The sequence below is a fragment of the Ornithinimicrobium panacihumi genome (assembly GCF_052073805.1).
GTDB classification, from domain to species: Bacteria; Actinomycetota; Actinomycetes; order Actinomycetales; family Dermatophilaceae; genus Ornithinicoccus; species Ornithinicoccus panacihumi.
On the sequence record NZ_JBQGWG010000013.1, the window covers coordinates 1 to 55863 of the forward strand.

Here is a 55863-nt window from a genome sequence, read left to right on the forward strand (position 1 = left end):
GGGTTTCTCCTATGTCAAGCCGCTGCCGTTTGGCAAGTCGGTTCGACGGTGGTGTGGGTGTTGTGGTCGGTGGTCAGGAGGTTGAAGACGGTGCGGACCAGGCGTCGTTTCAGGCAGCGCAGGGCTTCACGGTTGGACATGCCCTCGGCCTTCTTCTTCTCGTAGTACGCCTGCCCGAGGGATCCTTTGAGCCGGACCTGGGTGATGGCGATGCGGTGCAGGGCGCAGTTGAGCTGACGGTTGCCCGAGCGGGTCATCCGGACCCGCCCGTCGGTGCGTCCGGACCAGACCGGGATCGGCGCCGCTCCCGCGTGCCGGGCGAACGCGGCCTCGCTCTTGAAGCGGGTGATGCCGGCGGACTCCCCGAGCAGTTTGGCCGCGGTCAGCCCGGCGCAGCCGTCCATCGCGACCAGGGAGGGGGCGTGCTCTTTCGCGTGCGCGGTCAGCTCCTTCTCCTTGGCCTTGATCCGTGCCGTGAGCTCGATGACGTCCTCAAGCTCCTCCAGCGCCAGGGCGGCCACGATCCCCTCCTGGGTGACCAGCCACGCCTTCAACGCGTCCTGGTGCTTGGCCAGGTCCAGCGACCGGGGCTTGGGAGCGTGCTCGGGGTCCAGCTCGTGCACCCGCCACAGCAAGGCGTTGATCCGCTGCGTGCGGGTCTTGACCAGCGCATCTCGCCGGTCGGTCAGCAGCTTGGCGGTCCGGGACACCTCGTCATGGGAGGCGACCGGCAGGTGTGGCTCACGCAGGTACGCCTGCGCCACAGCCAGTGCGTCGATCGGGTCGGACTTGCCCCGGGTGCGGGCGCTGGCCCGGACCTGGGCCATCATCTTCGGCGGGACCCGCACCACGAGCTGGCCCGCGGACAGCAGGTCCCGCTCCAGCCTCGCGGACAGGTGCCGACAGTCCTCGATCGCCCAGGTCAGCTCGGTCCCGAACTCGCGCCGGGCCCACGCCAACGCCTTCAGATGCCCCTTGGACGTGGCCTCGACTTTCAGTTGGCCCAGCTTGCGGCCGACCTCGTCGACGGCGACGAAAGTGTGGGTGGACTTGTGCACATCGGCTCCAACAACAACCATGGCGGTTGCCTCCTCTTTCACCTTGATCAGTGAGTGGACGGTTGGACCGGTCGGCGGACACATCTCAGTCGGGGCGAGACCACGCTCCTATCAAGTCACGCCGGCCGGTCCGTCACACCTGGTGCCGGCAAAACCCATGCTGGTCAACCCGCGAGCGAGCGACAGCGAACCTATGAGCCAGACACCAGGTGATCAGGATCCAACCACCGCAACCAGTGCGGTGCCATCACCCTGACACTGACCACAACCTAGTCTTGCCGGTATGCAGCGCGCAGTGATCTTCGTCCGTGGTCGGGTCCAGGGTGTGGGTTTCCGGTGGTGGACCCGTGCCCGGGCCCTGGAGCTGGGCCTGGTCGGTCACGCCCGCAACCTGCCCGACGGCCGGGTCGAGGTGCAGGCGCAGGGGGACCGGGCGCAGATCGAGCAGCTCATCGAGCTGCTCTGCGAGGAACCCTCGACGCACAGCCGTCCCGGACGCGTCGACGGTGTCACGACCCAGTGGCACGACCCCAAGGACGGGATCTCCGGCTTCGCCGAGCGGTGACACGAGACTGTCAAGCACACTTGACAGTTCGAGGGTGTGACAAGCACACTTGACACATGAGGACGTCGACGTTGTGGTGGGTGGCGATCCCGCTGGCCGTGCTCGGACTGGTGCTCCAGGGGATGGGTGAGGCTGACGCCGCGACGCCCTGGGAGGACCCGTTGGGCGTCGTCGGGATGCTGCTGGTGATCATGCCGCTCACGCTGGCCCTCAACATCACCCTGAACCGCCGCCGGCATCAGCGTGGGGAGACCTCCCGCGACAGCGTCGAGTTCCAGGCCGCCCAGCAGGCACGAGCCGGGGCCTACACCGATGCCGTCCTGCTTGGGGCGCTGCTCTTCCTGGTGCTGACCCTGACCGTCGACCCGGTCGCCGCGCTGATGGCGATGGCCTTCCTCACCCTGGCCGTCGCGGCCTTCTGGATCCGCTACCGCGTGGCGCTCAAGGACCTCCGGGGCTGAGCGGGTCGTGGCGGAGACCAGCAACATCCTCCGGCGCCTGCGCGAGGAGCAGGGCTTCAGCCAGGGCCGGCTGGCCCAGGAGCTGGGCGTCTCCCGGCAGACGATCAACGCCATCGAGACGGGGCGCTTCGACCCGAGCCTGCCGCTGGCGCTCCGCCTGGCCGAGCTGTTCGAGCGACCGGTGCAGGAGATCTTCACCCTCGACCGTGGATGAGGTGAGGCCGTGCGCCTGCCGCAGCACCGCATACCCCGCAGGTAACCTGACCGGGACCGCTTCCGCCGCCACCCGAAAGCCCGCAACCACGTGTACGTCAAGAGCCTGACCCTCAAGGGGTTCAAGTCGTTCGCCTCGGCGACGACGATGCGGCTGGAGCCGGGCATCACGTGCATCGTCGGACCCAACGGCTCGGGCAAGTCCAACGTCGTCGACGCGCTCGCCTGGGTGATGGGGGAGCAGGGCGCCAAGAGCCTGCGCGGCGGCAAGATGGAGGACGTCATCTTCGCCGGCACCTCCGGGCGCCAGCCGCTGGGGCGGGCCGAGGTGTCGATGACGATCGACAACTCCGACGGGGCGCTGCCGATCGACTACTCCGAGGTGACGATCACCCGGACCATGTTCCGCTCCGGGGGCTCGGAGTACGCCATCAACGGCACCGGCTGCCGGCTCCTCGACGTGCAGGAGTTGCTCTCCGACAGCGGCATCGGCCGGGAGATGCACGTCATCGTCGGGCAGGGGCAGCTCGACGCCGTGCTGCGGGCCACCCCCGAGGAGCGACGCGGCTTCATCGAGGAGGCGGCCGGGGTCCTCAAGCACCGCAAGCGCAAGGAGCGCGCGCTGCGCAAGCTGGACACGATGGAGGGCAACCTCACCCGCCTGACCGACCTGACCACCGAGATCCGCCGCCAGCTGGGCCCGCTGGGGCGTCAGGCCGAGACGGCCCGCCGGGCCGTGACCATCCAGGCCGACGTGCGCGACGCGCGCCTGCGGATCCTGGCCGACGACCTGGTGCAGCTGACCAGCTCGCTGCAGCAGGAGCTGGCCGACGAGGCGGCCCTGGTCAAGCGGCGCACCGCGGTCCAGGAGGCCCTGACCGCGGCCGAGGCCGGCGTCAACGCGCTGGAGACCGAGCGGGCCGAGGCGGCGCCGGCGCTGACAGCGGTGCAGGACCGGTGGTACGCCCTGTCCTCCCTCATCGAGCGGCTGCGCGCGCTGACCGACCTCGCCGGTGAGCGGGTCCGGCTCCTCGGCGCCGAGGAGGAGGAGCTGCGGGGCGAGGAGTCCGGCAGAGGCGGGCGGGACCCCGACCAGCTGCGCGCCCAGGCCGAGCAGGTCCGCGCCGAGGAGACCGCGCTGCTGGCCCGGGTCGCCGACCTGTCCACGGCGCTGGCCAAGGCCGAGGAAGAGCGCACCGCGGCCGAGGCCGCGCACGCGGAAGAGCAGGGCCGGCTGCAGCGGCTGGCCCGTGCCGCGGCCGACCGCCGCGAGGGCCTGGCCCGCCTGGCCGGTCAGGTCTCGGCCCGGCGCTCGCGGGTGGAGGCCGGGGAGGCCGAGATCGCCCGCCTGGCCGATGCTGCCAAGGGCGTGCTGGAGCGCGCCGCCACGGCGGAGAAGGAGTTCGCCGCCCTCGAGGCGACCGTGCTGGACGTCGAGCGGGGCGAGGAGGGGCTGGACCAGGCCTACGAGAGCGCCGAGGAGAAGCGGGTCGCCGCCGAGGAGACCGCCCTCCGCCTGGTCGAGGAGCTGCGAGCGGCCCAGGCCGACCAGGCCACCCTGCAGGCCAGGGTCGAGGCGCTCTCCCTGAGCCTGCGCCGCACCGACGGCGGCAGCGCGCTGCTGGCAGCGGGGGAGAGCGGTGACGGGGTCGAGGGGCTGCGAGGCACCGTCACGAGCCACCTCAAGGTCGAGGCCGGCCGCGAGGCCGCCGTCGCCGCCGCGCTCGGCTGGGCCGGCGAGGCCATCGTCGCCGACGGGCTCGAGCCCGCCCGGCAGGCGCTGGGCTGGCTGCGGGAGCAGGACCAGGGCCAGGCCGGTCTGCTCGTCCCCGAGTCCTCGGTCGACATCGACCGCGGCGGCTGGCCCACCCTGCCTGCGTATGCGGTGTGGGCGGCCGACGTCGTCAGCTCCCGTGACGCCGGGCTCACCCGGGCGGTGACGGGCCTGCTGGAGCGCGTCGCGCTGGTGGAGGGGGACGACGACGCCGTGCGGCTGGTGGGCGAGGTGCCCGGGCTGACGGTCGTCACGGCCGCCGGAGACCTCTACGGCCCGGGCTGGGTCCGGGGCGGCTCCAGCGCCGCGCCGAGCCAGCTGGAGCTGCAGTCCGCCCTGGACGAGGCCCAGGCCGGGGTCGAGGAGGCGACCGCCCGTGCCGAGCGGCTCACCTTCGAGCTGACCTCGGCCCGCACCGTCCTGGAGGAGGCCGAGCAGGCCGCCGACGCCGCCATGGACGCCCTCCACGACAGCGACGCCCAGATGACCGCCGTCGCCGAGCAGCTCGCGCAGCTCGGCCAGACGATGCGGGGCGCCCGCGGCGAGCACGAGCGCACCACGGCTGCCATGACCACCGCGGAGCAGGGCCTGGAGGCCACCCGCGCCGAGCTGGCCGACCTCGAGCAGCGGCTGGCCGCGGCCAAGGAGGAGCCCGGTGAGGTCGAGGAGCCCGACACCTCCGAGCGCGAGCGGCTCGCCGAGGCCGCCGCCCGGGCCCGCAGCGCCGAGACCGAGGCCCGCCTGGCCCTGCGCACCCAGGAGGAGCGGGCCAAGGCGCTCTCCGGCCGGGCCGAGGGCCTGGAGGCCGCGGCCCGCAACGAGCTGGCCGCCCGGCAGCGGGCCGCCGCACGGCGTGCCCGTCGCGCGGAGGAGAGGCGCACGGCCGAGGCGGTGGCGACGGGTGCCGCATACCTGGGCTCGCGCGTCGAGACGCTGCTGGCGACCGCGACCACCGAGCGGGAGTCCGCGCGGGCCGCCCAGCAGGAGCGTGACCAGGCACTGGCAGCGGCGCGCACCCGTGCCGGCGAGCTCGCCGCCGAGCTGCGCGACCTGACCGACTCCGTGCACGCCGACGAGATCGCCCGGGCCGAGCACCGGCTGCGGATCGAGGCGCTGCAGACCCGGTCCATCGAGGAGCTGGGCGTCGACCCGGAGGTGCTCGTCGAGGAGTACGGCCCCCACCAGCTCGTCCCGCACGTCCCCGGCCCGGACGAGGACCCGGAGTCCGACGACTTCCCCGAGCCCAGGCCCTTCGTCCGCGAGGAGCAGGACAAGCGGCTGCGGGCGGCCGAGCGCAAGCTCACCCAGCTCGGGCGGGTCAACCCGCTCGCCCTGGAGGAGTTCGCCGCCCTGGAGGAGCGGCATACCTTCCTCACCGAGCAGGTCGAGGACCTGCGCCGTTCCAAGGCCGACCTGCTGCAGATCGTCAAGGAGGTCGACGAGCGTGTCGAGCGGGTCTTCACCGAGGCCTTCCACGACACCGCCGAGCAGTTCGAGCGGGTCTTCTCCCGGCTCTTCCCCGGGGGCGAGGGCCGGATCACGCTGACCAACCCCGACGACATGCTCACCACCGGCATCGAGGTCGAGGCCCGTCCGCCGGGCAAGAAGATCAAGCGGCTCTCGCTGCTCTCCGGCGGGGAGCGGTCGCTGACGGCCGTGGCGCTGCTGGTGGCGATCTTCAAGGCGCGGCCCAGCCCGTTCTACATCATGGACGAGGTCGAGGCCGCCCTCGACGACACCAACCTGGGCCGCCTCATCACGCTCTTCGAGGAGCTGCGCGACTCCTCCCAGCTCATCGTCATCACCCACCAGAAGCGGACGATGGAGATCGCCGACGCGCTCTACGGCGTCTCGATGCGTGGCGACGGCGTGACCACCGTGGTCAGTCAGCGGGTCAAGGACGTCGCCCCCGCAGGCGCCCGACGCTCGGACGAGCTCACGCCCGACCCCGAGTCGGCCCCGTCGGAGCCCGCCGCCCCGGAGCAGGTGCAGGGCTGAGGTGCTGGTCTACGGAGGGGCCGACACCCCGGCCTACGTGATCGACGACGACACCCTGCGCGAGGTGCTCCTCGACGAGGACGAGGCGGCCGAGTACGTCGACGACGTGGGCGACGACCCGCTCGCGGTCGCCTACCTCAGGATGCTGGGCCAGCTGGACGAGGCGACGGACCTGGGCGAGCGGGTGCTCGCGGACCGCGAGGAGGGCACGGCCTCGTGGGCCGCGGCCGCGGTGCGGCTCGCGCACGTGCACCACTGGGCCGGGCGGTATGCGGCAGCGCACGACCTCCTGGACCGCGCGGCCGGGTGCGTGGCCGGGGACCCCGCGATGGAGGCCTTCGTCCAGCAGCACCGGGCCAAGGTGCTCCTCGACGAAGGGCGGAGCGCCGAGGCGTTGGCCGAGGCGAGCGGTGCGCTCGAGCTGCGTCGGGGGCTCGGGGACACCTCGTTGATCGCCGCCTCCGAGCAGGTGGTGACGGCGGTCCTGCGCGATCTGGGTGGGGACACGCCGGGCGCGAGTTGAGCTCTCACCCCCGGTTGGGGTCACACTGGTCACATGTTCGCTCTTGTCCTGGCCATGCTGTTCTGCGTCGCGATCGGCGCCGGTGTCGTCGGGTACGTCATGCTCGAGGCCCGTCGCGAGGGTCGTGGCGAGTTCTGGACCCCCGAGGGGGAGGAGCTCATCGCCGGTGCCCGCCGGACCACGACGAAGGTCAAGGCCAAGGGCGAGGAGCTGGGCCGGACCGCGGCCGAGCGCACCAAGGGCCTGGCCCCGCGTCGCCCCGAGCGTGAGGAGCAGGGTCGTCGGATCGCCGTCACCGACCCCGCGCGCGAGCTCGGTGACGGCGACCTCGACGAGCGCCAGGACTACCGCGCCGCCAGCTGACCCACAGCCGCGCTGGCCAGCTGATCGAAGGCGACTGCGCAGGCTGGTTGGCGCGCGAGGACCGCGCCGACCGCTGACGCTGGCGCTGTGAGCCGGACCCCCAGGGTCCGGCTCTCGTGCATTCTTCGCCCCCTCCCGATGTCTGCGAGGATGGGTGCGTGGGACCGATTGATCAGCTCTGGGAGATCCTGACCGTCGTCAGCGTCGTCGTCATCGGCGCGCTGGCCCTCCTCGTCGCCCTGGTGCGCGGCCGTGGTGGGGCCACCAAGCAGGCGCCGCCCGTGCCGAGGACCGACCGCACCATCCCGGTCGAGGAGCGGGAGGGCGTCGACACGATCCCGGGGGAGGATGTCGAGAACCGCGGCGGGGGAGTCGCGGTCGAAGAGCTTCCCGAGGTCACCACCCCCACGCTCGAGCGCCCGGACTCGGCCCGGGGTCGCCTCCAGCGTCTGCGCGCCCGCCTCGCCCGCTCCAACTCGGCGATCGGCAACGCCCTGCTGGCACTGCTCTCGCGCGGTGGCCTCGGCGAGGAGGACTGGGAAGACGTCGAGGACACCCTGCTCGCCTCCGACCTCGGCGTGGAGGCCACCCAGGAGCTCGTCGACTCCCTGCGCACTCAGGTCAAGGTCGACGGCACCACCGACCCCGAGGCCGTCAAGGGCTGGCTGCGCGCCGACCTGCTCCGTCTGGTCGACCCGTCGATGGACCGGCGGATCGCCGCCAGCCGCGAGAACGGCCTGCCTGCAGTCATCCTCGTGGTCGGCGTCAACGGCACCGGCAAGACGACCACGGTCGGCAAGCTCGGCCGGGTGCTGGTGGCCGAGGACAAGGACGTCGTCTTCGGCGCCGCCGACACCTTCCGCGCCGCCGCCGCGGACCAGCTGACGACCTGGGGCGACCGGGTCGGCGTGGCCACCGTCCGGTCCGACCAGGAGGGGGCCGACCCTGCCTCGGTCGCCTACGAGGCGGTCAAGGCCGGCATCGAGATGGAGTCCGACGTCGTCATCATCGACACGGCCGGCCGGCTGCACACCAAGCGGGGCCTGATGGACGAGCTGGGCAAGATCAAGCGCGTCGTCGAGAAGCTCGCCCCCGTGGACGAGGTCCTCCTCGTCCTCGATGCGACCACCGGCCAGAACGGCATGCGCCAGGCCGAGGAGTTCGCCAAGGAGGTCGCGATCACCGGCATGGTGCTGACCAAGATGGACGGCACCGCCAAGGGCGGCATCGTCGTCAACGTGCAGCGCAAGCTCGGTGTCCCCGTCAAGCTCATCGGCCTCGGCGAGGGCCCGGACGACCTGGCGCCCTTCGACCCGGAGGCCTTCGTCAACGCGATCGTCGGCTGACAGGGCCGCGAGGACCCGAGCGAGGCACGAGCGAGGCCCGGAGCGGTCCGCGGAAGCGACAGGAGAGATCGTCGGCTGACAGGGCCGCGAGGACCCGAGCGAGGCACGAGCGAGGCCCGGAGCGGTCCGGGGAAGTCGACAGGAGAGATCGTCGGCTGACGGTCAGACCGGGGCAGTGGCGGCTCTCAGGGGGACTGGGACGTCAACCAACGCGTGGTGTCAGCATGCTGCTCGCTGAAGAGCCGCTCCACCCGGTCGGACCCGACGCCGAGCCGACCCAGCTCCAGCCCGAAGACCTCCTGGAGCGTCTCGTCCAGCTCCTCGACCGAGCCGAGCACCCGGTAGGTCTCCCGGTGCCGCTCCACCCGCCGCAGCCCGACACCGGTCAGCGCGTCCAGGCCGCGGGAGTCTCGGCGCTGCACCGACAGCCTCCGCACGAAGGGTGACCGTGGCGAGGTCGACAGCAGGTCATGGTGCTCGACGGCCTCGGTCAGGGTGACCGGCCTGGGATCGATGTCGACGCCCACGAAGGACAGCGCCCGCGGGTCGTGCTCCAGGCGCCACCCGCCCGGAACCATCTCCGACCGTCGGAGGTGCAGCGTCAGATCGCCGTCGTCGACAGCCCCCTCGCGCAGTTCCAGCGGCCCGTGCAGCGCGCTGCCCAGGCCGACGTCGACCAGCCAGCGACCTTCCCGCCGACCCAGGTCCACGGTCAGGGCCAGATGGCTGCCGTCGGTCCCGACCGGCTCGCGCGAGCCCCGGCCCTGGACGCCCGCGCGGTGGTGGGTGACCGCATACCCGAGCTCGTGGAGCAACCAGGCGAAGGCGGCGTTGAGGTGGAAGCAGTAGCCGCCCCGTCCCTCCAGGACCCGCGCCACGCTGCTCTCCACGTCGGCGGGCGCGGGACGGCCCAGCACCAGCTCGAGGGTGGAGTAGGGGATCCGCTCGACGTGCGCCCGGTGCAGGGCCCGGAGCGTCTCCAGGTCGGGCCGCGTGACCTCGGCCGCACCGAGGCGCCGCAGGTAGTCGGCCCGCCACGACGGGGGATTCACGCGCCGCCGACCTGCGAGCTCTCGGGGGAGTTGCGCGGGTCGCGGGGGTCGCGGAGCGCCCAGGCGACCGCTCCCGTCCCGAGCCGGCCGAGCGGCCCGGCGACGCCGCGGAGCGCGACCGTGTCGAGCCGGCGCAGGGGGCCGGGGAGGTGGAGGTCGAGCATCTCGCGCGCGTAGGGCGGCAGCATCTCCACCGCGCCGGCCGCAAGCATCCAGAAGCCCGGCCGCGCCGCCCAGGGCAGCGGCGGCTCGGCGAGGAGGAAGCGGGCGACGTCGCGGGCACCTTCGGTCGCCTCGAGCTCCGGACGGTATGCGGCCAGCTGGCTCTCCAGCTCCCCCACCGTCAGCGGTGGGTCGGGGATGCCGAGGCGACCGGCCGCCCAGGCGGCCTGAGCCACATACCGGTCGGCCTCCTGCGGTGTGAGCGGGGTGCGCGAGTAGCGCTGGTGCGCCGCGAGGAAGGAGTCGATCTCGGCCACGTGCACCCAGCGCAGCAGGTGCGGGTCGGTGGCGTCGTAGGGGCGGCCCTGCCGGTCCGTGCCCTTGACGGTTGTGTGGACGCGGTTGATGCGGTCCAGGACCTTCTGGGCCTCCTCGACCGGGCCGAAGGTGGTCATCGCGATGAACTCGCTGGTGCGCTGCAGCCGGCCCCACGGGTCGCCGCGGTAGCCCGAGTGCTCGCCGACCCCGGCCATCGCCAGCGGGTGCAGGGACTGGAGCAGGAGGGCGCGGATGCCGCCGGCATACATCCCTGCGTGCCCCTGGACCCGGCAGATCGGGTCGTCGGGGGCGAACCGGCGCTCGCCAGGGGCCAGCCAGATGGCGTGCGCGCGACGCTCCGCATCGGGATCCGCGACACGGTCGCGCAGGGCCTGGGCGAGACGGTGCCGGGCGGCGGGAATGGGATTGCGCACGTGTCCAACGTATCCTTGCCGGGTGTTCAACTCCCTCTCCGACCGCCTGACTCAGACCTTCCGCAACCTCAAGCGCAAGGGCACCGTCACCGAGTCCGACCTCAACGCGACGATCCGCGACATCAGGCTCGCGCTGCTCGATGCCGACGTCGCCCTCCCGGTGGTCAAGGAGTTCACCGGCCGGATCCGGGAGCGTGGGCTCGGCGCCGAGGTCCATCAGGCCCTCAACCCGGCGCAGCAGATCGTCAAGATCGTCAACGAGGAGCTCGTGGCGATCCTGGGTGGCCACACCCGCCGCCTCAACCTGGCCAAGACGCCGCCGACGGTGATCATGCTGGCCGGTCTGCAGGGTTCTGGTAAGACCACCTTCGCGGGCAAGCTGGCGCACCTGCTCAAGGACCAGGGGCACACCCCGCTGCTGGTCGCGGCCGACCTCCAGCGCCCCAACGCGGTGACCCAGCTCGAGGTCGTCGGCCAGCGTGCCGGGGTGAGCGTCTTCGCCCCCGAGCGTGGCAACGTCTTCGGCCACGACGCGGCGCTGGAGAGCGGCGAGGGGACCCGCTCTTTCGGCGACCCGGTGGACGTGGCCGTCGACGGCGTTGAGGAGGCCCGCCGCAAGGGCAACGACATCGTCATCATCGACACCGCCGGCCGCCTGGCCGTGGACGTCGAGCTGATGCGTCAGGCCAGTGACATCCGTATCGAGGCCGGCGCCCACGAGGTCCTCTTCGTCATCGATGCGATGATCGGTCAGGCCGCGGTCGAGACCGCCAAGGCCTTCGCCGACGGCGTGGGCCTGACCGGCTCGGTGCTGACCAAGCTCGACGGTGACGCCCGCGGTGGTGCGGCCCTGTCGGTCGCCTCGGTCACCGGGCAGCCGATCCTCTACGCCTCCACCGGTGAGGGTGTCAAGGACATCGAGCTCTTCCACCCCGACCGGATGGCCAGCCGCATCCTGGACATGGGTGACGTCCTGACCCTGATCGAGCAGGCCGAGAAGGCCTTCGACCAGGCGCAGGCGCGGGAGATGACCCGCAAGTTCCTCTCCGACGAGGACTTCACCTTCGACGACTTCCTGCAGCAGCTGTCGGCCATCAAGAAGATGGGCAGCCTCAAGCAGATGCTCGGCATGATGCCGGGGATGCAGCAGATGAAGGCCCAGCTGGACTCGCTGGACGAGCGCGAGTTCGACCGCGTCGAGGCCATGGTCCGCTCGATGACCCCCTTCGAGCGCAACCACCCCAAGCAGATCAACGGCTCGCGCCGGGCCCGCATCGCCCGCGGTTCGGGCGTCAGCGTCGGCGAGGTGAACCAGCTCCTGGAGCGCTTCGGCGAGGCCCAGAAGATGATGCGCCAGCTCAAGAAGGGCGGCGGCATCCCCGGGATGCCCGGCATGCCGGGCATGGGTGGCGGTGGCGCGCGCAAGGGCAAGGCGCCGCAGCGCAAGAAGGGCAAGTCCGGCAACCCGGCCAAGCGGGCCCAGCAGGAGCGCGAGGCAGCGCAGCGGGAGCAGGAGGCGCGCGACAAGTCGTTCGAGAGCGCCTTCGGTGCCGGCGCGCTCGGTGGCGCGGACGGTCTGCCCGAGGGCAACGACCTGTCCGGCCTGAAGCTGCCGCCCGGGTTCGAGAAGTACCTGGGTGACCAGGGCAAGAAGTAACCCCTGCCTGCGGAATGGCCGGCCCCTCCTAGTTGTTGGCTGATCAACTACCAGGAGGATGACGTATGAGGTTCCAGCCCGAGCTCGGTCTCGACACCTTCGGCGACATGACGGTCGGCGACGACGGCCAGCCGCAGCCGGCGGCGCAGGTCCTGCGCAACCTGCTCGACCAGGCGGTGCTGGCCGACCAGGTCGGCGTCGACTTCATCGGGGTGGGGGAGCACCACCGGTCCGACTTCGCGGTCAGCGCGCCCGACGTGGTGCTCGCCGGGATGGCGACGCGCACCGAACGGATCCGCCTGGGGTCCGCGGTCACCGTGCTCAGCTCGGACGACCCGATCCGTGTCTTCGAGCGCTTCTCGACCATCGACGCCCTGAGCAACGGGCGGGCCGAGGTCGTCCTCGGCCGTGGCTCGTTCACCGAGTCCTTCCCGCTGTTCGGCTTCGACCTGCGCGACTACGAGACGCTCTTCGCCGAGAAGCTGGACCTGTTCAGCAACCTGCTGACCGAGCGGCCCGTCACATGGCAGGGCAGCCACCGCACCCCGCTGCGCGACCAGGAGGTGTGGCCCAAGACCGAGTCCGGCCGGCTCGCGGCGTGGATCGCCGTCGGTGGCTCGCCGCAGAGCGTGGTGAGAGCAGCCTCATACCGGATCCCGTTGATGCTGGCGATCATCGGCGGCTCGGCGCACCGCTTCCTGCCCTTCGCCGATCTCTACCGTCAGCTGACCACCGAGGGCGGCGGGGAGGCGCTGCCCGTCGCCGTGCACTCGCCCGGTCACGTGGCCGAGACCGACGAGCTGGCCCGCGAGCAGCTCTTCCCGCACTTCAAGGCCAACCGGGACCGCATCGGCGCCGAGCGCGGGTGGGGTCCGCTGGGGCTGCAGGAGTATCACGACGAGATCACCCAGGGTGCCCTCTACGTCGGGTCGCCGGAGACGGTGGCGCAGAAGATCGCCGGGACGGTCCGCACGCTGGGGCTGTCGCGCTTCGACCTCAAGTACGCCAACGGCCCGATGCCGCACAGCCAGCTCATGCGCTCGATCGAGCTCTACGGCACCCAGGTCATCCCACGGGTGCGCGAGCTGCTGGCCGAGGACTGAGGCGTTCACTGACCTGCTGGCTGCGGCGGGCGGGCCTGTCGGCGGGTCGTGGCAGAGTCTCCCCATGAGCGAGGGGACCCACGAGCACACCGCCGGCTGCACCATCATCCCGGGCTACCTGCTGCGCCGGCTGGCGCAGGCGGAGCCCGAACTGGCCCCCGCCGTGGAGTTCGCGCTCCGCGACGGCGAGGCGACCCGGGGCCGGAGGGAGGTGGAGGCGACCCGCTGGCCGGGCGGCCACGCGCCCGGCCAGGGCGGGATCCGCGCGGGCCTGATCACCCCGGCCTCGTTCGGCACGACGCTCGAGCCCCGTGCCGTCGAGGGGGATCCGCTGCCGGTCGAGGTGCGACCCGACCGGCGGGTGCACGATGCGGAGTTCGGCACGGCCCTGCCCGGTCGGCCGGTCCGGGGCGAGGGCGACCCCGAGTCCGATGACGTCTCGGTCAACGAGGCCTTCGACGGACTCGGCGCGACCTGGGAGGTGCTGGCGCGGGTCTACGGCCGGGACTCCCTCGACAGGCAGGGTCTCCCGCTGGTGGCCACGGTCCACTACGGGCGCGACTACGACAACGCCTTCTGGGACGGGCGGCAGATGGTCTTCGGCGACGGGGACGGGATCTACTTCAACCGATTCACCGCCAGCGTCGACGTCATCGCCCACGAGCTGGCCCACGGGCTGACGCAATACACGGCCGGGCTCACCTACGTCGGTCAGTCCGGGGCGCTCAACGAGTCGGCCTCCGACGTCTGGGGCGCGATCGTGCGGCAGTGGGTGCGGGACGAGACCGTCGACCAGGCCGACTGGCTCATCGGCGCAGGGCTGTTCACCGACCGGGTGCAGGGCGTGGCGCTGCGCTCGATGTCGGCCCCCGGCACGGCCTACGACGACCCGGTGCTGGGCCGCGACACGCAGCCCGGCACATGGACGACTATGTCGACCTTCCCCACGACGCCGACAACGACAACGGCGGTGTCCACATCAACTCCGGCATCCCCAACAAGGCCTTCCACCTCTTCGCGACCGCTCTTGGTGGGCGCGTGTGGGAGCGGGCCGGCCAGGTGTGGTTCGACACGATGGCGACCAGGGGGTTCATCCCGCGCGACGTCGACTTCGAGACCTTCGCCGCCGCCACCCTGCGCGCGGCCGTGGCACGCTACGGCACCGGGTCCGAGGTCGAGTCCGCGCTCCGGGACGCCTGGGCCGGCGTCGGCGTGGTCATGGTGGACGCCTAGGCTTTCGCCGTGCCTGCGCCACACCGCTTCACCCGTGCCGAGCTCGACTCGTTCCGCGACACCGAGGTGCCCGATCTCGTGCCGGCACCGGGTGATCCCGTCCGCCTGCTCTTCGTCGGCATCAACCCCGGGCTGTGGACCGCTGCGGTCCAGACCCACTTCGCCCACCCGGGCAATCGCTTCTACCCCGCGCTGCTGGAGGCCGGCATCATCGGTCGCCGGGTGGACCCGGCGGCCGGGATGACCGAGGACGACCGGGAGCACCTGCGCCGGCGCGGCATCGGCATCACCAACATCGCACGACGGGCCACCGCCCGCGCCGACGAGCTGTCCACCTCCGAGCTGCGCGAGGGCGGGCTCCGGCTGCGCCGGACGGTCACTGAGCTCGCACCCCAGGTCGTTGCCGTGGCCGGCATCACCGCATACCGGACCGCCTTCGGTGACCGCCGGGCCACGGCCGGGCGCCAGGACGAGCCCTTCGAGGGCGCCGCGCTCTGGGTGGTCCCCAACCCCAGCGGGCTCAACGCCCACGAGACGGTGGCGACCCTCGCACGGGCCTACGCAGAGCCGGCCCGAGAGGCCGGCGTGCTGCCGCGCTAGCCTGGCCACACGGCATACCCGCGAGGAGGCGGCATGAGCTCACCGGCACTGCACATCCGTGGACAGATCCTGGTCGGCCCCGAGGAGGTGCTCGACGAGGTCTGGGTGATCGACGGCCTGGTGAGCCTGACGCCACCGACCTCTGGCGAGGTCGAGACGATCCAGGGGTATGCGGTGCCAGGCCTGGTCGACGCGCACTGCCACGTGGGGCTGGAGGCGCACGGCGCCGTGCCGCCCGAGCGGGCCGAGGAGCACGCGCTCGCCGACCGCGACGCCGGTGCGCTCCTGCTGCGCGACGCCGGCAGCCCCGCCGACACCAGCTGGATCCAGGAGCGGGAAGACCTGCCCCGGCTCATCCGGGCCGGTCGCCACATCGCCCGGACGAAGCGCTACCTGCGCAACTTCGCCTGGGAGATCGAGCCGGAGGACCTCGTCGAGTACGTCCGGCACGAGGCCCGCAACGGCGACGGCTGGGTCAAGCTGGTCGGTGACTGGATCGACCGGGAGACCGGCGACCTCGGCATCTGCTGGCCGGTCGACATCCTGACCGAGGCCATCGCCGCCGCCCACGAGGAGGGCGCGAGGGTGACGGCGCACTGCTTCGGCGAGCAGTCGCTGGTCGACTTCGCCGCGGCCGGCACCGACTGCATCGAGCACGCCACCGGCCTGACCGACGAGACCATCGACACCTTCGCCCGCCAGCAGATCGCGATCGTGCCGACGCTGGTCAACATCGACAACTTCCCGAAGTTCGCCGACGCGGGGCGGGGCAAGTTCCCGACCTACGCCGACCACATGATGGATCTCTACGAGCGGCGCTACGAGACCGTGGCCAAGGCGCACGAGGCCGGCGTCCCGGTCTACGTCGGGACCGACGCCGGTGGGCAGCTGCCGCACGGGCTGGTGGCCCGCGAGGTCGAGGCCCTGACCACGACGGGGATGACCACGACGGAGGCCATCGGGGCCGCCACCTGGGGCGCCCGCGCCTGGCTGGGACGCCCCGGCATCGCCGAGGGCGAGTCGGCCGACATCGTCGTCTACCGGGACGACCCGCGGGAGGACGTCCGCACCATGGCCGACCCCTACAAGGTCATCCTGCGCGGGCACAGCCACGCACCTTCCGGGGCGCGCGGCTAGCGCAGCTCAGGCGGCGCCGGCGTCCTCGTCCGAGCTGGACTCACCGAGCCCGACGAGCACCTCGTAGGCCAGGATCGACAGGAAGGCCGGGGGCTCCTCGGCCACGATCGACTCGCGCAGCAGCCGGACGGCGTGCTGGAGCAGCTCCTCCCGCGCGCCGTGTCGTCGCAGCAGGGCGATCTCGTCCTCCAGCACACGGTCCAGCAGTCGGGTCGACATGGTGGGGCCCTCGGCGAAGCGTTCGCCGTGCGCCATCCACTGCCACAGCTGCATCCTGGCCAGCTCGACGGTGCCGAAGTCCTCGACGTGGCCGGCCATCGTCAGCGTCCCCTCGCCGTCGAGCCAGCCGGTCAGGTAGGTCAGCGAGGACCGCAGCGCGGTCCGCATGCCGGTCAGCGTAGGGCTGCCCGGCAGCGAGCTGACATCGCGCAGTGCCTCCGGATCCACGACGGCCTCGCACCTCGGACCGGCGCTGCGGGCGAGCCGCTGCTCCGCGCTGCTGCCCAGGCGGGCGTCCCGGTCCTCGAAGGGCGCCCGGCAGACCGGCACCAGGGCGGGGTGCATCGTCCAGGCCCCGTCGAAGCCCTGCTTGGCCTCGCGGGCCTTGTCGCGGTAGACGCGTGCGTGGGTCATCGCCACCGCCTCGTCGAACGGTCCGCTGGGCGCGAGCGCGATCGGCCCGCCGATGGCCTGGACGCCACGGCGGTGGCAGACCGAGAGGATCACCTCGGTGAAGGCCCGCAGGAAGCGGGTGTTCATCGTGAACGCGTCCTTGTCGGGCAGCTGGTGGTCGGGGCTGTGCCCGTAGGCGCGCACGTAGGAGAAGACGTAGTCCCAACGTCCCGCCGCCAGACCGGTGACGCGCTCCCGCAGGGCGTGCACGATCTCTTCGAGCTGGTATGCGGCCTGCACCGTCTCCACCAGGACGCTCACCCGGGTGCAGCCCGGGGGGAGCCCCAGCTGCTCCTCGGCGAGGGTGATCAGGTCCTCCCACCAGATCGCCTCCTGCCAGGTCTCGACCTTGGGCAGGTAGAGATAGGGGCCGGTGCCGTTGTCGATGAGCCGTTGGGCGGCCAGGGCCAGGAAGGTCACGACGTCGACGACGGGCGCGCTGGCCCGGCGGCCGTCCACGACGAGGTGGGCCTCCTCCAGGTGCAGGCCGCGGGGGCGCACCATGAGCGTGGGGGTGCCGGGGCTGGGGTCGCCGTTGCGGGTGCCGGCGACCTGCTCGATGACGCGGTGCGCGGTGCGCAGCCGGGCCTGGGTGGGGACGAGCATGTCCTCGAGGTCGGCGACCCAGACGTCGGTGCTGGAGGCGAGGGCGCCCTTGGTCGCCTCGGGTGTCGCCGGGGTCGCGAGCTCGACCAGGCGGTGAGTGAGGTCGGCCGGGTGGGGGGCGACCTGCCAGGTGGTGTCCTCACGGATGCTCCGGGTCTCCTCCAGCTGGGCCAGCTCCTGACCGGCGCGCAGGGCCCGGGCGGCGTCGCGCCGGGCCTGCAGGAGCTCGGCGCGGCGGTCGCGGGTGGCACGCTCCACCTCGTGCAGGACCTCCAGGCGGGCGTTGTCGAGCAGGTCGTTGAGGTAGCTGTCCATCGGGCGCTCCTTGCTGCTGGCGGGTGGTGCGGCTCGGTGCCGGGACCCGTCGGGGTCCCGGCACCGGGTGCGGTGATCATCCTCCGTCGGCCGTCCGGATCACCGGGCTGCGGCCGCCGGAGCGTGGATCAGTGGTGGAACTGCTCGGCCTCGGTGGAGCCGGACAGCGCCGTGGTGGAGGAGTCGGGGTTGACCGCGGTGCTCACAGCGTCAAAGTACCCGGTGCCGACCTCGGCCTGGTGACGGACCGCGGTGTAGCCGCGCTCGGCGTCGGCGAACTCCGCCTCCTGCAGCTCCACGTAGGCGCTCATGCCGGTGCGGGCGTAACCGTGCGCCAGGTGGAACATGCCGTGGTTGAGCGAGTGGAAGCCGGCCAGCGTGATGAACTGGAAGGCATAGCCCAGCTCGCCCAGCTTGTCCTGGAACTCGGCGATCTCCGCGTCGGAGAGCGCGGCCTTCCAGTTGAAGGACGGGCTGCAGTTGTAGGCCAGCTTCTGGTTCGGGAAGTCCTTGTGCAGCTCCTCGGCGAACTCCTTGGCCAGACCGAGGTCCGGGGTGCCGGTCTCGACCCAGATGAGGTCTGCGTAGGGGGCGTAGGCCTTGGCACGGGCCAGGACGGGCTCGATGCCGTTCTTGACGCGGAAGAAGCCCTCGGAGGTGCGCTCGCCGGTGGTGAACGGCTGGTCGATCTCGTCGACGTCGCTGGTGAGCAGGTCGGCGGCCAGGGCGTCGGTGCGGGCGATGACCAGCGAGGGGACCCCGAGCACGTCGGAGGCCAGGCGGGCGGAGTTGAGGGTGCGCACGTGCTGGGAGGTCGGGATGAGGACCTTGCCGCCCAGGTGGCCGCACTTCTTCTCGGAGGCCAGCTGGTCCTCCCAGTGCACACCGGCGGCGCCGGCCTGGATCATGGACTTCATCAGCTCGAAGACGTTGAGCGGACCGCCGAAGCCGGCCTCGGCGTCGGCCACGATCGGCACGAAGTAGTCGGTGTCGGTCTCGCCGTTCATCCAGGCGATCTGGTCGGCGCGCTGGAGGGCGTTGTTGATGCGGCGGACGACGGCCGGGACCGAGTTGGCCGGGTAGAGGCTCTGGTCGGGGTAGGTCTGGCCGGCCAGGTTGGCGTCGGCCGCGACCTGCCAGCCGGACAGGTAGATGGACTCGAGCCCACCCTTGACCATCTGGACGGCCTGGTTGCCGGTCAGGGCGCCCAGGGCACGGGTGAACGGCTTGGTCTGGATGGCCTCCCAGAGGCGCTCGGCGCCACGGCGCGCGAGCGTGTGCTCCTCCACGACGGAGCCGCGCAGGCGGATGACGTCCTCGGCGCTGTAACGGCGGGAGACGTCGGCCCAACGGGGGTTGTTGGCCCACTCCTGCTCGAGCTCGACGGCGAGCTCGGCGGGGCTGAGCGGCTGGGTGGAGGGCTCGTGCGTGGTGGTCATCTCATGACCCCTTTCTTCCTGGTGGCGAGTCCGGGTGAGCAGAGTGCAGGAGGACTGCTTGTTGACAATTCTGCTCCTCCAGGTCGGTGCCGACCACCGATTGTGAGGTAAAGAACGCCGAAAATTTCGGTAGTGTGCAGTCCATGACCGTTTCCCACACGCGGGTGCTCCCGTTCCGGCCCGTGGAGCGTCTGGACGCGGCGCCGGAGGACGCCGGAGCTGGTGCCTCCGACCCCGTCGCGGTGGGCCGCAGGCTCCGCCACCTCCGGCGGGAGAAGGGGCTGACCCTGGCCGCGCTGGGGGAGGAGGTGGGCCTGTCGGCCTCGGCCCTGTCCCTCATCGAGAACGGCCGCCGGGAGGCACGGGTCTCCGTGCTGTCCTCGCTCGCGCAGGCCCTGGGCACCGATGTGCAGAGTCTGCTCAGCAGCGCCCCGCCCAGCCGGCGCAGCGCCCTGGAGGTGCGGTGGGAGCGGGCGCAGCGCTCACCCGGCTTCCAGAGCCTGGGGATCCCGCCGGTCCGCGTCGGGCCCGGCCTCCCGGACGACGCGCTCGAGGCGCTCGTGGGGATGTACGAGTCGGTGGTCGGCCTGCAGCAGCAACGGGCAGCCACCCCGGAGTACGCCCGGCTGGCCAACGCCGAGCTGCGGCGGCTGATGCGCGAGGCCGACAACTACTTCCCCGAGATCGAGGCCAGGGCCGCCGAGCTGGTCCGGGTCGTGGAGCACACCCACGGACCCGTCACCCGGGAGGGCGTCAACCGGATCGCCCGCCACATCGGTTTCTCGATCGAGCAGGTCAGCGACCTGCCGGCCTCGACACGGACGGTCACCGACCTGGAGAACCGTCGCGTCTACGTCCCCGTGCGGGGCGGTCACGACCTGCGGGCCACGGCCCTGCAGGCCCTGGGTCACGTGGTCCTGGAGCACGAGCCCCCGCACGACTACGCAGAGTTCCTGGCGCAGCGGGTGGAGATCAACTACTTCGCGGCCGCGGTGCTGCTGCCCGAGTCCAGCGCCGTGCCCTTCCTGCAGCGGGCCAAGGAGGCCCGTGACATCGCGCTGGAGGACCTGCGTGACGCCTACGCCGTCTCCTACGAGACCGCCGCGCACCGCTTCTGCAATCTCGCCACCCGTCACCTGGACCTGCCCGTGCACTTCATGCGGACCAGCGCCGACGGCGTCGTCTACAAGGCCTACGAGAACGACGGCATCAGGTTCCCCATGGACGCCTCGGGCGGGATCGAAGGGGCACGCGTCTGCCGCCACTGGACGGCCCGGGTCGTCTTCGACCAGCCGCCGGGGGAGGCCTACGCGCAGTACACCGACACCGGCCGCGGCACCTTCTGGTGCACCGCCGTCGCCGAGCAGACCCCGCAGGGCCGCTTCTCGGTCAGCCTCGGTGTGCCCTTCGACCAGGTCAGGTGGATGCGTGGGCGGGACACGACGGCCCGCCGCACCTCGCGCTGCCCGGACCCACGCTGCTGCACCCAGCCGCCGCCGAAGCTGGCCCGCGAGTGGGAGGGCCGGGTCTGGCCCAGCGCCCGGGCGCACTCCCACCTGCTCGCGGTGATGCCTCCCGGCGTCTTCCCCGGTGTCGACGACACCGAGGTGCTGCGCTTCGTCTCCGAGCACGCCCCGGAGCACGAGGTCCAGGGGAGCGGACGCGAGGGATAGCCGCGGGCGCCAGGGCGGGCGTGGCTCCTGGGCTGTGGCACAATGGACGGCTGTACCCGTCCGGCTTCCCGCTGGACCGGACGCCTACACACCGGGCCACGGCACCCCGCACAGATCCGCGTGCGGTCTCGCCGTGCCCACTCACAGAACAAGGAGACACCCTTCGTGGCTGTCAAGATTCGCCTGAAGCGCATGGGCAAGATCCGTGCACCGTACTACCGCGTCGTCGTCATGGACTCGCGGACCAAGCGCGACGGTCGTGCGATCGAGGAGATCGGCGTCTACCACCCCAAGGAGGAGCCGTCGCTCATCGACATCAACTCCGAGCGGGCCCAGTACTGGCTCGGCGTCGGCGCCCAGCCGACCGAGCAGGTCGCCGCGCTGCTGAAGATCACCGGTGACTGGCAGAAGTTCAAGGGTGAGCCGGGCGCCGAGGGCACCCTGAAGGTCAAGGAGCCCAAGGCCGACAAGAAGGCTCTCTACGAGGCCGCCCTGGCTGCCGCGGACAAGGAGGACGCGGGCGACGCCCCGGCCACCAAGCGCAAGTCCGCCAAGAAGGCCGACGCCGCCCCCGCCGAGGCCACCGAGGCTTCCGCCGAGGAGGCCCCGGCCGCCGAGACCGCCCCCGCGGCCGACACCGACAGCTCGGCCGCCGCCGTGTCCGAGGACGCGGCCGCCGACAGCGTCAGCGAGGAGACCCCCGCCGCCGACGCGGAGGCCACCAAGGACGAGGCCTGATCGTGCTCGAGGAGGCCCTGGAGCACCTGGTCAAGGGCATCGTCGACCACGACGGTGACGTCGTGGTGCGCACCAAGAACGCCCGGCACGGCGAGATCCTTGAGGTCCGGGTCCACCCGGACGACCTCGGTCGGGTCATCGGCCGGCGAGGCCGCACCGCCAGCGCCCTGCGCACGGTGGTCGGCGCCCTCGCCGGCGGCAGCAAGGTCCGGGTCGACATCGTCGACACCGACCGCCTGCGCTGACGCACGCAGCACCTCCGACTGGCCCGCCCGGCGCGATCATGCACCGGGCGGGCCATCGTCATATCCTCTCGACGAATCCCCTCGTCGGATCCCCTCGTCCCGGACGTCCGCCGTCCGCCGACATTCCCCGTTCCTGGAGAGCAGATGAGCCAGAGCTTCGTCGCGGCCCGCATCGGCAAGCCGCACGGCCTGCGCGGTGAGGTCACCGTCCAGGTCCACACCGACGACCCGCAGGGACGCTTCGTCCCCGGGGCCACCTTCGCCACGGATCCGCCGGAGCGCGGTCCGCTGGAGCTGCGCGGCGTGCGGGTCCACCAGGGCATCTACCTGCTGGCCTTCGAGGGACACCCGGACCGCACCGCCGCGGAGGCGCTGCGCGGGACGCGGCTGCTGGTGGTCGACGACGCCGAGGACGAGGAGGACGAGGGCTGGCGGGAGGAGGACCTGCTCGGGTTCGAGGTCGTGCTCCCGGACGGCTCGGCGCTGGGCACGGTCTCGGCGCTGCACGTCCGTCCCGTCCAGGACCTGCTCGAGGTCCGCACGACGCGCGGCGAGGTGCTTGTCCCGTTCGTGGACGAGCTGGTGCCCGAGATCGACGAGGAGGGCCGCCGCGTCGTCGTGGACCCGCCGCCCGGCCTGCTCGAGCTGGGGGAGTGAGCGATGGGATCGCCCCTGCGCATCGACGTCCTGACGATCTTCCCGGACTATCTCTCGCCGCTGGACCTCTCGCTCATCGGCAAGGCCCGGCGTGAGGGGCGGATCGAGGTCCACGTGCACGACCTGCGCGACTGGACCCACGACCGGCACCGCACCGTGGACGACACCCCCTACGGCGGGGGAGCCGGCATGGTCATGCGCCCGGAGCCCTGGGGGGAGGCCCTGGATCAGGTATGCGGATCGCTGCCCGGGCGCACCCCTCACCTCGTCGTCCCGGGACCCGGAGGAGACCGCTTCACCCAGGAGACCGCATACCGGATGGCCACCGAGGTGGACTGGCTGGTCTTCGTCTGCGGCCGCTACGAGGGGATCGACGAGCGCGTCTACGAGGAGTTCGGCGCCCGCTACCCGCTCTCGGTGCTCTCCCTGGGCGACTACGTGCTCAACGGGGGCGAGGTCGCCGTGCTGGCCATGACCGAGGCGATCGCCCGCCTGGTGCCCGGTGTCATCGGCAATGAGGCGAGCCTGGAGGAGGAGTCGCACACCGGCGGTCTGCTGGAGTATCCCGTCTACACCAAGCCCGCCGTCTGGCGCGGGCACGAGGTCCCGGCCGTGCTGCTGTCCGGGCACCACGGCCAGATCGCGCGGTGGCGCCACGAGCAGCGGCTGGAGCGCACCGCGGCGCGGCGCCCGGACCTGATGGAGGCCTACGCCCGGGAGCTCGACGGCTCCTGAGCCGTGAGGCACCTGCGTAGCCCGTCAGACGCGGACGAACTCCTCGGCCGTGTAGCCCTGCAGGTAGAGGAGCGCGGTCAGGTCTCCGTGGTCCACCCGGACCCGGCTCTGCGCGGCGACGGAGGGCTTGGCGTGCAGGGCCACCCCGGTCCCCGCGAGGTGCAGCATGTCGAGGTCGTTGGCGCCGTCGCCCACCGCGATGACGTCCCGCGGCTCCAGGCCGAGGCGCGCAGAGATCTCGCGGACGGCGGCCACCTTCGCCTCCCGTCCGACCACCGGCGGAACCACCTTCCCGGTCAGCCGCGGACCGTCCGCCTCCAGGGTGTTCGCCCGGTGCTCGTCGAAGCCCAGCCGGGCCGCGACCTCCTCGGTGAACTGGGTGAATCCGCCGCTGACCAGCGCGGCGTAGGCCCCGTGGGCCCGCATCGTGGCCACCAGCTCACGCCCGCCAGGGGCCAGGGTGATGCGCTCGTCCAGCACGGCCGTGATCGCTGAGCTGTCGAGACCGGTGAGCAGGCCGACGCGCTCGGCCAGGGCCTGCTCGAAGTCCAGCTCGCCGTTCATCGCCCGGGCGGTGATCTCCGCCACGCGCTCTCCCACGCCCGCGTGCGCGGCCAGCTCGTCGATGCACTCCTGGCCGATCATGGTCGAGTCCATGTCGGCCAGCAGGATCGCCTTGCGGCGGTGGCCGGCCGGCTGCACCACCAGGTCGTAGCCCCGGTCGCGCCAGTCGGCCGAGACCTCGGCCAGGTCCTCGGGCACCTCGGCCAGCTCGGCCTCGAGCGCGATCCCGTCGGCCAGCCATCGCGGCTCGCCCAGGTCCCAGGTCCGGCCCAGGTCTGAGGCCACCGTGCCGCCCAGGTCGGCGCGGGCGGGCGAGGCGAGCACGGTGAGGATCTGCACGCCCCGATCGTAGGCGAGCGGGTTTGGACCTCTCCTGCGACCTCTGGCAGAATCGTGCCTTGCGTCCCGACGCCTCACCACCAAGTTCGCACCCCTGCCACAGGGGGAGTCGTGCGAGCGGCGAGGAGCCGAGAGACCGCATACCAAGAGATCGTGCCCTCGTGGCACCAGATCGCCGTGGGTGACCTGTGGCACTGACGGCAGGAGAACGACATGCACAAGCTCGACCACGTCGACGCAGCCAGCCTGCGCACCGACGTCCCGGACTTCCGCGCCGGCGACACCATCAACGTCCACGTGAAGGTCATCGAGGGCAACCGCTCCCGTGTCCAGGTCTTCAAGGGCGTCGTCATCCGTCGTCACGGCGGCGGCATCGGCGAGACCTACACCGTCCGCAAGGTCTCCTTCGGCGTCGGCGTCGAGCGCACCTTCCCGGTGCACTCGCCCAACATCGAGAAGGTCGAGGTCGTCACCCGCGGTGACGTCCGTCGCGCCAAGCTCTACTACCTGCGCGACCTGCGCGGCAAGGCGGCCAAGATCCGCGAGCGCCGCGACTCCGTGCCGGCCGCCAAGGCCGCCCCGGCCGAGCAGGCCTGAGCCACCACAGCAGCACCGTCGATCCCCCGTCCGGCCACCGGCCCGGCGGGGGATCGTCGTTCTCCCACCTCCAGGGGTTAGGGTCAGCAGGTCGGGTCCGCCGACGGCCACCGGCCCCGCGGACCCACCCACGACAGTGACACGACAAGGACGGCCTCCCTGGTGACCGACCAGACCCGGCAGGACCAGCACGACCCCGGAAGGGAGCCGCGGCCCGACCACGGCGACAGCCAGGACCGCGAGCGCGAGCATGGTCACGACCATGGCGACGGGCAGGGTCATGAGCACACCCGGGCGCAGGCGCGCGGCGAGAAGCGCGGCGGGCTCTGGGCCGGGGTGCGCGAGGTCCTGTGGATCGGCGCGACCGCCCTGGTCATCTCCTTCCTCATCAAGACCTTCATCGCCCAGGCCTTCTGGATCCCCTCGGGCAGCATGGAGAACACCCTCGTCTACGGCGACCGCGTCATGGTGAGCAAGATCCAGGCCGGCCCGATGACGGTGGAGCGCGGCGACCTGGTGGTCTTCGAGGATCCCGGCGACTGGCTCAGCCCCCGTGGCCAGGTGGAGCGTGGCCCGGTCATGGAGACCGTGGTGAAGGTGCTCCAGTTCGTGGGCGTGGCCCCGGTGGCGGAGGGGAACCACCTCATCAAGCGCACCATCGGCGTCGGTGGCGACACCGTCGCGTGCTGCGACGACGACGGCCGGATGACCGTCAACGGTCAGCCCCTGGAGGAGGACTACCTCTATCCGGGCGACCAGGCCAGCCTCAGCGAGTTCGAGGTGACCGTTCCCGAGGACTCCATCTGGGTGATGGGTGACCACCGGTCCAACTCGCAGGACTCCCGGGCCCACGACGACGGCACGGGCCTGACCGGTTCGGTGCCCCGGGACAAGGTCGTCGGGCAGGCCTTCGTGCTGCTCTTTCCCCTGGACCACCTGACCTGGTTCCGCACCCCGGCCACCTTCGAGTCGATCCCGGAGCCGTCGGGGCAGTGACCACGACTGCACGTCCGCTCCGCAGGCCCCCGGCGACGAAGGGCTCGGGCCGCCCGAGCCTGCGGGTCGAGCGCACCCTGCAGCGCGAGGGCTACGCCGTCCTCGTCGGGATGGACGAGGTCGGGCGGGGCGCGCTGGCCGGTCCGGTGTCCGTGGGCGCGGTCGCGATCGACCAGTCGTGCCGGACCGCGCCGCAAGGGGTGCGCGACTCCAAGCTGCTGGCCCCGCACGCGCGCGAGCGCCTCGTCCCCCGGATCGAGCGCTGGTGCCTGGCCCACGGGGTCGGGCACGCCAGCCCGGCCGAGATCGACCAGATCGGCATCATGGCGGCCCTGCGGCTGGCGGGGGAGCGGGCCCTGGCGCAGCTGGGGCTCGAGCCGGACCTGGTGCTCCTCGACGGCAACCACGACTGGCTGACCGATCCCGCGCGGGAGGGCTTGCTCGGCCTGATGGGCACCGGTCCCGTGCCCCCGCCGGTGCGCACCATGATCAAGGCGGACCTGCGCTGCTCGTCCGTGGCGGCCGCCTCGGTGCTGGCCAAGGTGGCCCGGGACGCCCTGATGGTCGAGCTCGCCCCCGGCCATGCCGCATACGGTTGGGACCAGAACAAGGGCTACGCCGCCCCCGAGCACCTCGACGCCCTGCGTGCGCTCGGGCCCAGCGACCACCACCGCCGCAGCTGGCGGATCACCGGCTGCACCGACGAAGGGAGCGCGCCGTGAGCGCGGAGGACCTGGAGAAGTACGAGACCGACATGGAGCTCGCGCTCTACCGCGAGTACCGCGACGTCGTGGGTCTCTTCTCGCACGTCGTCGAGACCGAGCGCCGCTTCTACCTGGCCAACGAGGTCGACGTCCAGGTCCGCACCGGCGGGGGTGAGACGTGGTTCGAGGTGACGATGACCGACGCGTGGGTGTGGGACGTCTACCGGCCCGCGCGGTTCGTCAAGAAGGCCCGCGTGATCACCTTCAAGGACGTCAACGTCGAGGAGCTGGCCAAGAACGACCTGGACGTGAAGCGGCTCATGGGCGAGGGCCGCTGAGCCCGGAGCCGTCCCAGGTGACCATCTCTTAGGCAGCATCCTCACGGCGAACGCCCCGGCCCGAACGGGGCCGGGGCGTTGCCCGTGCCGGCGTCAGGGGCACGCACCAGGGGAGGGATGCGCGACGCCGGAGGTCGTGACCTGAGCCGGGCTCAGAAGCGGCGGCACTGGCCTTCCTTGTTGCCGTCCACGACGTTGCGGGTGCCCTTGGGTGCGGGGGTGTTGCTCTTGCACTGCAGGTTGCCGTCGACGGTGTTGTAGCTGACCGTGATCTGGCCGGAGGGGTTGGAGAAGTACTGGATGTCCCCGTTGACGCGGTTGTAGGAGGCGTACTGGGTGGCCTTGTTGTACTTGCTCTGGATGTTGCCGTCGATCCGGCTGCGGTTGATCGTCGAGTTCTGGCCCTTCTCCAGCTGGATGTCGCCCTTGACCACGCTGCTGTTCCGGACGATGACGTTGCGGTGGTAGACGGCCTGGACGTTGCCGTCGATCTTGGCGCGGTCGGCCACCAGCGTGGCGCCGGAGCGGACGAAGACGTTGCCCTTGACGGTGGTGCCGGTGAGGTTGCACCGCGCACCCTTGGGGACGTTGACGTCGCCGTCGATCGTGCGGGCGCCGATCGAGGAGCGGCAGGTGATCGTGTCGGCGCTGGCGGGAGCGGCCGTGGCGATCATGCCGGTGGCCAGGATGGCGGCGCTGGCGAAGCTGGCGAGGAGCTTGCGGGACATGGTCCGGGTCCTTTCGGAGGGTGCACCGGCCCCCGTGGTCGGCGCTGGCCCCAGCCTGTCGTTGCGGCGTGAGATGCCCGTGAGACCTCGATGAGGGTTCTCTCACGGCTCGTTCACCTGGGGGTCGCGCTGCGGTTCCCGGTCATCCACATGCCCTCGGCCGGGTCGGTGACCGTCCACAGGAGCCGCTCGTCCGTTGGCCGTTGACGCCCCCGCGGCGTTGGCTGGGGCCAGGCCGTGACCGGCACGGCCGTGGTGAGGAGGGGACATGGCGGGCAAAGGTATGCCGTGGCGCGAGGCCAGGGGGGTGGGTGACCTCGGCGAGGAGTTGGCGGTGGATCACCTGCAGGCCCAGGGGTGGGAGATCATCGACCGCAACTGGCGGTGCCGTGATGGCGAGCTGGACGTCGTGGCGGTCGACGAGACGGGGATGCTGGTCTTCTGCGAGGTCAAGACCCGGCGCTCGGTCCGGTGCGGCCAGCCCGTCGAGGCGGTCACGCCCGACAAGGCGCGACGCCTGCGGAGACTGGCCTGGGGCTGGCTGCGCGACCACGCGCACCGTCCCGGCCAGTTCCGCATCGACGTCGTCGGGGTGCTGGTGCCTGCGGGTGGTCAGGTGCAGCTGCAGCATCTCAGGGCGGTGGCCTGATGGGCTTCGCGCGCACGCGGGCCCTGACCTTGTCCGGGGTGGAAGGACGGGTGGTGGAGGTCGAGGCGCACGGAAGCGACGGCCTGCCCACCTTCGTGATGAGCGGGCTGGCCGACTCCTCGTGCCGTCAGGCCCCGGACCGGGTCCGGCCGGCCATCACCAACGTGGGCCTGTCGCTGCCGATGAAGCGGTGGACGATCAACCTGTCGCCGGCGGGGCTGCCGAAGGTCGGCGGGGGCCTCGACCTGGCCATCGCGACGGCGCTCCTGGCGGCCGAGGGACATCTCGCTCCCTCCGAGGTGGCGCCGGTGGCCCACATCGGCGAGCTGGGCCTCGACGGGGCGATCCGCCCCGTGGCCGGGGTCCTGCCGATGGTGGTCGCAGCGGCCGACGAGGGGGTCGATGAGGTGATGGTGTGCGCGGACAACGCGGCGGAGGCCTCCCTCGTGCGCGAGGTGACGGTCCACCCGGTGCGCACGCTGGGCGACGTGGTGACCTTCTACCGGGCCAGGGCCCGGGACGAGCACCATCCGCTGCCGCTGCCCGTCCGGGAGCCTGCGGCCCCGCGGGCGACCAAGGACCTGCGGGACGTCGTCGGCCAGGCGATGGCCAGGGGCGCACTGGAGATCGCTGCGGCAGGCGGGCACCACCTCCTGCTGGTCGGTCCGCCTGGCGCGGGCAAGACCATGCTGGCCGAACGGCTGCCCGGTCTGCTGCCCCCGTTGGGGGAGCAGGACGCGCTGACGGTCACCGCGATCCACTCGGTGCTGGGGGCCCTGGCCCGGGACGACGACCTGGTCCGCACCGCTCCGTTCGTCGCGCCCCACCACAGCGCCTCGATGTCGGCGGTGATCGGTGGGGGGAGCGGGGCCGTGCGGCCGGGAGCGGTCTCGAGGGCTCATCGAGGCGTGCTCTTCATGGACGAAGGGCCCGAGTTCCGTCGAGACGTGCTCGACGGCCTGCGCCAGCCGCTGGAGTCGGGCGAGGTGATCGTGGCCAGGGCAGACCGCCATGTCCGTCTGCCGGCGCGGTTCCAGCTCGTCCTCGCGGCCAACCCGTGCCCCTGCGGCGGCGGCCCCCGAGGGTGCACCTGCGCGCCCTGGCGCAGGGCGAGCTACTTCAGCAAGCTCTCGGGCCCCCTGCTCGACCGCCTCGACCTCAAGGTGGCACTGCGTGCCGTGGCCCGCAAGGATCTCGCGCTCGGCCCGGGGGAGCCGACCGAGGTGGTGGCGGCCCGCGTGGCGGGGGCACGCGAGGCCCAGCGGGAGCGGTGGCGGGGGCAGGGCTGGTCGCTCAACGCCGAGGCCCCCGGGGCCGCCCTGCGCGAGGGCCGCTGGCGACTGCCACCGGCCGATCGGGCGCCCCTGGACGAGGGGCTGGACACGGGGACGCTGACGCTGCGGGGGCTGGACCGTTGTCTCCGCGTGGCGTGGACCGTGGCCGACCTTGCCGGCCGCGACCGGCCCGGGCGTGCGGACGTCCTGCAGGCGATGGCGTTGCGGCAGGCCGAAGGGGTGAAGGCGGCATGAGTGCTCTCCCGCTCGACGACCGGGGCGCACGGGTGCTGCTGTCCCGGATCGCCGAACCCTACGACGAGCTGGCCCAGGCCATGGTGGTCAGGTACGGCATCCAGGAGCTCGTCGGCCACGTCCTCCGGGACGGACGAGCCCCGGACGGCACCTCCCTGGCCCGCTTCCAGGCCAGGCTGGCCGCTGCCTCATCGGTCGACGACGACCAGATCTGCCGTGCGCTCGGGCTCCGGCTCATCGTGCCCGGCGACGAGGAGTGGCCGCCCGGGCTGGACGAGCTCGCCATGCCGCCCTGGTGCCTGTGGGTCAAGGGACAGCTCCGTCTGCACGAGCTCGACCGTCGGGCCGTGGCCGTCGTGGGAGCACGCGCCAGCACGAGCTACGGCGATGAGACCACGATGTCCATCTGCTACGAGCTGGCGGAGCGGGGCTACGCCGTGGTCTCCGGGGCGGCCTACGGGATCGACGGAGCGGCGCACCGTGCGGCGCTGGCGGCGGGCGGAGACACCGTGGCCGTCCTGGCCAGCGGGGTCGACGTGCCCTATCCCCGCGCCAACGCGGCGCTGCTGACCACGATCGCGGAGAAGGGCGCCATCGTCAGCGAGACGCCGCCGGGCGGAGCTCCCGCGAGGCTCAGGTTCCTGGCCCGCAACAGGATCATCGCGGCGCTCTCGGTCGGCACCGTGGTGGTGGAGGCAGGGCTGCGTTCCGGCGCCCGCAACACCACCCACCATGCCCGCAACCTGGATCGGCACGTGATGGCCGTCCCGGGCCCGGTCACCTCGCAGGCCTCGGCCGGGGCCCATCAGGAGATCCGCGAGGGTGCCCATCTGGTCACGGACGCGGCGGAGATCATCGAGGTCGTGGGCCGGATGGGGACGGACCTGGCCCCGCGCAAGCTCGGAGCGAGCCGGGTCGAGGACGGACTCTCGCCGGAGCTGCGTAGGGTCTGGCAGTGGCTGCATCCGTCCCGCTCCTCCAGCGTGGACGAGATCCTGCTCGCCTCAGGGCTGAGCCTGGCCGAGGTGATGACCGCGCTGTCCGATCTGGAGCTGCGTGGGCTGGCCGAGCAGCTGCTGGACGGCTGGAGGCGACGGAAGCCATGACACCCACCCAGTCCGCGTCCGGGCGGCCCGGCATCGGCCGGACCGCTCGCACGATCCTGCTCGTCCTCGCGCTGCTCCTGCCAGGACGGCCGGGCGACGATCGTTCCACCAGGCCGGACGAAGGGGCGGCCATGTCGATGGGCCTGTCCGCCGTGGTCGGGCTCGGGCGTGGTGACGCGGTGTCCTCGTCCTCGCCGCCCGTGGGGCGGACCCGCACCGCCGCCGGTCGGGACAGGGAGGCCACCGCGCTCTGGGACTGGCCCCTGGTGGGGACCCCGCGGATCGTCAACGGCTACGAGCCGCCGGTGAAGCGGTGGCTTCCGGGTCACCGAGGCATCGATCTGGCCGGCGTGGCCGGGGAGCCCGTGCTGGCCGTCGACGCCGGGGTGGTCGCCTGGAGCGGCACCATCGCGGGCGTCGGCATGATCTCGGTGGACCACGAGAGCGGCCTGCGGTCGACCTACCAGCCGGTATCCGCCCGTGCTGCACGCGGGGACAGGGTAGGCCGCGGCCAGCAGATCGCGGTCCTGGACGGTGGGGGTCACTGCGGCCTCGTCGACTGCCTCCACCTCGGCGCCCGACGGGGCAAGGACACCTACGTCGACCCGACGCCGCTGCTCATCCCCCTGGAACTGACGCTGGTGCCGCTGGGAGGCTGATCCGGCCCAGGTGGTCGAGACGTCTTGCGGCCATGGCCCGATGCCGACAGGCGTCAGGCGCGGGGGTGCGCTTGCTGGTAGGCCGTGCGGAGCCGGTCGACCGACACGTGCGTGTAGATCTGGGTCGTCGCCAGGCTGGCGTGGCCGAGCAGCTCCTGGACGGTCCGAAGGTCCGCCCCGCCTTCGAGCAGGTGCGTGGCGGCACTGTGACGCAGGCCGTGGGGGCTGAGAGGGGGGACGTCGGGCAGGTGTCTCAGCAAGGCCTGGAGGGATGAGCGCACCTGGCGCTGGTCCACCCGCCGTCCCCGCCTTCCCAGGAAGAGGGCCGGGCCGGACTCGTGGGTCGCCACCTGGGGTCGCACCGACAGCCAGGCCAGCAGGGCCTCGGTCGCGGGAGTGCCGAAGGGAACGATCCGTTCCTTGTCCCCCTTGCCCAGGACCCGCGCGGTGGCCTGCTCAAGGTCCACGTCGTCGACGTCCAGGCCGGTGAGCTCTCCGACGCGCATCCCCGAGGCGTAGAGCAGCTCGAGCATCGCCCTGTTGCGGACGTGGATCGGATCCTCGTCGTCGGAGGCGACCGCAGCCAGGTCCATGAGGTCACCGGCCTGGCCCGAGCGGAGAACGCCGGGCAGGTGCTTGTCCTTGCCGGGGGCGACGAGCCGTAGCGAAGGGTCGGCGGCAAGGTGCCTGGTGCGCACCGCCCACCGGAAGAAGCCCTTGGCGGCGGCCGCCCTCCGAGAGATGGTCGAGCGGGACGTGCCCGCATCACCCAGGGAGCCGAGCCAGCCGCGCAAGTCGGCCAGCCGCACATCGGGGAGCCCGCCGACCCCGGTCTCGGCCAGGTGGTGGTCGAGGCTGCGCAGGTCGCCGAGATAGGCGCGGACCGTGTGGGCAGATCGGCCCTTCTCGACCCGCAGGTGCTCGGCGAAGGCCTCGGCGAGGCCCTCCGGCAGCACGCGCAGACCTGGGCCCGAGGGGTCCGGTCTGTCAGGGGAGCGGGAGGGCATGCTCCGAGGCTGTCACGCTCCGCGCAGCGACTGGAGGCGGCGCGCCGCCTCCTGGAGGACCTCGTCCTTCTTGCAGAACGCGAAGCGCACCAGTGAGGCGACCGGCTGGGGGTCGTCGCAGAAGACCGAGACCGGGACACCGACCACGCCCAGCTCCTCGGGCATCCGCCGGCAGAACTCGACCGCGTCGGTCACGCCGAGGCCGACGAAGTCGGCGATGACGAAATAGGTGCCCTGGCAGGGCGAGACGGGGACACCGGCGGAGGCCAGCGCCTCCACGAGCAGGTCGCGCTTGCCCTGGAGGCTGGCGGCGAAGCCCGTGAAGAAGTCGTCGGGCAGCGACAGCCCGTGCGCGACGGCCGGCTGGACGTGGGTGGCGCCCACGAAGGTGAGGAACTGCTTGACGCCCGCGACGGCGTCGACCAGGTGCGCAGGGCCGCTGACCCAACCGGTCTTCCACCCCGTCAGCGAGAAGGTCTTGCCGACCGAGGAGATGGTCAGAGTCCGCTCGGCCATCCCGGGCAGGGTGGCGATCGGGACGTGGGTCAGGTCGTCGAAGACCAGGTGCTCGTAGACCTCGTCCGAGACCACGATCAGGTCGTGCTCCTGGGCGATCTGGGCGACGGCTGCGAGCTCTTCGGCGCTGAAGACCTTGCCCGTGGGGTTGTGCGGGGTGTTGAGCAGGAGCAGCCTCGTGCTCGGGCCGACGGCGGCCCGAAGGGCGTCGACGTCCAGCGCCAGGTCGGGGAAGCGCAGCGGCACGGTCCGACGCGTCGCGCCGGCCAGCGCGACGCAGGCGGCGTAGGAGTCGTAGTAGGGCTCGACCATCACCACCTCCTCGCCGGGCTCGACGAGGGCCAGGAGGGTGGCGGCGATGGCCTCCGTCGCCCCCACCGTGACCAGGACCTCCCGGTCCGGGTCGACGTCGATCCCGTAGAAGCGGCGCTGGTGCTGGGCCACGGCATCCCGGAGCACTGGGAGCCCCCTGGCCGGGGCGTACTGGTTCAGCCCCTCGTGCAGGCCGCGGGCCGCGATGTCCAGCATCTCCTGCGGGCCGTCGGTGTCCGGGAAGCCCTGGCCGAGGTTGACCGCCTCGAACTGCAGCGCCCGTTGCGTCATCTCCGCGAACACGCTGGTGCCGAAGGCCTGCATCCTGGTGACGAGGGGAGTGGTCATGCATGCCACCGTAGCGAGCGGGGGAGCGGCCCGGGGCCCACCGTCGGCGGATTCGTTGGGAGGGCCCGCCGTGACCTACGATGGAGGGACGTGTGGTGTGTCTCCACCTCGGTGCTCACACCACACGAATTCGCGCCCGGGCGTGGTCGGTGCTTTCCGACGGCGCTTCCCCGCGGTCCTGGCACCACCCGGTGCCAGGTGGGGAACGTCCCCGGGCCAGGACACAACTGCACCTCTCATAGAAAGCGAGACACGGCATGGCCGTCGTCACCATGCGCCAGCTCCTGGAGAGCGGCGTCCACTTCGGGCACCAGACCCGTCGCTGGAACCCCAAGATGAAGCGTTTCATCATGACCGAGCGCAACGGCATCTACATCATCGACCTGCAGCAGTCGCTGACCTACCTCAACGAGGCCTACGACTTCGTCAAGCAGACCGTGGCCCACGGCGGCACGATCCTGTTCGTCGGCACCAAGAAGCAGGCCCAGGAGTCCATCGCCGAGCAGGCGACCCGCGTCGGGATGCCCTACGTCAACCACCGCTGGCTCGGTGGCATGCTCACCAACTTCCAGACGATCTCCAAGCGTCTGGCGCGCATGAAGGAGCTCGAGGAGATCGACTTCACCGATGTGGCCGGCAGCGGCCGCACGAAGAAGGAGCTCCTCATGATGAGCCGCGAGTACGACAAGCTGAGCAAGGCGCTGGGCGGTATCCGCGACATGCAGAAGGTGCCCTCGGCCATCTGGGTCGTCGACACCAAGAAAGAGCACCTGGCCGTCACCGAGGCCCGCAAGCTCGGCCTGCCGGTCATCGCCATCCTGGACACCAACTGCGACCCCGACGAGGTCGACTACAAGATCCCCGGCAACGACGACGCCATCCGCTCGGTCACCCTGCTGACCCGTGTCGTGGCCGACGCCGTCGCCGACGGTCTGATGTCCCGCTCCGGCGGGGGCTCCACCGAGGGCGCCGAGTCCGCCGAGCCCATGGCCGAGTGGGAGCGTGAGCTCCTCGCCGGCGCCGAGGCCGAGCAGAGCGCCGCCGTCACCGCCGCGCCGGCCGAGGCCGCCCCGGTCGAGCAGCCGGCCGCCGAGGCCGTCGAGTCCGTGGTCGAGGCTCCCGCCGAGGCCCCGGCCGAGGGTGCCGACGAGGGCGCCGTCGCCCCGGGCTCCGAGGCCGCTCCGGCCGTCGAGTCCGACCAGTCCTGACGAACTTCTCACCCAAGGAGCACAAAGCACACATGGCGAACTACACCGCTGCAGACATCAAGACGCTGCGCGAGTCCACCGGCGCCGGGATGATGGACGTCAAGAAGGCCCTGGACGAGGCCGGCGGCGACCTGGCCAAGGCCACCGAGATCCTGCGCGTCAAGGGCCTCAAGGGCGTGACCAAGCGCGAGGGCCGCTCGGCCTCCAACGGCCTGGTCCGTGCGCAGGTCGACGGTGGCGTCGGCACCCTGGTCGAGGTCAACTGCGAGACCGACTTCGTGGCCAAGAACCCGAAGTTCGGCGAGCTGGCCGACCAGCTGCTGGCCCAGGCCGTCGCGGTCGAGGCCACCGACGCCGAGGCGCTGCTGGCCTCGGACATGGACGGCAAGATGGTCAAGGACGTCGTCGACGAGGCCAACGCCGGGCTCGGCGAGAAGATCGAGGTCCGTCGCGTCGCCCGCGTCGTCGGCGACCAGGTCGTCTCCTACCTGCACAAGACCAACCCCGACCTGCCCCCGCAGATCGGTGTCCTGGTGGCCACCTCCGGTGGCTCGGAGCAGACCGCTCGCGACATCGCGATGCACGTCGCGGCCTTCGCCCCGACCGTGCTGACCCGCGAGGAGATCGACGCCGAGACCGTCGAGAACGAGCGTCGCATCGCCGAGCAGACCGCTCGCGAGGAGGGCAAGCCCGAGGCGGCGCTGCCCAAGATCGTCGAGGGCCGGGTCAACGGCTTCTTCAAGGAGAACGTCCTGCTCGACCAGGCGTTCGCCAAGGACAACAAGAAGAGCGTCGCGCAGATCGCCCAGGAGGACGGCGCGACCGTCACCGGCTTCGCCCGCTTCAAGGTCGGCGTCTGACCGCATCTCTCCGGCGGTCCTCCTCGGACCGTCACCGGCAGGGCCGGGATCCAGCGATGGGTCCCGGCCCTGCCGGCGTCCGGGCGGCGTCCCGGCGGAGTCCGGGGGGCGTGACGCGCGCTACCCGGATCGGCCACCCCGGCCCGGGTGTGGCAGGATCGAGCGACTGATCCCCGCGCCCAGAGGACTCCTTGCATGACCATGCCGCCGCCCGCCACGACCACGCCTCGGACCGCAGCCCAGGCCGACCCGGACGTGTCCTCGTCAGGTCCCCAGGATGCGGTCCGCAGGGTCCTGCTGAAGCTCTCGGGCGAGGCTTTCGGCGGGGGAGGTGTCGGTGTCGACCCCGACGTGGTGCGCGGGATCGCCAAGCAGATCGCGGTCGCGGCACGGGAGGGCGTGCAGATCGCCATCGTCGTGGGTGGGGGCAACTTCTTCCGCGGCGCCGAGCTGCAGCAGCGCGGGATGGAGCGCGCCCGCGCCGACTACATGGGCATGCTGGGCACCGTCATGAACTGTCTGGCCCTGCAGGACTTCCTCGAGAAGGAGGGCGTCGACACCCGCGTCCAGACCGCCATCACGATGGGACAGGTCGCCGAGGCCTACATCCCGCGGCGGGCCATCCGGCACATGGAGAAGGGCCGTGTCGTCATCTTCGGCGCGGGGGCGGGGATGCCCTACTTCTCCACCGACACGGTCTCCGCGCAGCGGGCGCTGGAGATCAAGTGCGACGCGGTCCTCATGAGCAAGCACGGCGTGGACGGCGTCTACACCGCCGACCCCCGCACCGACCCCAGCGCCGTCAAGCTCGACGAGCTGACCTTCAGCGAGGCCCTCACCAGCAACCTGCGCGTGGTCGACGCGGCGGCCTTCAGCCTGTGCATGGACAACAACCTGCCCATGCTGGTCTTCGGCATGGAGGGTGACGGCGCTATCACCCGGGCCCTGCTGGGTGAGAAGATCGGCACACGCGTCACCGCGGGCTGACCTGCCCGCCCGGCGCCGCCGCGAGGCGACGCCACACCACATACCCTGACGAAGAACGACACGAGAGACGAAGGAGCGGTGCCGAGGATGTCCGAGGTCATCGACATGGCCCTCATGGAGGCCGAGGAGAAGATGGACAAGGCGCTGGAGGTGGCGCGCGACGACATGGCGAACATCCGCACCGGCCGCGCCCACCCGGGGATGTTCAGCAAGCTCGAGGTGGACTACTACGGGTCCCCGACCCCGATGCAGCAGCTGGCCTCCTTCACCGTGCAGGACGCGCGCACGCTGCTGATCACGCCCTACGACAAGAGCGCGATGAAGGACATCGAGAAGGCGCTGCGCGACTCCGACCTGGGCGCCAACCCCAGCAACGACGGCAACGCCATCCGGATCGTCATGCCTCAGCTGACCGAGGAGCGCCGCCGCGAATACATCAAGCTGGCGCACACCAAGGGCGAGGACGCCAAGGTCTCCATCCGCCACGTCCGTCGCCACGCCAAGGACACCATCGACAAGGCCGTCAAGGACGGCGACATCGGTGAGGACGAGGGCACCCGGGCCGAGAAGGAGCTGGAGGCGCTGACCAAGAAGCACGTGGACACCGTCGACGAGATCCTCAAGGCCAAGGAGGCCGAGCTGCTCGAGGTCTGAGCAGCACGTCCCAGTCAGCACCGAGCCATGTCCACACCGGCGCCGAAGGGCGCACCGACGCGCAGGTCGTTCCGGGAGAGCCAGGCCCAGACCCAGACCCGCACGCCCAAGGCCGGCCGCAACCTGCCGGCCGCCATCGGTGTGGGCGCGTTCCTCATCGCCCTCGTGGTGGGCAGCCTGCTCTTCTATCCCCTCGCCTTCGTCCTGCTCGTGACCTGTGCGGCCGCGGTCGGCCTGTGGGAGCTGGACCAGGCCTTCCGGCAGGGCCGCCTGAGCCCGCCGCTGCCCCCCGTGCTGGTCGCGGCCGGCCTGGTGCCGGTCGCCTACTTCTACGGCGCCGAGGGCCTCGCGGTGGGCTTCGCCGTCGCGGTCGGACTGGTCCTGCTGTGGCGCTCGGTCGGTCCCGGCCAGGACGCCGCAGCGGACGTCGCGGCCGGGGTGTTCGCCGTGGCCTACGTCCCGTTGCTGGCGGCCACGACCTCCTTGATGGTGGCGGCCGAGGACGGTGTCGCCCGGATCATCACCTTCGTCCTGGTGACGGTCGCCAGCGACACCGGAGGGTATGCGGTAGGCGTCCTGAAGGGGCGCACGCCCATGGCGCCGTCGCTGAGCCCCAAGAAGTCCTGGGAAGGCTTCGCCGGGTCGGTCGGCACCAGCGCCCTGGTGGGCGCCCTGTGCGTGCCGCTGCTGCTGAGCGGTCCCTGGTGGGGCGGGATCATCCTCGGGGCGCTGGCAGCGGCCTTCGCGACCGTCGGTGACCTGGCGGAGTCGTCGATCAAGCGGGACCTGGGCATCAAGGACATGAGCTCCCTGCTGCCCGGGCACGGCGGCATCATGGACCGCCTCGACAGCCTGCTCGTGACCGCTCCCGTCTGCTGGGTCCTGTTCAGCCTGCTCGTCTGAGGAGATCCACGGCCAGGGATGGGACACTGGTAGGGATGACCACCGAGCTGCCGACCCCGACCTCCCGCCCCCGTCCCGGTGCGCTGACCTTCAGCGCACCCCGTCGTGGCAAGCCTCCGACGCACCTGGCCGACCTGGACCTGGCCGGGCGCAAGGCGTGGGCCAAGGAACTGGGCGTGCCCGGCTTCCGGGCCGACCAGATCTCCCGCCACTACTTCGAGCGGCTCGTCACCGACCCGGAGGTGATGACGGACCTGCCCAAGACCGGCAGGGAGGAGCTGGTGGCCGGGATGCTCCCGCCCCTGCTCACGCCGGTGCGCACGCTGAGCGCGGACGAGGGCGCCACCCTCAAGCAGGTGCACCGCCTGCACGACGGCGCCATGGTCGAGTCGGTCCTCATGCGCTATCCCGGCCGCGTCACGATGTGCATCTCCAGCCAGGCCGGCTGCGGGATGAACTGCCCCTTCTGCGCCACCGGACAGGCCGGTCTGACCCGCAACCTGTCCACGGCCGAGATCGTCGAACAGGTCGTGGCGGCCGCCCGGGCCCTGCGCCACGGCGAGCTCGCGGGCGCCCCGGAGGAGGCTGCGGCACCGAGCGCGGACGGCGCCCCTGCCCGCGACGAGGACGGTGTCCCGACGGGTGACGAGGACGCCGCCCTCCGCGAGACCATCCGGGTCAGCAACGTGGTCTTCATGGGCATGGGCGAGGCGCTCGCCAACTACAAGGCGGCCATCGGGGCCATCCACCGGCTCGTGGACCCCGCTCCCGCCGGGCTGGGCATGTCCGCCCGCGGCGTGACGATGTCCACCGTCGGCCTCGTGCCGGCCATCGACAAGCTCGCGGCCGAGGGCATCCCCGTGACCCTGGCGCTGAGCCTGCACGCCCCTGACGACGAGCTGCGCGACGAGCTGGTGCCGATCAACACCCGCTGGAAGGTCGACGAGGCGCTGGACGCCGCACGTCGCTACTTCGACGCCACCGGTCGAAGGGTCTCGATCGAGTACGCCCTGATCCGCGACATCAACGACCACGCCTGGCGCGCCGACCTGCTCGGCGAGAAGCTCAACGCCCGGGGACGTGGCTGGGTGCACGTCAACCCGATCCCGCTCAACCCCACGCCGGGCAGCAAGTGGACGGCCTCCCGGCGCGGTGTGGAGCAGCAGTTCGTCGAGCGCCTGCGCGCCCACGGCATCCCGACGACGGTGCGCGACACCCGCGGCTCCGAGATCGACGGCGCCTGCGGCCAGCTGGCGGCCGTGACCCCGGTCGGGGGCTGACCGCCGCCGTCGACGGCCGCCATCCTGGTCCGCTGCCGGGTCAGGGGGCGAGGACCTCGGCGGCCTCCTCGACGGTGTCCACCAGGTGCAGCACGCCCGCCATCCGTCGGCCGGCGCCCAGCGCCGTGAGCAGCTGCCAGACCGGCAACCGGTGGGTCCAGTGCTCCACCCCGACCAGGACCAACGGGGGCAGCTCCCGCGTCGGTGTCCCGTCCGCGTCGCGGGCGTCGACCTCGTAGTAGAGACGCGTGGCCATCTGGAAGACCTCCTGGGTGGTCCCCGCCGCACCCGGCAGCACCACGAGGCCGTCGGTCGAGTGGGCCAGCAGGAGGTCCTCGCGCAGCGCGTTGGAGAAGTACTTCGCGATCAGCTGGGCGAAGGCGTTGGGCGGCTCGTGCCCGTAGTACCAGGTCGGGATGCCCAGGCTGCGGAACGGCCGGGGCCCATCGCTGCCGGTCGAGCCGTGGGAGGCCAGGCGGAAGTCGAGCGCCGGGCGGACCCACGCGCCGATGTCGGGCACGAAGTCCGGGACGGTCGCCACGGCACCCAGGGCCTGCTCCAGCTCGTGCTCGTCCTCGGCCCAGGCGCCGAGGTTGGCGGCCTCCATGGCCCCCGGGCCACCGCCGGTCACCACCAGGGCGCCGCTCTCGGCGAGCCGGTGACCCATCAGCGCCGCCGCGGCGAAGGCCTCGGTGCCGCGCAGGAGGGCGTGCCCGCCCATGACGCCGACCACCCTGCGACCCGCCACGGCGTGCGTCAACGCATCGGACATGGCGTCGTCGTGGATGGCCCGCAGCGCCGTCACGTAGGCGTCGTGCCGCAGCGCCGCGTCCTCGAACCAGCGGTAGGCGCGCGCGTCCACGGTCGCCTCGTAGCCCTCGCCGTCGAGCCCGGCGAACAGCTCCTGCGCGGTGTAGAGCCGTCCGCGGTAGGGGTCGATGGGCGCCCGGGGTGCTGGCGGAAAGATGATCGACCCGTGCGCCCGCAGGTGGGCCTCCACCTCGTGGTCGAGGCGGCCACCGAGGACGACGAGGTCGGACAGGTCGTCGCGGGCCAGGAGCAGCTCGCGGTCAAGGGTCAGATCCAGACCCTGGAGCCGAAGACTGTGCAGCGGCTCGGGGGAGTGGAGCACGGAGCGCCAGGTCGCCCGGTCCTCCACCTCACGGTCGGCGACCGGCTCCAAGGAGTCGGGGCGGTGGTAGGCCGGCAGCGAGGCCAGGGGGCCCTGACCCACCGGAGCCGTGAGCAGGCGATCGCTGACGGGTCCGCCGGGATGCTCCATACCGCCAGACCTTAGCGTCGGTCCGCTCGCCGCACCCGAGGAGCCGTTGGCCGCCGACCGGCAGGCCGGCCCACAACGACGTGGCGTAGGGGTGTTGGATGGGGGCATGAGCACCGACGCCCAGCAGGACTACCGCGACACCGTTGCGAGGAGCCTGGCCGACCCCAGCGCGTTCTGGGGCGAGGCGGCCTCCCTCATCGACTGGATCACCCCGCCGACCACCGTGCTGGACGACACGAACCCGCCGTTCTACCGCTGGTTCCCGGGCGGGCGGCTCAACGTCTGCTTCAACGCCCTGGACCGTCACGTGGTCCACGGGCGGGCGGACCAGACCGCCCTCATCTACGACAGCCCGGTGACCGGCACCAAGGCCAGCTACACCTATGCCGAGCTGCTCGACCTGGTCGCGCGCTTCGCCGGCGTGCTGCGCGACCTCGGGGTCACCAAGGGCGACCGGGTGGTCATCTACCTGCCGATGGTCCCCGAGGCCGTCATCGCGATGCTCGCCTGCGCCCGCATCGGGGCGGTCCACTCGGTTGTCTTCGGCGGCTTCGCCCCGGCCGAGCTCGCGGCCCGCATCGAGGACGCCGAGCCCAAGGTCATCGTCTCGGCCTCCTGCGGCATCGAGCCCAGCCGGGTGATCGCCTACAAGCCGATGCTCGACGAGGCGATCGAGCGCTCGGCCCACAAGCCGGACCACTGCGTCATCCTGCAGCGGCCGCAGCTGGAGGCCGAGCTCGGTCCGCGCGACTTCGACTGGGCGCGCCTGATGCACCCGGACGCCGTCGCCCCCGCAGCCTGCGTCCCGGTCGAGGCCACCGACCCGCTCTACGTCCTCTACACCTCCGGGACCACCGGCCGGCCCAAGGGCATCCTTCGGGACAGCGGAGGGTATGCGGTTGCGCTCCGGTGGTCGATGGAGCACCTCTACGGGATCTCACCAGGGGAGACCTGGCTGTGCGGCTCCGACGTCGGCTGGGTCGTGGGCCACTCCTACATCGTCTACGCGCCCCTGCTCACCGGTGCGACGACGATCCTGTTCGAGGGCAAGCCCGTCGGGACCCCGGACGCCGGCGTCTACTGGCGGATGATCGAGGAGTACGGCGTCGCCTCCGTCTTCTCGGCCCCCACCGCCATCCGGGCCATCAAGAAGCAGGACCCCGACGCCGAGCTGACGAAGAACTACGACCTCTCCTCCCTGCGTGCGCTCTTCCTCGCGGGGGAGCGGCTCGACCCCGACACCTGGCAGTGGGCGACCGACCACCTCGGGGTGCCGGTCATCGACAACTGGTGGCAGACCGAGACGGGCTGGCCGATCGCGACCAACCCGGTCGGGACGTCCTTGTTCGACATCAAGCCCGGCAGCCCGACGCTGCCGACCGTGGGTTATGACGTGCGTGTGCTCGACGAGCGCGGCGAGGACCTCCCGGCCGGCACCGAGGGCGCGATCTGCATCAAGCTGCCCCTCCCGCCGGGCACCCTGCCGACGCTGTGGCGCGACGACGACCGCTACGTGTCGAGCTATCTGTCCGCCTTCGACGGCTACTACCTCTCCGGCGACGGCGGCTACATCGACGAGGACGGCTACGTCTTCGTGATGGGCCGCACCGACGACGTGCTCAACGTCGCCGGCCACCGTCTCTCGACCGGGTCGATCGAGGAGGCGCTCGCGGGCCATCCCTCCGTCGCCGAGTGCGCCGTCATCGGTGTCAACGATGCCCTCAAGGGCCAGGTGCCCCGTGCGCTGGTCGTCCTCAAGGCCGGGATCGACCTGGACGAGGAGGGCGAGGCCCAACTGGCCAAGGAGCTCGTGCAGCGCGTCCGCGACGAGGTCGGCGCCGTCGCCTCCCTGCGCCAGGTCGACGTCGTCGACGCCCTGCCCAAGACCCGCTCGGGCAAGATCCTGCGCAAGACCATGCGCCAGATCGCCGACGGCCAGGAGGCCCAGGTGCCCTCCACGATCGAGGACATCTCGGTGCTCGACGAGCTCAACGAGGTGCTGCGAGGGCGTCCCGCGCAGTAGGAGCACACGTCGTCCTCCAGACCGGCGACCCGGTCGCGGTCGTGGGTCGGCGACGGGGTCGTCGCGCTGTGGATAACTTCTGCGGCCAGCTCCCACATCTTCCTAGTCTCGGTGTCATCGCTCGGGTGCCTGCCCGAGCATGACCTGAGGGAGGGCAGATGGGGCACGTCATCGACGTCGACCCGAGCAGGGTGGACCAGCTGGCGCAGCTCCTGGACGGAGTCGCCCGTGACCTGGCGGTGGTCGCGCAGGGGGCGGCCACCGCGTGGCGCAGGGCGGCGGCGGCCGGGGGTGGAGCGGAGCTAAAGGCCGTGGCGGCCGAGGCTGCGGTGCGATGGGGCGGTGACCTCGTCGCCACCTCGGAGCTGACCGAGCAGCTGGGTGCGGCCACGGCGGGGGCGGCACAGGCCTATCGGGAGGTCGAGGAACGCGTCCGGCTCTCCTGGGTGGCCGGCCGGGAGATGATCGGCCGCGACGGGAAGGTGCTGCCATGACCTCGGCGTCCGGACTCGCCGACGGCGTGCACGGCCCCGTCCTCGACGCGGTGCCGGAGGAGCTGCGGTCCGCGGCACGGATGCTCCGGGGGATCGGTGCCGAGGCCTCGGACCTGACGCAGCGTCTTGTCCGCCAGGGGGTGGCGGGTGCCGGATGGACCGGCCTGGCAGCTCTCGAGCAGCAGGCCCGGACCGAGTCTCTCCACGCGCTGCTGGGACTGACCGCCCGCCCGGGCGAGGAGGCTGCGCACCTGCTCGAGCGGGCGGCGCTGGAGATCGAGGACACGGCTGGTCGGGTGCGCCAGCTGGGGCTCCGGCTCGACGAAGCGGTCCTGCTCCGCGGACGACTGCGGGCGGCCGGGCCGCCGGCCGATCCCCTGGAGCTGGAGTCCTGGCGTCTGAGGCTGGAGGAGGTCGAGGATCAGATCGCCTCCACCAGAGCTCTGGTGCAGCAGGCGCACGAGGACTTCGACGCGATGCAGCGTCGGCTGGCCTCAGGACTCTCCGAGACCTGGGACCGGGCCTCGACCGCGATCGGGCAGGCGGTCACGTTGGGAACGTTGGCGATGAAGGCCTTCGGGGTGAAGAAGCAGGCCTTGTTCGCCAGAGCGGCGGTGCCCGGACTCCTGGCCGTTCTCCAGGCGCGTCGGGCAGGGTCGCAGGAGGCTATCCGAGCCGCACGGGCCATCGCAGAGGCGAGGCGGGCCTCCGTCGAGCAGATCATGATGAAGCCCGGCTTCGCAGGACCGGTTCTGGAGCAGGCCGCCAAACTGCCCAGGGTGCCGGCGGCAGAAGAGAGCCTGAAGTTCATCCGCAAAGGTTTCGCCGGCTGGACCGTCGTCGACGGGCTCCGCAGCGCTGCGGACGGCGGCGGCTACGAGGGCTGGCGGGGTGGCGTGACCCGTGTCCTCGGTGGCGCTGCCGCGGCCGGGGCCCCGGTCAGCTTCGTGCCCGTGCCTCCGGTGGCCCTGGCCGGGACGGTGAGCGTGGCCGCCTACAGCGTCTGGATGGCGGGCAACTGGGCCTACGACAACCGGCGGGAGATCGCGCAGGCGGCCAGGGCGGCCGGCCGGCTGGTCCGGTCGGGAGGCGACGCAGTCCTCAGGAAGGCGACCTCGGTCGGCAGCGGGGTGCGGGACTCCCTCGTCGGGGCGAAGAAGGGCGTGCAACGGTGGGCGACACGCCAGGCGGTGCGCGTCGGTGTCGGGACGGTCGGGCTGGTCCGGCGGGCCAGGGAGCGGCTGGGCGGCGTGAAGCTGCCGGACCCCCGTGAGCTGGTCACGCTCGGAGGTCGGGGGCACGAGTTCGGTCCCATCGACATGAAGAAGATCGAACGGGTGCGTCGGATGGTCCTCTTCCCCGAGCTGCCGAGCCTGCCGCGGCTGCCCGTCGAGCTGCCACGGCCCGGCCTGGGCGGTTTCGTGCCGCGCGGGGTGACACCATGACCGCGCTGCTGGTCCTCACCGAGGCCGAGCTGGAGGTGACGGAGGAGGCTCACCTCCGTGGCCTGTCGGAGGAGCCCGTAGCTGCCCGGCCGGACGAGACGCACGGCGACCTGGACTCCGAGGAACACCGCCAGGCCAGGCTGTCCCTGGTCGCCCGCGGGGTCATCGACTCCGACGGACGACTGGTCGAGGAAGGAGACCTCGGGCAGTTCCTGACGGTGGCTCTGGATCACCGGCTGGCGAGCACCACCGTGCTCGTCCTGGACCGGATCATGGGGCTTCCCCAGGACGGCTCGACCGAGGGAGAGCAGGATCAGCACACCGCCCGCGTCCTGCACCTCGCCCCGGGCTCGGCGTGCGTCGAGGACCTCGACCCCGGCGGCCTGCGCTCGCTGGGGCTGGTCAGCGATACCGAGGAGCTGGTCGCTGCCGCCACCACCTTCCTCCTCCCGCCGGACGCGGTGGCCGGCACCGGTGGCGGCGTCGTGGCGACCGGGCAGACCAGCGAGCTCATGGACGCGCTGGGACGGCCCACCGTCCTGGCCGAGCTGAGCCTGCTGGAGCAGGCGCCAGGGGCGACGCGCATCCTCCAGACCCACCTGCTCGCGATCGGCCCGGGCGGCTGCTACCTGGCCACGCGCCCCGTCGACACCGACCCGACCCAGGGCATGGCCTTCCGTCCCGTCGGGCCTGAGTGGGTCGGGGAGTGGGTGCGCGCGGACGTCGAGTCGGTGGCCCGCCGCGGCTGGCCGGAGGGCACAATGACCGGGTGACATCGCGCACCGTGACCCTTCTCGGCTCGACCGGATCGATCGGCACCCAGGCCGTCGACGTCGTCGACGCCAACCCCGACCTGTTCGACGTGGTCGCCATCGCGGCCGGTGGGCGGGACCTGGGCCAGGTGGCGCGGCAGGCCGTCCACCTGAAGGTCGACCAGGTGGCGGTCGCCCGTGAAGGCGCCGAGGTGGCCGCCTCGCTCCGCGAGGCGATCGAGGCCGCCGCGCGTGAGGTGGGGCAGACCGCATACCGTCCGCAGATCCTCACCGGTCCCCAAGCGGCCTCCGTCGTGGCCGGCAACGGCGCCGACGTGGTGCTCAACGGGATCACCGGCAGCATCGGGCTGCGCCCCACGCTGGCGGCGATCGAGGCGGGCAGCACGCTGGCGCTGGCCAACAAGGAGTCGCTGATCGTGGGCGGGCCCATCGTGAAGGGGACCGCCGCGCCGGACCAGATCGTCCCGGTCGACTCCGAGCACAGCGCCATCGCCCAGTGCCTCCGGGGAGGTCGGCGGGACGAGGTGCGGCGCCTGGTCGTGACCGCGAGCGGCGGACCCTTCCGGGGGATGACCCGCGAGCAGCTCCACGACGTCACGCCGCGGCAGGCGCTGGCCCACCCGACCTGGGACATGGGGCTCGTCGTGACCACCAACTCGGCCACCCTGGTCAACAAGGGCCTGGAGGTGATCGAGGCCCACCTGCTCTTCGACGTGCCGTTCGAGGACATCGCGGTCGTCGTCCACCCGCAGTCCGTGGTGCACTCGATGGTCGAGTTCATCGACGGCTCCACGCTCGTCCAGGCCTCGCCGCCCACGATGCACATCCCCATCGCGCTCGGCATGTCCTGGCCCGACCGACTCACCGACGTCGCGCCGGCCTGCGACTGGTCGACCGCGAGCAGCTGGGACTTCTTCCCGCTGGACGAGGAGGCCTTCCCCGCCGTCCGCCTGGCGGTGCAGGTCGGTCGGGAGGGCGGGACCTACCCGGCCGTCTACAACGCAGCCAACGAGATAGCGGTCGAGGCCTTCCACGCCGGCCGGATCAGGTTCACCGGCATCGTGGACCTCGTCGAGCAGGTCGTCCAGGAACACGCGGCGGCGGACGGGAACGCCAGCGCGCCCTCGGCGGTTGAACTCACCGTGGACCGGGTGCTCGCCGCCGACGCCTGGGCCCGAGATGCAGCCCGTGTCCGGATCGACTCCGGCGCCACCAGCAAGGAGCAGTGAAGAGCCGATGATGTACCTCCTGGGGGTCCTCGTCATGGTGGTGGGTATCGCCCTGTCCATCGCCCTGCACGAGGTGGGGCACCTGGTGCCGGCCAAGAAGTTCGGCGTCCGGTGCCCGCAGTACATGGTCGGTTTCGGCCCGACGCTCTGGTCGAGGCGGGTGGGGGAGACCGAGTACGGCATCAAGGCCATCCCGCTGGGCGGCTACGTCCGGATGATCGGGATGTTCCCGCCCCGGCCCGAGGACGGCGAGCGGCTCCGGGCCGCCACCTCCAACCCCTTCCACCAGATGGTCGAGCAGGCTCGCTCGGAGTCGCTGGAGGAGGTCCGCCCGGGGGACGAGGACCGGGTCTTCTACCGGCTCCCGGTCTGGCAGCGCCTGATCGTGATGGCCGGTGGACCGTTGATGAACCTGGCCATCTCAGCCGTCCTCATCACGCTCACGCTGACCATGCACGGCGTCGGTGACGTCAAGCCCGTCGTCTCCTCCGTCGCCCAGTGCGCCGTCGTGGACGAGAGCGCCGACTGCACCGGGCAGCCGGACTCGCCCGCCAAGGCAGCAGGTCTGCAGGTGGGGGACCGCATCGTCTCCGTCGACGGCACGCCCGTCCAGACCTGGACCGAGACGGTCTACGCGATCCAGAACGCCGGCGAGCAGGCCACCTTCGTCGTGGACCGTGAGGGGACCGAGCACAGCCTCGACGCCGATCTGGTGCTGCGCGAGCGTCCGCTGATGAAGGAGGACGGCACCTACCAGCTCGACGACGCCGGTCAGCCGGTGATGGGCGAGGTGGGCTTCCTCGGCGCGACGCCCTCGATCATCTACGAACGGCAGCCGATCTCGGCCGCACCCCCGGTCATCGGTGACGCCTTCGTGCAGACCGGTCGAGTGGTCCTGACCCTCCCGCAGCGCCTCGTCGACATCGCCCAGGCCGCGTTCGGCAGCGCCGAGCGCGACCCCAACGGGCCGATGTCGGTGGTCGGCGTCGGCCGGGTGGCAGGCGAGGTCGCCGAGGGCGGGCTGGGCCTGGCGGCCGACTCGATGACCGAGCGTTTCTGGGTCCTGATCAGCCTCATCGCCTCGCTCAACATGGCGCTGTTCGTGTTCAACCTCATCCCGCTGCTCCCGCTGGACGGCGGTCACATCGCCGGCGCCCTGTGGGAGGGGCTGAAGAAGGGCTGGGCTCGGCTGCGGGGCCTGCCCGCCCCCGGCCCCGTCGACACGGCCAAGGCTCTGCCCCTGGCCTACGGCGTGGCCATCGCCTTCCTGGGCATGACCGCCCTGCTCATCTACGCCGACATCGTCCGGCCGATCTCGCTGGGCTGAGGCCACGCCCGACCGGTCCGCAGGTGGGCGGGGCGCGCGAGCCCGGCACGCACGTACACGCCGGACCCGGTCACAGTCACGACCCAGCCCCGCCTGACACAATGGGGGCCATGACTGCTGGAACCCCCATCTCCCTCGGCATGCCTGCGGCCCCGCCGCCCGTCCTCGCGCCGCGGCGTCCCACCCGCAAGATCCGGGTCGGCAAGGTCGAGGTCGGGGGAGATGCGCCGATCTCGGTGCAGTCGATGACCACCACTCCGACCACCGACATCAACGCCACGCTCCAGCAGATCGCCGAGCTGACCGCGAGCGGTTGCGACATCGTCCGGGTCGCCTGCCCGAGCCAGGACGACGCGGACGCCCTGCCGGCGATCGCCCGCAAGTCCCAGATCCCGGTCATCGCCGACATCCACTTCCAGCCCCGGTACGTCTTCGCCGCCATCGAGGCCGGCTGCGCGGCGGTCCGGGTCAACCCCGGCAACATCCGCAAGTTCGACGACCAGGTCAAGGAGATCGCCCAGGCGGCCAAGGACGCCGGGGTCTCCATCCGGATCGGCGTCAACGCCGGGTCGCTCGACCCGCGCCTGCTCAAGAAGTACGGCAAGGCCACCCCGGAGGCGCTCGTGGAGTCTGCCGTCTGGGAGGCGAGCCTGTTCGAGGAGCACGACTTCCACGACTTCAAGATCTCGGTGAAGCACAACGACCCGGTGGTCATGGTCCGTGCCTACGAGATGCTCTCCGAGCGGGGCGACTGGCCCCTGCACCTCGGCGTGACCGAGGCGGGCCCAGCCTTCCAGGGCACCATCAAGTCCTCCGTCGCCTTCGGTGCGCTGCTGTCCAAGGGCATCGGTGACACCATCCGCGTCTCCCTCTCCGCGCCGCCGGTGGAGGAGGTCAAGGTCGGCAACCAGATCCTGCAGTCCCTCAACCTGCGTCCCCGCAAGCTGGAGATCGTCTCCTGCCCCTCCTGCGGCCGGGCCCAGGTCGACGTCTACACCCTCGCCGACGAGGTCACCGCAGGCCTGGAGGGCCTCGAGGTGCCGCTGCGCGTGGCCGTCATGGGCTGCGTCGTCAACGGTCCCGGCGAGGCTCGCGAGGCCGACCTCGGGGTCGCCTCCGGCAACGGCAAGGGCCAGATCTTCGTCAAGGGTGAGGTCATCAAGACCGTCCCCGAGTCGCAGATCGTGGAGACCCTCATCGAGGAGGCGATGCGGATCGCCGAGCAGATGGAGACGGACGGGGAGTCGGCCGAGGGTGCCTCGCCGACCGTGACCGTCGGCTAGGAGCCGCATGATCCCCGAGACCACCAGCAGCGCCGATGCCCGCCGCTCCACGTGGGACCGAGGGGTGATCGCTGCCCACCTGGTCGACCGTCCGGACATGGCGGTCGACCACCTGGTCCTGCCGCCCGGGGCTGCGCTGAAGACGCACAGCCACAGCCGGACCCGCCAGTTCTTCTACGTGCTCTCCGGTGAGGCGACCTTCGTGCTCGGTCCGCGCACCACGGTGGCCTCGGCCGGGCAGGGTGTGGAGATCCCGCCGCGGCTGCGCCACCAGGTGCGCAACGAGACGCAGGACGACGTCGAGATCCTGCTCTCCTCGGCTCCCCGGCCCGCCAGCTTCCCGCACTCGCAGACCAAGCAGGTCCACCAGCGCGAGCGGGGGCGGGTGGTCGTCGGCTCCTACCTGCGACGCACGCGCCGACCTGAGCTGGGCACGATCGTGGGGATCGAGGAGGCGCTGGACACCAAGCAGTGGATCGGCCGCAACCGGGGTCTGGAGTGGCACACCGAGGTGCTCAAGAACCCGGCCATGGAGCACTGGGTGCTCGTCGACCGGCTGGACCGCATCGTGGCCTTCGGGATCCTCAGCGGGATCGGCAGCCCGACGGTCGAGATCCGCCGCATGGTCGTAGCCCCGGAAGGACGAGGACAGGGGCTGGGACGCCTGCTGCTGAGGCACCTGCTCGAGCACGCCCGCCAGCGCCCTTCCGTCTCCCGGGTCTGGCTCGACGTGGGTCAGGACAACCTGCGGGCCCGCAGCCTCTACCGCAGCTTCGGCTTCGTCGAGAAGCCGGCCCCGGCAGGCGTGACGCTCGAGGACAACGGGCTCTACATGGAGTTCAACGCCGAGGCCCACTGATCCTGGGCACCTACCCTTGACGGTATGTCCTTCCCTCCGACGGGTTTCCTCCCCACCAGGCAGCTGGTCCTCGTCGACCTGCTCTCGCTGATGCTCGCCACCGCTCCCGGGCAGCGCGCGGTCGTGGCCGTCGACGGCCCCGACGGGGTCGGCAAGACTCGCCTGGTGGCCGAGCTCGTGGCGCTCGCCCCGCACGTCGCCGGCCGTCAGGTGCTCTCGGTCGGGATCGACGGTTTTCATCATCCGCGAGCGCGACGCCACGCACGGGGCACGACGGCCCAGACCTTCTACGAGGACTCCTACGACTACGACCGCTTCCGCCAGGAGGTGCTGCACCCCTTCCGGGCAGGACGGGAGATCGTGCCCGCCGTCTGGGACGTCGCCGCCGACCGGGAGGTCCGCCCTGACCCCGTCGAGGTCGAGGACGACGCCCTGCTCATCGTCGAGGGCATCTTCCTGCGGCGACCGGAGCTGGCGAAGGAGTGGGACGCCACCTGCCTGGTCACGGCCCCCGAGTCGGTGACCGTGCCACGCGGCAACGCCCGCTTCCCGCAGCGCGCCGGCGCCGACGACCCCGAGGACCCGCGGAACGCCCGCTACGTCGGCGGGCAGCGGATCTACCGGCTGCAGTCCAGGGTCGCGCCTCCGACCTGGATCGTGGAGCTCAGCGATCTGCAACGTCCCGAGTTGATCGTCCCGGACCCGGACGACCCGCAGTGGTTCGAGCAGGGCTGAGATCTAGTCCTGCTGCTCGACCTCGTCCTGCGCCGCCGAGCGCTCCACGGCCTCGACGTCCTCGTCCACCCACTCGAAGGTGCGGCGGACGGCCTTCTTCCACTGCCGGTAGAGGCGTTCGCGCTCGGCCTCGGCCATCCGCGGGGTCCAGCGCCTCCCCTCGACCCAGTTGTCGACGACGTCCTGCTCGCCCTCCCAGAAACCCACCGCGATGCCGGCCGCGTAGGCGGCGCCGAGCGCGGTCGTCTCGGCCACCTCGGGCCGGACGACGTCGACGCCGAGGATGTCGGCCTGGAACTGCATGAGGGTCTCGTTCTCGACCATGCCGCCGTCGACGCGCAGCTCGGCCAGGTCAACGCCGGAGTCCGCGTCCATGGCGTCGAGGACCTCACGGGTCTGGTAGGCCGTCGCCTCCAGGGCGGCTCGCGCGATGTGGTGCCGGTCCACGAACCGGGTCAGCCCGACGATCGCGCCCCGCGCGTCGTCCTTCCAGTAGGGCGCGAACAGGCCGGAGAAGGCGGGGACGATGTAGCACCCGCCGTTGTCCTCGACCTGGGTGGCCAACTCCTCGATCTGGGCGGCGTCGTCGATGAGGCCGATGTTGTCGCGCAGCCACTGCACCAGCGAGCCCGTCACCGCGATCGACCCCTCCAGCGCGTAGACCGGGTCCTGGCCGCCGAGCTGGTAGCAGACCGTGGTCAGGAGGCCGTTGTCGCTGTGGACGATCTCGTGACCGGTGTTGAGCAGCATGAAGTTGCCGGTGCCGTAGGTGTTCTTCGACATCCCCTTCTCGAAGCAGGCCTGCCCGAAGGTGGCCGCCTGCTGGTCGCCCAGGATGCCGGCGATGGGGACCCCGAGCTTCTGGCTCTCGCCGTAGATCTCGGAGGAGGACCGGATCTGCGGGAGCATGGACAGCGGGATGCCCATCTCGGCCGCGACCGACTCGTCCCAGGCCAGGGTCCGCAGGTCCATGAGCATGGTGCGGGAGGCGTTGGTCACGTCCGTGACGTGGACGCCGCCGTCGGGGCCGCCGGTGAGATTCCACACCAGCCACGTGTCGGTCGTCCCGAAGAGCAGCTCCCCGGCCTCGGCGCGCTCGCGGGCCCCCTCGACGTTGTCGAGGATCCAGCGGATCTTCGGGCCGGAGAAGTAGGTGGCCAGCGGCAGGCCGCAGACCTCCTTGAAGCGGTCCGGCCCTTGGTCGCCGGCCAGCTCGCCCACGAGCTTGTCGGTGCGGGTGTCCTGCCAGACGATCGCGTGGTGGACCGGCTCGCCCGTGGCGCGGTCCCAGACCACGGTGGTCTCGCGCTGGTTGGTGATGCCCACCGCGACCAGGTCCGCCCCGGTCAGGTTGGCCCGGCCCAGGGCCACGCCGATGACCTCGCGGGTGTTGTCCCAGATCTGCACCGGGTCGTGCTCCACCCAGCCGGCCCGGGGGAAGATCTGGTCGTGCTCCTTCTGACCGGTGGCCACGATCCGGCCGTCGTGGTCGAAGACGATCGCGCGCGTGCTCGTGGTGCCCTGGTCCAGGGCCAGGACGTGGGTCCCGGCGCGGGAGCCACCGGGCTGGGTGCCAGAGCCTCCGGGCGTGCGGTCAGCCACGACGCGCCCCGATCTGCGCATCCAGCTCCAGCATCGGGGTGATGCCCGGCGCCTGGGCCCGCGCTGCCGCGGCAGCCTCGTCCGTGCTCTCCTGGGCCGCGGCCAGCTCCGCCTGCGCCGCCCGAGAGTAGTGCTCGATCTCCTCGGCCAGCCGGTCGTCGCCCCAGCCCAACCACTGCTCGGCGATCGCGGCGATCTCGGGCACGGCGTCCAGCCCGCGCCGCGGCGACTCGTAGACCAGACGCGTGCGGCGCATCATGATGTCCTCCAGGTGCAGTGCGCCCTCGCTGATGCACGCGTAGGCGATCTCGGCCCGCAGGTAGGCCGGCTCGTGCTCCAGCGGCCGGGCCAGGGAGGGATCCTCGACGATGAGGTCGACCAGCTCCTCCACCAGGCTGCCGTAGCGGTGCAGCAGGTGGTCGGTCATCTGCTCGGACCAGCCGTAGCGCTCCCGCAGCGCCGGCATCCGCCGCCGCATCGCGGCCTCGCCGACCGCACCGATCAGCGGGATCTGGTCGGTGATCGAGGGCAGCTCGCGCGCCTGCTCCCCGAGCGCGAAGTCGACGGCGTCCTTGGCCATCACCCGGTAGGTGGTCAGCTTGCCGCCGCCGACGATGGTCAGGCCGGGGACCGGGCTGGCGACCGTGTGCTCCCGGCTCACCTTCGCCGAGTCGGTCCCTTTCTTGGTGCCGGGCTGCAGGAGCGGGCGCAGGCCGGCATACCAGCCCACGACGTCCTCACGGGTCAGGTGGGTCGTCAGGACCTCGTTGGCGTGGTCGAGGACGTACTGGATGTCCGTCTCGGTGGCCACCGGGTGCTTGCGGTCCAGCTCCCACGGGGTGTCGGTCGTCCCCAGGATCCAGTAGCGCGACCACGGGATGAAGAAGAGCACCGACTTCTCGGTCTGCAGGAAGAGCCCGCTCTCCCCGCGGATCCGGTCGCGGGGGATGACCAGGTGGATGCCCTTGGACGCCAGCACGTTCAGGCCGCCGTCGGTGTCGGCCAGGTCGGACATCGTGTCGGTCCAGACGCCCGTGCAGCTGATGACCTGGTTGGCCCGCGCCTCGATCTCCTCGCCGTGCTCGAGATCGTTCAGGACCGCCCCCACCACGCGACCCTCCTCGTCCTTGACGATGCGCGTCACCTGGGTGCGGGAAGCTGCATACGCCCCGTAGGTGTGCGCGGTGCGCACCAGCGTGGTGACCAGCCGAGCGTCGTCGACGGTGGCGTCCCAGTACTTCACCGCGCCGATGGCGCTGGTGTCCTTGAGGTCGGGGAACTCTTCGTGCAGCCGGGTGCGCGTGGCGTGCTGGTGGGTCGGCAGGGCACGCCTTCCGGGTATGAGGCTCGCCAGCAGGTCGTAGATCGTCACCCCGGCGCCGTAGTAGGCGCGCTGCCACACCCGGTGCTCCAGCGGGATGAGGAAGGGCATCGGCTTGACCAGGTGGGGCGCCAGCGTGCGCAGCAGCAGCCCCCGCTCGGTCAGCGCCTCCTGCACCAGCTTGAAGTCGAGCATCTGCAGATAACGCAGCCCGCCGTGGACCAGCTTGGTCGAGGCCTGGGACGTGCCCGCCGCCCAGTCCTGCGCCTCCACGACGACGGTCGTGAGGCCGCGCGTGGCCGCGTCCAGGGCGACGCCGGCGCCGGTGACGCCGCCGCCGATGACCAGCACGTCGATCGGCGGTCCCCCCTGCCCGCTCCTGCGCAGCGCGGTCAGCGCCTCGTCGCGGCTGCGCCCGGTCAGTGCTCGTGCCTGCATGCCCCCATTGTCCAACGTGGGCACCCTTCGTTCGACACCGGTGAGCACGTGGGGCAGGCTGTCACCATGCTGCGGAGCCTGGGAGCCGTGCGGGCACTGGGCCTGCAGGACGTCGACGACGCCCTCGAGATCTGCGCCCAGGACCCCGTCACCAACGTGTTCGTGGCCGCCCGGATCATCGAGTCCGGGTTGGCCGGCACGCGGGGGCCGCTCTTCTCCTACGCCGCCGGCGAGGAGCGGGCGCTGTGCTGGTGCGCTGCCAACGTCGTCCCGGTCGAGGCCTCCTCCCGGGCCCTGGCCGCGCTCGCCGCCAAGGTGGTGCGGCGCCGGACCTGGGCCAGCTCGCTCTTCGGGCCGGCCGACCAGGTCCTCGACCTGTGGGGCCGGCTGGCCAAGCACTGGGGCCCGCCCCGGGAGGTGCGCGAGAACCAGCTGGTCATGACCATGACGACCCCGCCCTCCGCCCTGGGCCAGGCGATCGACACCGCGGTGCGACCCGCCCGTCCCGACGAGATCGACCTGGTCGTCCCGGCCGCGGCGGCGATGTTCACCGAGGAGATCGGCTACCCGCCCTTCCAGGGCAGCGGCCTCGCCTACCGGCGCGGCGTCGCCGGGCTGATCGAGCAGGGGCACTCCTTCGTCCGCGTCGAGGACGGCGAGGTGGTCTTCAAGGCCGACCTCGGCTCGGTCGCGCTCGGCGTCGCGCAGATCCAGGGTGTCTGGGTCCATCCCCGGTGGCGGGGCCAGGGCCTGGCGGCACCCGCGATGGCCGCCGTCGTGGAGCAGACCCTGGCCAGGGTGGCCCCGACCGCCACGCTCTACGTCAACGACTTCAACGCACCGGCGATCGCGACCTACCGCCGCGTGGGCTTCGTCCAGACGGGCACCTTCGCGACCGTCCTGCTCTGACCCGGGTGCGCGTCAGGCGCGCCCGAGCCGCTGGTGCAGGAAGCTCCAGGCCAGGGCGTGCCAGGTGGCCCACTGGTCGGCCGTGCTCGCCCCGCCGTGGCCACCCTCGGTGTTCTCCCAGTAGGTGACGTCCCGGCCCAGCTCCTCGAGCCGGGCCGCCATCTTGCGCGCGTGGCCGGGATGCACGCGGTCGTCCCGGGTCGAGGTAGCCAGGTAGACCGGGGGAGTGGGCCGAGAGCCGTCGACCAGCTGGTAGGGCGAGATCGAGGGCAGCCACTCCTGCGCCGCCGGATCCTCGGGGTCGCCGTACTCCGCCACCCAGGACGCCCCCGCCAGCAGCAGGTGGTAGCGCTGCATGTCCAGCAGCGGGACCTGGCAGACGATCGCCCCGAAGTCCTCGGGGTGGTGGGCCAGCATGTTGCCCACGAGGAGGCCGCCGTTGGAGCGACCGGTGCAGCCCAGCCGCTCGACGCTGGTGACCCCGCGCGCCACGAGGTCCCGTGCCACCGCGACGAAGTCGTCGTAGGCCCGGTGCCGCTCCGGGCCGAGCGCGGCCTGGTGCCAGCGGGGGCCGTACTCCCCGCCGCCGCGGATCCCGGCGACCACGTGCACGTGTCCGTGCGCCAGCCAGGACCGCCCGACGATCGGGTCGTAGGCGGGAGTCAGGGCGTGCTCGAAGCCGCCGTAGCCGTGCAGGACCGTGGGGGTCGTGCCGTCCAGGGGCAGGTCGGAGGGGCCGACCTGCCAGTAGGGCACCCGCGTCCCGTCGGCGGAGACCGCGA

Annotated in this window: 52 protein-coding genes and 2 pseudogenes (1 of these 54 only partly in view); 41 read left to right on the forward strand and 13 right to left on the reverse strand. The window is 71.8% G+C overall.

From position 1 onward, the window contains the following. Positions 1-14: 14 nt before the first annotated feature. Positions 15-1079: an IS110 family RNA-guided transposase gene (locus tag ACTMMA_RS12160; protein WP_441188427.1), complete on the reverse strand. Its 1065-nt coding sequence runs from the start codon at positions 1077-1079 to the stop codon at positions 15-17. 262 nt (positions 1080-1341) lie between these two features. Here ACTMMA_RS12160 and ACTMMA_RS12165 point away from each other — a divergent pair, with 262 nt between their 5' ends. The 7 genes from ACTMMA_RS12165 to ftsY all read left to right on the forward strand — a co-directional run bounded on the left by ACTMMA_RS12165 (position 1342) and on the right by ftsY (position 8301). Further along, a complete protein-coding gene (locus ACTMMA_RS12165; RefSeq protein WP_441190402.1) occupies positions 1342-1623 on the forward strand; it encodes an acylphosphatase in 282 nt (93 codons plus the stop codon). A 56-nt stretch (positions 1624-1679) separates the two neighbouring features. Then, complete coding sequence (locus ACTMMA_RS12170; RefSeq protein WP_441190403.1) at positions 1680-2084, forward strand: hypothetical protein; 405 nt, start codon at positions 1680-1682, stop codon at positions 2082-2084. Between the two features lie 7 nt (positions 2085-2091). Next, positions 2092-2298: a helix-turn-helix transcriptional regulator gene (locus ACTMMA_RS12175; RefSeq protein WP_441190404.1), complete on the forward strand. Its 207-nt coding sequence runs from the start codon at positions 2092-2094 to the stop codon at positions 2296-2298. Positions 2299-2388: 90 nt separating this feature from the next. Beyond that, positions 2389-6069 (forward strand): chromosome segregation protein SMC, encoded by a 3681-nt coding sequence (smc, locus tag ACTMMA_RS12180; protein ID WP_441190405.1) that lies wholly within the window; start codon positions 2389-2391, stop codon positions 6067-6069. A 1-nt stretch (position 6070) separates the two neighbouring features. Then, positions 6071-6592: a hypothetical protein gene (locus tag ACTMMA_RS12185; protein WP_441190406.1), complete on the forward strand. Its 522-nt coding sequence runs from the start codon at positions 6071-6073 to the stop codon at positions 6590-6592. Between the two features lie 33 nt (positions 6593-6625). Then, on the forward strand, positions 6626-6955 hold the full coding sequence (locus ACTMMA_RS12190; protein WP_441190407.1) for a hypothetical protein: 330 nt from the start codon (positions 6626-6628) through the stop codon (positions 6953-6955). A gap of 158 nt (positions 6956-7113) precedes the next feature. Continuing rightward, positions 7114-8301 (forward strand): signal recognition particle-docking protein FtsY, encoded by a 1188-nt coding sequence (gene ftsY / locus ACTMMA_RS12195; RefSeq protein ID WP_441190408.1) that lies wholly within the window; start codon positions 7114-7116, stop codon positions 8299-8301. Between the two features lie 185 nt (positions 8302-8486). Here the strand turns inward: ftsY and ACTMMA_RS12200 are convergent, their stop codons facing one another. Then, positions 8487-9353: an arylamine N-acetyltransferase family protein gene (locus ACTMMA_RS12200; RefSeq protein ID WP_441190409.1), complete on the reverse strand. Its 867-nt coding sequence runs from the start codon at positions 9351-9353 to the stop codon at positions 8487-8489. After that, positions 9350-10267, reverse strand: coding sequence for an oxygenase MpaB family protein (locus tag ACTMMA_RS12205; protein WP_441190410.1), 918 nt, complete (start codon positions 10265-10267; stop codon positions 9350-9352). The genes ACTMMA_RS12200 and ACTMMA_RS12205 overlap by 4 nt, the downstream gene beginning before the upstream one ends. A gap of 22 nt (positions 10268-10289) precedes the next feature. On the opposite strand from ACTMMA_RS12205, the gene ffh reads away from it, so the two are divergent. The 5 genes and pseudogenes from ffh to ACTMMA_RS12230 all read left to right on the forward strand — a co-directional run bounded on the left by ffh (position 10290) and on the right by ACTMMA_RS12230 (position 15997). Beyond that, a complete protein-coding gene (gene ffh / locus ACTMMA_RS12210) occupies positions 10290-11924 on the forward strand; it encodes a signal recognition particle protein (protein WP_441190411.1) in 1635 nt (544 codons plus the stop codon). 65 nt (positions 11925-11989) lie between these two features. Further along, positions 11990-13027 (forward strand): LLM class flavin-dependent oxidoreductase, encoded by a 1038-nt coding sequence (locus ACTMMA_RS12215; RefSeq protein WP_441190412.1) that lies wholly within the window; start codon positions 11990-11992, stop codon positions 13025-13027. Between the two features lie 64 nt (positions 13028-13091). Further along, a pseudogene (locus ACTMMA_RS12220) lies at positions 13092-14260 on the forward strand (M4 family metallopeptidase). Between the two features lie 9 nt (positions 14261-14269). Beyond that, positions 14270-14860, forward strand: coding sequence for a mismatch-specific DNA-glycosylase (locus ACTMMA_RS12225; RefSeq protein ID WP_441190413.1), 591 nt, complete (start codon positions 14270-14272; stop codon positions 14858-14860). Between the two features lie 33 nt (positions 14861-14893). Next, entirely contained in the window at positions 14894-15997 is a 1104-nt protein-coding gene (locus ACTMMA_RS12230) for an amidohydrolase family protein (protein WP_441190414.1), read from the forward strand. A 6-nt stretch (positions 15998-16003) separates the two neighbouring features. Here ACTMMA_RS12230 and ACTMMA_RS12235 read toward each other — a convergent pair whose 3' ends face one another. Both ACTMMA_RS12235 and aceA read right to left on the reverse strand, forming a co-directional pair. Further along, positions 16004-17590: a DUF6986 family protein gene (locus tag ACTMMA_RS12235; protein WP_441190415.1), complete on the reverse strand. Its 1587-nt coding sequence runs from the start codon at positions 17588-17590 to the stop codon at positions 16004-16006. A gap of 128 nt (positions 17591-17718) precedes the next feature. Continuing rightward, positions 17719-19029, reverse strand: a complete 1311-nt coding sequence (aceA, locus tag ACTMMA_RS12240; RefSeq protein ID WP_441190416.1) for an isocitrate lyase — start codon at positions 19027-19029, stop codon at positions 17719-17721. A gap of 143 nt (positions 19030-19172) precedes the next feature. On the opposite strand from aceA, the gene ACTMMA_RS12245 reads away from it, so the two are divergent. From ACTMMA_RS12245 to trmD, 5 genes and pseudogenes are all read left to right on the forward strand, one after another. Further along, positions 19173-20702 carry a helix-turn-helix domain-containing protein gene (locus ACTMMA_RS12245; RefSeq protein WP_441190417.1) on the forward strand — a complete coding sequence of 510 codons (1530 nt, stop codon included), beginning with the start codon at positions 19173-19175 and terminating at the stop codon, positions 20700-20702. A gap of 165 nt (positions 20703-20867) precedes the next feature. Then, positions 20868-21440, forward strand: coding sequence for a 30S ribosomal protein S16 (rpsP, locus tag ACTMMA_RS12250; RefSeq protein ID WP_441190418.1), 573 nt, complete (start codon positions 20868-20870; stop codon positions 21438-21440). 2 nt (positions 21441-21442) lie between these two features. Next, positions 21443-21685: an RNA-binding protein gene (locus tag ACTMMA_RS12255; RefSeq protein ID WP_441190419.1), complete on the forward strand. Its 243-nt coding sequence runs from the start codon at positions 21443-21445 to the stop codon at positions 21683-21685. Between the two features lie 144 nt (positions 21686-21829). Next, positions 21830-22342: a ribosome maturation factor RimM gene (gene rimM / locus ACTMMA_RS12260; RefSeq protein WP_441190420.1), complete on the forward strand. Its 513-nt coding sequence runs from the start codon at positions 21830-21832 to the stop codon at positions 22340-22342. Between the two features lie 3 nt (positions 22343-22345). After that, a pseudogene (gene trmD, locus ACTMMA_RS12265) lies at positions 22346-23050 on the forward strand (tRNA (guanosine(37)-N1)-methyltransferase TrmD); the annotation flags it as partial. A 51-nt stretch (positions 23051-23101) separates the two neighbouring features. On the opposite strand, the gene serB reads toward trmD, so the two are convergent. After that, positions 23102-23980: a phosphoserine phosphatase SerB gene (gene serB, locus ACTMMA_RS12270; RefSeq protein ID WP_441190421.1), complete on the reverse strand. Its 879-nt coding sequence runs from the start codon at positions 23978-23980 to the stop codon at positions 23102-23104. A gap of 213 nt (positions 23981-24193) precedes the next feature. Here serB and rplS point away from each other — a divergent pair, with 213 nt between their 5' ends. The 4 genes from rplS to ACTMMA_RS12290 all read left to right on the forward strand — a co-directional run bounded on the left by rplS (position 24194) and on the right by ACTMMA_RS12290 (position 26615). Next, a complete protein-coding gene (rplS, locus tag ACTMMA_RS12275; protein WP_441190422.1) occupies positions 24194-24577 on the forward strand; it encodes a 50S ribosomal protein L19 in 384 nt (127 codons plus the stop codon). 162 nt (positions 24578-24739) lie between these two features. Next, a complete protein-coding gene (lepB, locus tag ACTMMA_RS12280; protein WP_441190423.1) occupies positions 24740-25573 on the forward strand; it encodes a signal peptidase I in 834 nt (277 codons plus the stop codon). Beyond that, positions 25570-26295: a ribonuclease HII gene (gene rnhB, locus ACTMMA_RS12285; RefSeq protein ID WP_441190424.1), complete on the forward strand. Its 726-nt coding sequence runs from the start codon at positions 25570-25572 to the stop codon at positions 26293-26295. Before lepB ends, rnhB begins: the two co-directional genes overlap by 4 nt. Next, entirely contained in the window at positions 26292-26615 is a 324-nt protein-coding gene (locus ACTMMA_RS12290) for a DUF2469 domain-containing protein (protein ID WP_441190425.1), read from the forward strand. The genes rnhB and ACTMMA_RS12290 overlap by 4 nt, the downstream gene beginning before the upstream one ends. 152 nt (positions 26616-26767) lie before the next feature. Here ACTMMA_RS12290 and ACTMMA_RS12295 read toward each other — a convergent pair whose 3' ends face one another. Beyond that, positions 26768-27343: a hypothetical protein gene (locus ACTMMA_RS12295; protein ID WP_441190426.1), complete on the reverse strand. Its 576-nt coding sequence runs from the start codon at positions 27341-27343 to the stop codon at positions 26768-26770. Between the two features lie 268 nt (positions 27344-27611). Here ACTMMA_RS12295 and ACTMMA_RS12300 point away from each other — a divergent pair, with 268 nt between their 5' ends. The 4 genes from ACTMMA_RS12300 to ACTMMA_RS12315 are packed head-to-tail and all read left to right on the forward strand — an operon-like array spanning position 27612 to position 31286. Next, on the forward strand, positions 27612-27992 hold the full coding sequence (locus tag ACTMMA_RS12300) for a YraN family protein (RefSeq protein ID WP_441190427.1): 381 nt from the start codon (positions 27612-27614) through the stop codon (positions 27990-27992). Continuing rightward, positions 27992-29521 carry a YifB family Mg chelatase-like AAA ATPase gene (locus tag ACTMMA_RS12305; RefSeq protein ID WP_441190428.1) on the forward strand — a complete coding sequence of 510 codons (1530 nt, stop codon included), beginning with the start codon at positions 27992-27994 and terminating at the stop codon, positions 29519-29521. The genes ACTMMA_RS12300 and ACTMMA_RS12305 overlap by 1 nt, the downstream gene beginning before the upstream one ends. Continuing rightward, positions 29518-30627, forward strand: a complete 1110-nt coding sequence (dprA, locus tag ACTMMA_RS12310) for a DNA-processing protein DprA (protein WP_441190429.1) — start codon at positions 29518-29520, stop codon at positions 30625-30627. Before ACTMMA_RS12305 ends, dprA begins: the two co-directional genes overlap by 4 nt. After that, the gene (locus tag ACTMMA_RS12315) at positions 30624-31286 is read left to right on the forward strand and encodes a M23 family metallopeptidase (protein ID WP_441190430.1); all 663 of its coding nucleotides are present in this window, start codon (positions 30624-30626) and stop codon (positions 31284-31286) included. Before dprA ends, ACTMMA_RS12315 begins: the two co-directional genes overlap by 4 nt. Positions 31287-31339: 53 nt before the next feature. On the opposite strand, the gene ACTMMA_RS12320 is transcribed toward ACTMMA_RS12315, so the two are convergent. Beyond that, a complete protein-coding gene (locus tag ACTMMA_RS12320; RefSeq protein WP_441190431.1) occupies positions 31340-32293 on the reverse strand; it encodes a tyrosine recombinase XerC in 954 nt (317 codons plus the stop codon). 12 nt (positions 32294-32305) lie between these two features. Next, positions 32306-33469: a pyridoxal phosphate-dependent aminotransferase gene (locus tag ACTMMA_RS12325; protein ID WP_441190432.1), complete on the reverse strand. Its 1164-nt coding sequence runs from the start codon at positions 33467-33469 to the stop codon at positions 32306-32308. Between the two features lie 257 nt (positions 33470-33726). Here ACTMMA_RS12325 and rpsB point away from each other — a divergent pair, with 257 nt between their 5' ends. The 6 genes from rpsB (at position 33727) to rlmN (ending at position 39361) form a co-directional block, all read left to right on the forward strand. Next, on the forward strand, positions 33727-34677 hold the full coding sequence (gene rpsB / locus ACTMMA_RS12330) for a 30S ribosomal protein S2 (protein ID WP_441190433.1): 951 nt from the start codon (positions 33727-33729) through the stop codon (positions 34675-34677). A 32-nt stretch (positions 34678-34709) separates the two neighbouring features. Beyond that, positions 34710-35537 carry a translation elongation factor Ts gene (gene tsf, locus ACTMMA_RS12335; protein ID WP_441190434.1) on the forward strand — a complete coding sequence of 276 codons (828 nt, stop codon included), beginning with the start codon at positions 34710-34712 and terminating at the stop codon, positions 35535-35537. Between the two features lie 195 nt (positions 35538-35732). Then, positions 35733-36524, forward strand: a complete 792-nt coding sequence (gene pyrH, locus ACTMMA_RS12340; RefSeq protein WP_441190435.1) for a UMP kinase — start codon at positions 35733-35735, stop codon at positions 36522-36524. Positions 36525-36611: 87 nt separating this feature from the next. Further along, positions 36612-37178, forward strand: a complete 567-nt coding sequence (frr, locus tag ACTMMA_RS12345; protein ID WP_441190436.1) for a ribosome recycling factor — start codon at positions 36612-36614, stop codon at positions 37176-37178. Between the two features lie 27 nt (positions 37179-37205). Continuing rightward, positions 37206-38081 carry a phosphatidate cytidylyltransferase gene (locus ACTMMA_RS12350; protein ID WP_441190437.1) on the forward strand — a complete coding sequence of 292 codons (876 nt, stop codon included), beginning with the start codon at positions 37206-37208 and terminating at the stop codon, positions 38079-38081. Between the two features lie 35 nt (positions 38082-38116). Continuing rightward, positions 38117-39361, forward strand: coding sequence for a 23S rRNA (adenine(2503)-C(2))-methyltransferase RlmN (gene rlmN, locus ACTMMA_RS12355; protein ID WP_441190438.1), 1245 nt, complete (start codon positions 38117-38119; stop codon positions 39359-39361). Positions 39362-39401: 40 nt separating this feature from the next. On the opposite strand, the gene ACTMMA_RS12360 is transcribed toward rlmN, so the two are convergent. Beyond that, entirely contained in the window at positions 39402-40643 is a 1242-nt protein-coding gene (locus tag ACTMMA_RS12360; RefSeq protein ID WP_441190439.1) for an LOG family protein, read from the reverse strand. Positions 40644-40749: 106 nt separating this feature from the next. Here ACTMMA_RS12360 and ACTMMA_RS12365 point away from each other — a divergent pair, with 106 nt between their 5' ends. From ACTMMA_RS12365 to ACTMMA_RS12405, 9 genes are all read left to right on the forward strand, one after another. Then, a complete protein-coding gene (locus ACTMMA_RS12365; protein WP_441190440.1) occupies positions 40750-42666 on the forward strand; it encodes a propionyl-CoA synthetase in 1917 nt (638 codons plus the stop codon). A 158-nt stretch (positions 42667-42824) separates the two neighbouring features. After that, positions 42825-43160 carry a hypothetical protein gene (locus ACTMMA_RS12370; protein WP_441190441.1) on the forward strand — a complete coding sequence of 112 codons (336 nt, stop codon included), beginning with the start codon at positions 42825-42827 and terminating at the stop codon, positions 43158-43160. Next, positions 43157-44605 carry a hypothetical protein gene (locus ACTMMA_RS12375; RefSeq protein ID WP_441190442.1) on the forward strand — a complete coding sequence of 483 codons (1449 nt, stop codon included), beginning with the start codon at positions 43157-43159 and terminating at the stop codon, positions 44603-44605. The genes ACTMMA_RS12370 and ACTMMA_RS12375 overlap by 4 nt, the downstream gene beginning before the upstream one ends. Then, positions 44602-45378 carry a hypothetical protein gene (locus ACTMMA_RS12380; RefSeq protein WP_441190443.1) on the forward strand — a complete coding sequence of 259 codons (777 nt, stop codon included), beginning with the start codon at positions 44602-44604 and terminating at the stop codon, positions 45376-45378. The genes ACTMMA_RS12375 and ACTMMA_RS12380 overlap by 4 nt, the downstream gene beginning before the upstream one ends. Continuing rightward, positions 45375-46607, forward strand: coding sequence for a 1-deoxy-D-xylulose-5-phosphate reductoisomerase (dxr, locus tag ACTMMA_RS12385; RefSeq protein WP_441190444.1), 1233 nt, complete (start codon positions 45375-45377; stop codon positions 46605-46607). Before ACTMMA_RS12380 ends, dxr begins: the two co-directional genes overlap by 4 nt. A 7-nt stretch (positions 46608-46614) precedes the next feature. Continuing rightward, a complete protein-coding gene (locus ACTMMA_RS12390) occupies positions 46615-47934 on the forward strand; it encodes a M50 family metallopeptidase (RefSeq protein WP_441190445.1) in 1320 nt (439 codons plus the stop codon). 110 nt (positions 47935-48044) lie between these two features. Then, the gene (ispG, locus tag ACTMMA_RS12395; protein ID WP_441190446.1) at positions 48045-49217 is read left to right on the forward strand and encodes a flavodoxin-dependent (E)-4-hydroxy-3-methylbut-2-enyl-diphosphate synthase; all 1173 of its coding nucleotides are present in this window, start codon (positions 48045-48047) and stop codon (positions 49215-49217) included. A gap of 7 nt (positions 49218-49224) precedes the next feature. Further along, entirely contained in the window at positions 49225-50076 is an 852-nt protein-coding gene (locus ACTMMA_RS12400) for a GNAT family N-acetyltransferase (RefSeq protein WP_441190447.1), read from the forward strand. Positions 50077-50100: 24 nt separating this feature from the next. Then, positions 50101-50811, forward strand: coding sequence for a nucleoside/nucleotide kinase family protein (locus ACTMMA_RS12405; protein WP_441190448.1), 711 nt, complete (start codon positions 50101-50103; stop codon positions 50809-50811). A 3-nt stretch (positions 50812-50814) separates the two neighbouring features. Here the strand turns inward: ACTMMA_RS12405 and glpK are convergent, their stop codons facing one another. Both glpK and ACTMMA_RS12415 read right to left on the reverse strand, forming a co-directional pair. Continuing rightward, complete coding sequence (gene glpK, locus ACTMMA_RS12410; protein WP_441190449.1) at positions 50815-52413, reverse strand: glycerol kinase GlpK; 1599 nt, start codon at positions 52411-52413, stop codon at positions 50815-50817. Next, positions 52406-54172 (reverse strand): glycerol-3-phosphate dehydrogenase/oxidase, encoded by a 1767-nt coding sequence (locus tag ACTMMA_RS12415; RefSeq protein WP_441190450.1) that lies wholly within the window; start codon positions 54170-54172, stop codon positions 52406-52408. The genes glpK and ACTMMA_RS12415 overlap by 8 nt, the downstream gene beginning before the upstream one ends. 66 nt (positions 54173-54238) lie before the next feature. Here ACTMMA_RS12415 and ACTMMA_RS12420 point away from each other — a divergent pair, with 66 nt between their 5' ends. Further along, positions 54239-55081 (forward strand): GNAT family N-acetyltransferase, encoded by an 843-nt coding sequence (locus ACTMMA_RS12420; RefSeq protein WP_441190451.1) that lies wholly within the window; start codon positions 54239-54241, stop codon positions 55079-55081. A gap of 12 nt (positions 55082-55093) precedes the next feature. Here the strand turns inward: ACTMMA_RS12420 and ACTMMA_RS12425 are convergent, their stop codons facing one another. Continuing rightward, a protein-coding gene (locus ACTMMA_RS12425) for a prolyl oligopeptidase family serine peptidase (RefSeq protein WP_441190452.1) crosses the window boundary here: on the reverse strand, positions 55094-55863 show its 3' end. 1282 nt of this gene lie beyond the right edge of the window; the window shows 770 of its 2052 coding nt (coding positions 1283-2052); its start codon lies off the right edge, out of view; the stop codon is at positions 55094-55096.

Excerpts from the sequence above, each read along its gene's own strand:
- ACTMMA_RS12160 (WP_441188427.1), bottom strand. The coding sequence starts at position 1,079 with ATGGTTGTTGTTGGAGCCGATGTGCACAAGTCCACCCACACTTTCGTC.
- rimM (WP_441190420.1), top strand. The coding sequence starts at position 21,830 with ATGAGCCAGAGCTTCGTCGCGGCCCGCATCGGCAAGCCGCACGGCCTG.
- rpsB (WP_441190433.1), top strand. The coding sequence starts at position 33,727 with ATGGCCGTCGTCACCATGCGCCAGCTCCTGGAGAGCGGCGTCCACTTC.
- ispG (WP_441190446.1), top strand. The coding sequence starts at position 48,045 with ATGACTGCTGGAACCCCCATCTCCCTCGGCATGCCTGCGGCCCCGCCG.
- ACTMMA_RS12380 (WP_441190443.1), top strand. The coding sequence starts at position 44,602 with ATGACCGCGCTGCTGGTCCTCACCGAGGCCGAGCTGGAGGTGACGGAG.
- rplS (WP_441190422.1), top strand. The coding sequence starts at position 24,194 with ATGCACAAGCTCGACCACGTCGACGCAGCCAGCCTGCGCACCGACGTC.
- ACTMMA_RS12325 (WP_441190432.1), bottom strand. The coding sequence starts at position 33,469 with ATGACCACTCCCCTCGTCACCAGGATGCAGGCCTTCGGCACCAGCGTG.
- ACTMMA_RS12230 (WP_441190414.1), top strand. The coding sequence starts at position 14,894 with ATGAGCTCACCGGCACTGCACATCCGTGGACAGATCCTGGTCGGCCCC.
- ACTMMA_RS12305 (WP_441190428.1), top strand. The coding sequence starts at position 27,992 with ATGGGCTTCGCGCGCACGCGGGCCCTGACCTTGTCCGGGGTGGAAGGA.
- ACTMMA_RS12170 (WP_441190403.1), top strand. The coding sequence starts at position 1,680 with ATGAGGACGTCGACGTTGTGGTGGGTGGCGATCCCGCTGGCCGTGCTC.
- ACTMMA_RS12245 (WP_441190417.1), top strand. The coding sequence starts at position 19,173 with ATGACCGTTTCCCACACGCGGGTGCTCCCGTTCCGGCCCGTGGAGCGT.
- ACTMMA_RS12390 (WP_441190445.1), top strand. The coding sequence starts at position 46,615 with ATGATGTACCTCCTGGGGGTCCTCGTCATGGTGGTGGGTATCGCCCTG.
- dprA (WP_441190429.1), top strand. The coding sequence starts at position 29,518 with ATGAGTGCTCTCCCGCTCGACGACCGGGGCGCACGGGTGCTGCTGTCC.
- ACTMMA_RS12400 (WP_441190447.1), top strand. The coding sequence starts at position 49,225 with ATGATCCCCGAGACCACCAGCAGCGCCGATGCCCGCCGCTCCACGTGG.
- ACTMMA_RS12350 (WP_441190437.1), top strand. The coding sequence starts at position 37,206 with ATGTCCACACCGGCGCCGAAGGGCGCACCGACGCGCAGGTCGTTCCGG.
- rlmN (WP_441190438.1), top strand. The coding sequence starts at position 38,117 with ATGACCACCGAGCTGCCGACCCCGACCTCCCGCCCCCGTCCCGGTGCG.
- ACTMMA_RS12405 (WP_441190448.1), top strand. The coding sequence starts at position 50,101 with ATGTCCTTCCCTCCGACGGGTTTCCTCCCCACCAGGCAGCTGGTCCTC.
- ACTMMA_RS12375 (WP_441190442.1), top strand. The coding sequence starts at position 43,157 with ATGACCTCGGCGTCCGGACTCGCCGACGGCGTGCACGGCCCCGTCCTC.
- ACTMMA_RS12165 (WP_441190402.1), top strand. The coding sequence starts at position 1,342 with ATGCAGCGCGCAGTGATCTTCGTCCGTGGTCGGGTCCAGGGTGTGGGT.
- ACTMMA_RS12360 (WP_441190439.1), bottom strand. The coding sequence starts at position 40,643 with ATGGAGCATCCCGGCGGACCCGTCAGCGATCGCCTGCTCACGGCTCCG.
- pyrH (WP_441190435.1), top strand. The coding sequence starts at position 35,733 with ATGACCATGCCGCCGCCCGCCACGACCACGCCTCGGACCGCAGCCCAG.
- ACTMMA_RS12415 (WP_441190450.1), bottom strand. The coding sequence starts at position 54,172 with ATGCAGGCACGAGCACTGACCGGGCGCAGCCGCGACGAGGCGCTGACC.
- ACTMMA_RS12300 (WP_441190427.1), top strand. The coding sequence starts at position 27,612 with ATGGCGGGCAAAGGTATGCCGTGGCGCGAGGCCAGGGGGGTGGGTGAC.
- frr (WP_441190436.1), top strand. The coding sequence starts at position 36,612 with ATGTCCGAGGTCATCGACATGGCCCTCATGGAGGCCGAGGAGAAGATG.
- ACTMMA_RS12420 (WP_441190451.1), top strand. The coding sequence starts at position 54,239 with ATGCTGCGGAGCCTGGGAGCCGTGCGGGCACTGGGCCTGCAGGACGTC.
- ACTMMA_RS12215 (WP_441190412.1), top strand. The coding sequence starts at position 11,990 with ATGAGGTTCCAGCCCGAGCTCGGTCTCGACACCTTCGGCGACATGACG.
- ACTMMA_RS12315 (WP_441190430.1), top strand. The coding sequence starts at position 30,624 with ATGACACCCACCCAGTCCGCGTCCGGGCGGCCCGGCATCGGCCGGACC.
- ACTMMA_RS12320 (WP_441190431.1), bottom strand. The coding sequence starts at position 32,293 with ATGCCCTCCCGCTCCCCTGACAGACCGGACCCCTCGGGCCCAGGTCTG.
- tsf (WP_441190434.1), top strand. The coding sequence starts at position 34,710 with ATGGCGAACTACACCGCTGCAGACATCAAGACGCTGCGCGAGTCCACC.
- ACTMMA_RS12295 (WP_441190426.1), bottom strand. The coding sequence starts at position 27,343 with ATGTCCCGCAAGCTCCTCGCCAGCTTCGCCAGCGCCGCCATCCTGGCC.
- ACTMMA_RS12365 (WP_441190440.1), top strand. The coding sequence starts at position 40,750 with ATGAGCACCGACGCCCAGCAGGACTACCGCGACACCGTTGCGAGGAGC.
- ACTMMA_RS12370 (WP_441190441.1), top strand. The coding sequence starts at position 42,825 with ATGGGGCACGTCATCGACGTCGACCCGAGCAGGGTGGACCAGCTGGCG.
- ACTMMA_RS12235 (WP_441190415.1), bottom strand. The coding sequence starts at position 17,590 with ATGGACAGCTACCTCAACGACCTGCTCGACAACGCCCGCCTGGAGGTC.
- aceA (WP_441190416.1), bottom strand. The coding sequence starts at position 19,029 with ATGACCACCACGCACGAGCCCTCCACCCAGCCGCTCAGCCCCGCCGAG.
- ACTMMA_RS12190 (WP_441190407.1), top strand. The coding sequence starts at position 6,626 with ATGTTCGCTCTTGTCCTGGCCATGCTGTTCTGCGTCGCGATCGGCGCC.